This window comes from Paenochrobactrum sp. BZR 201-1 (genome assembly GCF_044987585.2).
In the GTDB taxonomy this organism is placed as follows: Bacteria; Pseudomonadota; Alphaproteobacteria; order Rhizobiales; family Rhizobiaceae; genus Paenochrobactrum; species Paenochrobactrum pullorum.
Genome location: NZ_JBJDRZ020000029.1, coordinates 1 through 57,671, shown reverse-complemented (window position 1 = coordinate 57,671; position 57,671 = coordinate 1). Strand labels below are relative to the sequence as shown.

Below are 57,671 nucleotides of genomic sequence, written 5' to 3'. Positions count from 1 at the left end.
ATCCGGGTTTGCGTAGCGTTTTTGAATTTCAAACGCGACCTCATTGGCACCGCCATGCTTTGGCCCACGCAGCGCACCAATTGCCCCGCAAATGGCGGAATACATATCCGAACCGGTGCCTGCTATGGAGCGGGCGGTGAAAGTGGACGCGTTGAACTCATGCTCGGCATAGAGAATGAGCGATGTGTGCATGGCTCTGACATGATCGGCACTTGGAGCTGTGCCGTGCAAGAGGTGCAGGAAGTGTCCGCCGATGGAGTCGTCATCGGTTTCCACCTCAATACGGCGGCCATTATAGGCAAAGTGATGCCAATAAAGCAGCATCGAACCAAGGGAGGCCATCAAGCGATCGGCAATGTCGCGCGCACCCGGATGGTTGTGATCACCGGCTTCCGGCAACACACAACCAAGTGCTGAAATGCCGGATCGCATCACATCCATCGGATGGGTGGCAGCTGGAAGCAGTTCGAGTGTGCGCTTGACCACTTCCGGCAAGCCCCGCAAAGCTTTAAGCTTTGCTTTATAGGCTGCAAGTTCCGTTATGGTTGGCAATTCGCCATGTACCAGCAAATAGGCGATCTCTTCAAATTCGCAGGCGCGTGCCATATCGAGAATATCATAGCCACGATAGTGCAGGTCATTACCTGTGCGACCGACTGTGCATAATGCAGTGTTGCCGGCGACAACGCCTGAGAGAGCAACAGACTTTTTCGGCTTAGGTGTTGTCATGCTTATTTTCTCCCTTGATTGGATAATCAGGCGTTGCAGTCAAAAATGCCTTTTGGTGATGCAAGACCCAAACGATCAGGCGATACGCTGAAGTTCAGGCCGCCAAGCTCATCTGCTTTAAGGCTTGTCAGGCGTTCAACAGTGGCGATGAAGCGATCCTGTTCAGTTCTTTCGATAATGCCTTCAGCCAGTGTGCGGAATTTATTGACATAATCAGCACGTTTGAACGGACGGGCACCAAGCGGATGTGCGTCCGCAATTGCCAGTTCGTCTTCGATGACAGTGCCGTCTTTCAGTGTGATGACGACGCGACCGCCAAATGCTTTTTCATTCGGATCCTGACTGTGATAACGCTTTGTCCATGTTTCATCTTCCAGCGTTGAAATCTTGTGCCAGAGGCTTACTGTTTCAGGACGCTTTGCCCGTTCCGGCGCATATGAACGCTCATGGTGCCAACCACCATCTTCCAGTGCGACTGCAAAAATATACATGATCGAATGGTCGAGCGTTTCACGGCTGGCATTCGGATCCATTTTCTGCGGATCATTGGCACCGGTTCCAATCACATAATGGGTGTGATGGCTGGTATGGATAACAATGCTGGCGATATCTGCAAAATTGCTGATTTTTGTGCGCATACGGCGCGCCAGATCAATCAATGCCTGACTTTGATATTCCGCCGAATGTTCTTTGGTATAGGTGTCCATGATAGCGCGTTTGGCTTCACCTTTACCCGGCAGGTGTACGCTATATTTTGCACTCGGGCCACTTAGCAACCATGCAATAAATCCGTCTTCACCTTCCCATGCCGGTGATGGTGCGCCTTCGCCGCGCATCACGCGGTCAACGGCTTCAATTGCCATTTTGCCTGCAAATGCAGGGGCATAAGCTTTCCAGCTGGAGATTTCGCCTTTACGTGATTGGCGTGTGGTGGTGGTGACATGCAAAGCCTGCTGAACCGCCTGATAAATCGTTTCAGCCGGTAGACCAAGTGCGGTGCCGATACCAGCCGCGGCAGAAGGACCCAAATGGGCGATATGGTCAATTTTATGCTCGTGCAGGCAGATGCCTTTAACAAGATTAACCTGCACTTCATAACCCGTTGCAATGCCACGGGCGAGGGCAGCACCGTTTAAACCGCAATGCTGGGCAACAGCTAAAATGGACGGGATATTGTCAGCCGGATGCGAGTAATCTGCCGCCAAAAATGTGTCATGAAAATCAAGTTCGCGCACAGCAACGCCGTTCGCCCATGCAGCCCATTCCGGCGAAACGCGGGTGTCGGATGGCAAACCGAAAACAGTGGCGCCTTTTTTATAAGGATGAGCAGTGGCCTGCGCACGGGCACTGATGACGGGACGGCGGGCAAGAGAGGCAGCTGCAACCGACGCATTGTCGATGATACGATTGCCGATCATGTCGACAACATCTTCATCAAGCGGAACATTATCAGCGGCAATGCTGGCAATTTTCCATGCAAGCTGATCTTCACGCGCTAAAGGTTCAGCTGATTTATAAGTGCGGACTGTATGTGAATTCACGAATGCATCTCCATAAGTAAACAACCAAAAACGATTTTGGTCCGTGTGCCCCTTGTAATAGTTTGCAATATCCACTTATAAAGAATGAGGTAAATGACTGAAATTGTGGAGTTTTGTGAAGAAAATTTTGCAAATCTGCAAAGTTTGCGAAGTTTTCAGTTTTCACAAGGGCAGGGAGAGGTGGCGCATGAAAAAACCATTTGTCGGCGCAAGGTTGCGAAGGCTGCGTGAGGAAAAAAGCTTGACGCAACAAGCTTTGGCGAATGCATTGGGTATTTCGCTGAGCTATCTCAATCAGATTGAAAACAATCAAAGACCGATAACCGTGCCGGTTTTATTGCGGATGAACTCTGCTTTCGGCGTTGATGTGCAATTCTTCTCGGAGGAGGATGAAACGCGGCTGGTGGGGGAGTTGCGGCAAGTCCTATCCAATCCGATCATTGGCGAGACGATTTCCAACAGCGATATCAAAGATATTGTCAGCAATATGCCAGCGATGGGGCGTGCGGTGATCCAGCTTTACAAGCAAATGCGGCAGGCGGTGGAGCAATCGGAAGGTTTGGCGATCCGTTTGGGCGATCCGCGTCAGGTAACAGAGAACACCTATCGTTCAATGCCTTATGAAGCGGTGCGGGATTATTTTTATTCAAAAAGTAATCATATCGCCGAACTGGATGAACAGGCAGAACGATTGGCTGAGAGTCTTGATGTTAAAAATGGTCGCTTGGTTGACGCTTTAACAGCAAGATTGCAAGCAATGCATGGCGTGCGGGTGAATTATATTGATACTGGGGCGCAGAAAAATACTGTTCGGCACTTTGATCTGCAAAATAAAGTTTTGACCTTATCAAGGGCTTTGTCTTTAGGGCAGTCCGCTTTTCAAATAGCGACACAACTTTGTTTTCTGGAGCAAGAAAACCTATTGCAAAAGCTCTGTGGTCAGGCCGAGTTTTCAGATGCTGAAACCATTGCACTTTTACGCATCGGCTTAGCGAATTATTTTGCTGGTGCCGTCATTTTGCCTTATGGCCGCTTTTTGAACGCCGCGGAAGAACTTCGCTATGATATTGATCTGCTGGGACAAAAATTCGGTGTTGGTTTTGAAACCATTTGCCACCGTTTAAGCACTTTGCAACGTCCCGGTGCGCATGGTGTGCCGTTCTTTTTTGTGCGTGTCGACAGAGCCGGTAATATATCAAAGCGTCAATCCGCGACTGATTTTCATTTCTCCCGCGTTGGCGGGAGTTGCCCGCTCTGGACAGTCTATGAAGCATTTTTATCGCCTGATCGTATTTGCACACAAATTGCCGAAATGCCGGACGGGCGCGCTTATTTGTGGATAGCGCGCACAGTGACACATCATCATGGCGGCTATGGTGCACCGGAAAAAACCTTTGCCATTGGGCTTGGTTGCGATTTGGCCCATGCCTCACACTTGGTTTATTCTAAAGGTCTGGCGATCAATGATCCGGAAGCGCGCACCATGATTGGCGCGGGGTGCAAATTATGTGAACGTGCCAATTGTGCGCAGCGTGCATTTCCACCCTTGACGCAAACAAGTCGTATCAATGAAAACATCACTGCTTTCTCGCGTTATGAGGGGATGCGTTAATCGTGCCAAATGTGATCAAATGTCTTTCAACAGTCGTCTTAATGTGCTGTAAATCTGTGGATTTTGTGTTTGCGCGACATTAAAACGTAAAAATGCTGCCGCGGATTGTGAAACACTGAAAGCATTGCCGGGTGCAAGCATGATTTTTTCTTCCATACAGCGACGCGCCAATATGGCAGAGTCCACACCTTCCGGTAATTGACACCATAGGTAAAAACCACCGCGCGGCATCAGCCAAGGCTTGATGCCAAGTGCCGACAAGCGCTTTGCGACATCCAGTCGGGCAAGTGTTAAACGGTGGCGCACTTCATCCATGTGCTTGCGATAAGTGCCACCTGCCAAAACTTTTACAATTATTGCGCTGGTGATGGGGCTTGGACCGCCAAAACTTGTGGCAATTTGCAAATCTGTCAGCCCTTCAATCCATTCAGGACTAGCCGCAATATATCCGCAGCGTACAGATGCAGATAATGTTTTGGAAAAACTGCCAATACGAATAACACGGTTTAGACCATCTGAAATTGCCAAACGCGGTGATAGATTAGGCTCGAAATCGGTAAAAATATCATCTTCGACAATGGTCATGCCGTGCGCGGAAGCAGCACTTAAAACACGGTAAGCCGTTTGTGGTGAAAGGCTGGCACCGGTTGGATTATGCAGTGCCGAATTGGTGATATAAAGACGGGGAGACTGCTCTTTCAAAATCGTTTCAAATGCGTCTATATCAGGGCCTGATGGTGTGAAGGTGACAGCTGCAATTTTCACCTGATGCGCACGCAGCAATGCTTGAAAATTGAAATAGCAGGGATCATCGACCAGTACAGTATCACCCGGCCGTAAGAGTAGGCGGCAGATCAGGTCAATCGCTTGTGTGCCTGAAGTGGTCAGCAAAATTTGTTCGGCACCGATATTCAAACCTTCTTCAGCAAAGCGTCCGAGCAGCAAACGGCGCAATGCCAAGGTGCTTTGCGCATTGCCGTAATCGGTGAGTAAACAATCTTCCGAACGGCTGATACTACGCAAGGCTTTTCGTAATGCTTCATGAGGCATCCAGTCCGGTGGCAGCCAGCCGCAGCCGGGTTTTAAAACACTATCATCGGTTTCCAATGACTGTTTGGAAACCCAGAAAGGGTCAACATCACGTTCGCGTATCGGCCCCATTTCAGCAAGCGCCATTGGTGGCAGATCAGCGCCCGTTACATAAAAACCGGAGCCACGTCGCGCGCGGATAATACCTTCTGCTTCCAACCGGTCATAGGCCTCTACGACAGTGGAAGGGGAAACCTGCATGGTGGCCGCAAAACGACGAACAGAAGGCAGCCGATCCGATGGGCTGAGCACACGATTGGCGATTTTGACACGGATGACATTCATCAGTTCTTCGGTGCGTGTCTGCTCGGTGGTGCGCATAAAATGCCCTTTAAATTGTATGGATATATTGACCCATACAGTTTGTTGAAACTGTATCATACTGTTTCTGTTAACGCCAGCAAGATAAGCGTAATGCACTGCCTTATGAAAGTGAGGCTTTATGAGTAAGTTGAGTGCAGGTTGGGGTAGTGGCCTTATCGGCGTTATCATTTTTAGCGGTTCATTGCCTGCCACACGCGTTGCGGTTCTCGATTTTGAACCAATGTTTTTAACATCGGCACGAGCGGTTATTGCGGCCTTGCTTGGTGGATTTTTTTTGCTGGTTCTCAAACAGCAAAAGCCTGATCGAAGCGATATTTTTCCGCTCATTTTGGTGGCAATCGGTACTGTTTTGGGCTTTCCATTATTAACCGCTTTAGCATTGCAGCACATCACGGCGGCGCATTCGATTGTATTTGTCGGGATGTTACCGTTGGCGACTGCAATTTTTGGCGTGTTGCGCGGTGGTGAGAGGCCTGAGCCGGCTTTCTGGATATTTTCAATTATTGGGGCAGTAACGGTTGCAGGTTTTGCACTTTATGGCAGCAGCGGCGGTAATCTGACTGGCGATTTGTTGATGATTGCAGCCGTGATTATTTGCGGACTTGGTTATGCGGAAGGCGCAACATTATCGCGTAAACTTGGCGGATGGCAGGTTATTTCATGGGCCTTGCTGGTGTCATTTCCGGTTATGTTTATCATCGGGTTTTTCACTGTGCCGCAAACTGTCAGCAATGTAACACCTGCTGGTTGGTTTGGATTGTTCTATATTTCCGTTTTCTCGATGATGATTGGCTTTGTTTTCTGGTATCGTGGCTTGGCTCTAGGTGGCATTACCGGAGTGGGTCAGTTGCAGCTTTTGCAACCTTTTTTCGGCTTTCTTTTGGCTGGTATTTTTTTGCATGAGCCTATTGCCTGGACGATGGTGGCTTCAACGCTGATTGTGGTTTTATGCGTTGCAGGTGCCAAGCGTTTTGCGTGATTGAAAAACGTGACGTTATAATTTCATAAAGCCGGAAATCATTCCGGCTTTATGATTATTTGTCTAAAGAGTTTGTAATTGCCAACCTTTTGATGTCGCCTGGAGACGATCAGTTAGACCGATATTGTTGAGGAAGTGATCATCATGCGACACCACTATCAGTGCTCCCTGATAGTTTTTGAGCATAGTTTCCAGAGCTTGCAAAGAAGGTAAGTCCAGATGGTTGCTCGGTTCATCCAGCATTAAAAACTCTGTTGCAGGCTCTGCATAGAGGACGCAAGCCAGAGCGGCTTTCAAACGCTCGCCACCGCTCAATAAACCGCTGGCAATTGTAATTTTTTGTGCATCAAGCCCCAATTGTGCCAAACGCATACGCAAATCACCTTCCGGCATTGTAGGATTGGCTAATCGTATCTGCTCCAGCACTGTTTTTTCCGGATCAAGGTTGGACAAGTTTTGGTCGAGATAAATCCCTTTCGTCAAGATTTTGCAGGTGCCGCTCAGTGGTTTGAGCTGCCCGTCAAGAATTCTAAGCAAAGTGGATTTACCACAGCCATTTGGCCCGGTAACGCCGATGCGCTGCTGACCATTGATGATAAGAGTGATATTGCGGCTTGTGCCGCTGACAAAGGGGAGTTCCACATTGTCCAATTCAGCAATACGTTTATGGGAAGCGTTGGTGACGGGAAGTTGATGGAGCGTAATCGCAGTGTTTTCTTCCATTTTCTGCTCAGCTTCAAGAACCCTTTGTAACAGTAATGAGCGTGCCGAACTTTGTTGCTGTATTAATTTACCGGCAGTTGCTTGACTGCGATTTTTCTGGCGGCCAAGCAGAATTTTTGCCTGATTGGCTTGTTTGGCTGTGCGGTTACCGCTTGCTTGCCGTTTTTCTAGTTTTTCACGTTGGTCGCGTAAGGTTTGCTCCTCACGACGACGCTCGGCCTTTAAGTGGTCAAGCTGTTTGAATGCGTTTTCGTGCTCTTGTTGCTTGCTTAACCGATAGAAATTATAATCGCCCCCATAACTGCGCATGCCAAGTGATGATAGCTCAACTATACGCTCCATCGTAGCCAGTAATTGGCGATCATGGCTGATAACCAAGAGCCCGCGGGGCCAGTTTTTCAGTTGTTCGATCAATGCAAGACGGTTCTGCCGGTCAAGGTGGTTGGTCGGTTCATCAAGGATGAGAAAATCAGTGTTCGACAGCAACGCTCCGATTAAAGCTACGCGCATCGCTTCACCACCACTTAAACGATGGGCAGGGGTTGTCGCATCAAGATAGCCTAAATTATTGCGCTCCAGCTCTGTTCGTAAACGCTGCTCAATGTCCCAATGGTCACCAACTGCATCAAAATCAGCTATTTCAGTGCTGCCGCGTTCGATACGTTTGAGAGCATCTAAAGTGGTTTGCATGCCTGTTAACTCGGCAAGTGTTGTGTTTTCCGGTTGAATAATTTGCTGAGCCAGATAATGCACGGCGCCTGAACGCAGGCAATGGCCGGTTGTTGGCTGTTTTTCGCCGCTTAAAATTTTAGCAAGCACGGTTTTGCCCGTGCCATTGCGACCCACCAGACCTGTCGGTCGGCCGTCAAATTGCTCGTTGAGATCATGAAAAAGTGTCGTGCCATCAGGCAACACAAAAGAAACGCCTTCCAGCGTTATGTAATGATGTGTCATCTGGTACCTCAGAATAAATTTTGAAAATGAAATCAGCACAAGCAAGAACCTTCCGCATTGCAGAAAGGGATATATTGGTGCTGGCTTTTGTGATGGTTCAGGAGAGCGACCTGAAAGAAACACGTCTAATGTTCAATAATTTCCATTTTTTAAAACCTCATCATGAAATGAAGATGGGGCGTCTGGCGGATCGAGGCTGAGATTGTGCGTCGGGACGAAAAATTGGAATAAAAATAAGCACAAACCGGAGAATTCAAAACCGCAGACATGAACAAGCTCACAAATTAATAGCCCACTGATAAGGTAAAAATTTATGATATGTGCGGTTTTTACAGCATTTATCTATCCGATGAAATTGCAACGATGTGAATGAATATAAGTGATTATTTTAAAAAATACAGTGTTTTTAAATTATATGATGAAGAGAAATACAGAAAAAATAACGGCAAGGTGCTTGCCGCTATTTTTCTAATTGTTTCATTATTTCCAGATAAGGGGCAGCACTTGGTCACGCGTTAAAGGTGCAAGCTCTAAATCATCTGTGTCAGTGGTAAAAACCCAACGAGCATCTTCGATTTCCGCTCGGGGTTCAATCTTTGCATCTGTTTCAATTTGAAAAATTTCAGCAATAACTGTCGCGCCTGTTTCATTGGCGGCAGGTGCTGAAAATTTTCCAAGATAATGCGGCTTATCATGTTCAATTTTGAGGCCTAATTCTTCATGCAATTCGCGACAAAGTGCTTGTATTGCGGTTTCTCCTGCATCAATTTTGCCACCTGGTTGCATGAAGGAAGATGTTCCGCGTTTGCGCACCAATAATGTTGCGCCATCCGCACGCATTAAAGCAGCAGCTGCAATCTTGATTTCCATCGTGAGCCTCGTTTTTATTCGCGCGCGGAACTTACATTGGCAATAACTGACATGCCAGGCATTAATTTGTCGCTCAAGGGCTGGTTGTCGTCGATCTTGATGCGTACCGGAATACGTTGGGCGACTTTGGTAAAGTTGCCAGTCGCATTGTCGGCACGAATGACCGAAAATTCCGAACCGGTTGCCGGTGCAAAGCGCTCTATCGTGCCGGTAAATTCTTTGTTTTCCAGAGCATCCACTGTGAAGGTTACAGGTTGCCCCATTTTCATTTTGCTGAGCTGTGTCTCCTTGAAATTGGCGATAACCCATAAATGTTCGGTAACAACCGAGCCGATCTGAGTACCGACCGAGACATATTGGCCGATACGGCCGGTAACTTCGCCCAGTATACCATCAGCGGGCGCAATAATACGCGTATTGGCAAGATCGATTTCGGCGAGTTCAACGGCTGCCTTAGCACTTTCTACATTGGCCACCAAAGAACGGCGGCTGACAATAGTTGAATTCAGCTCCTGTTCCGCAATCAAAATACCTGCTTCGGCTTGATGTACGGCAGCTTGTGCCTGATCATAGGTTGCCAGATTTTTTTCAGCATCACTTTGGGTCGCAATATGGCGATCAAGCAAAGACTGGGTGCGGTTATGCGCAGTTTGAGCTGAGGCGAGAGCTGCTTTTGCGCTTTCCAGAGCTGCCTTGGCCGAGACGATTTTGGCTTCGGCTGATTTGCGGCTTTGTTCCGACATAGCAAGGGAGGCTTCAGCGGCTTTGAGGGCTGCTTTAGCCTGTTCTGCTTTTTGAACATAGATACGGTCGTCGATTTTGGCGATCAGGTCGCCTTTATGGATTTTTTGATAATCCTGCACCGGTACGTCTACCAGATAGCCTGCCAATTGTGGGCTTAAAAGCGTGATTTGACCGCGAATATAAGCGTCATTGGTGGTTTCGGTACCGCCATGGAAGGGTGGCAAATTCCAAGCATATAATACGATGAAAATACCGGCCAAGCCAATGGCGAGTGCAACATAAGTAGCGATAAAACGAAATATCTTTGACATGGAATGAACTTCTTTGGGTTCGCTTTATTGAATTATACGGGAGCTGTTTCAGCTTTATTGAGTGCGAAAAATTTATGCCTGTTGCGCCAGGCCACATGGATACAAAGGCACGCCAACGCACCGAGTGATAAATAGGCGGTGAATAAAAACGAGTCATTATAAGCAAGGGTATAGGCTTGTTGCTGGACTTGTTTTGCCAACAGTGATGCGCCTTGCAGCGTTTGCTGGCTGGGGTCGGTGAGCAGTTTGCCGTAGCTGCCGCTTAATTGTTTCAAGCGGGTTGTAACCAACGGATCGGTTGACGCAAGCTGCGAGACCAAGCGAAACGAATGAAACTGTTCGCGCCATTGCACGAAAGTACCGTAAAGCGCACTGCCAAAATAACTGCCAACCTTTTGAGCTGCCAGAAACACCACGATGAAAGAAAGAATGTAACTGGGACCCCGTTTCATGGCGGCGGCCATGCCGATCATCAAGGCGGGGGGTAGGAAAATGCCACCGGCAAAACTGACCATAAACTGGCTCAGATACATTTGTTCCGGTCTGGTGAGCGAGGTTGAGAGGCTGTCCATATAGCTGCCTAGTGCCATCAACAGAAATGCAACGGCGTGAATGGAAGATTCACGTCCCGGTTTCATGATTTTTGCACAAACAACCGCGGCAGTGACCGCACCGGCAATAATCGAGAGATAAAGTCCGCTCAATTGCTCATTTTGCATGCCGTTGATGCGCATGAAATTGATCGCACCACTGGTTTGTTCAGACAAAATCAGGCGCGAAACCATCAATGCACCGGTGAAATGGATGATTTCCTTTGAAGCAAGCCAGCGTATATCTACCAGATGATTGGTGCGGTTGAGTTCAATCATCGCAAAAATTGCGCCTGATGCAATGCCGGCAATTATCAGCCATGCGATCCAATCCACTTCAGTCCACCAATAAAGACGGCCAACGGTGAAAGCGACGGCAAAACAACCCATTGAAGTGGCAAGAAAGAGATAGCTGACAATATCGAGAAAGCTGATAACTTTGGCACGCGGTGGTGAGGCCAGCGGCAATATATAAACCAGCCCCATACAAATCATCGCAAAGCCAAGCTCTACCAGATAGATCGAATATTGCTGACCGGCATCCAGCAAATAAGGTGAAATGAGACCTGTGAGTGGCATCGGAATAACAAGCGCTGTTAATGCCGTACAAAGACCGATGGTCATTCTTTTTGCAGGCGGCAAACACTCCAACGTGTATAGAAACCCGAGCGAGGTCATAGGTGCTGCGGCAAGACCCGCCACAAAACGCAAAGCAAGCGCACTCTCGTATGTTTCCACCCAAAAATGTGCAAGGCAAACAAGCGCATAAACAACAATGGCCACTTCCGCAAAATTACGCAATCCATATTGGGCACGGATTTTGAACAGCATCAGCGTCAAACTGGCATTAGGGAAAAGATAGGCTGCCTGCAACCATGTTGCTTCGGTTTGGGTCAGCCCCATCGGCCCTGCGATTTGTTGCAGGTTGATGCTTAAGAAGCTCATGCCAAAGCCTTGCGTGAGTGCAAGGAGAATACCGGCAAGCATATAAAGTGCCGTAATAAAAATGGGCTTTGGTATGAACGGAGGAGGTGCTTTTGGTGCCGACGCAGGCTTTGGCTCAGCGGTTTCAACAACCTGCTCGTCATCAACAGATTGCTCAACGCTTGGTTGTTCAATCCGTTCCTCATCGTCTGCCGCAGCCTTGGCTGACGCTTCAAGCCGGGCCATCAAGGTTGTCCATATCGTCGATATTACCGGAAATGCGATGAAAAAGCTCAATACAAGCCATTAGCTCTTCCTGAGTCATGTTTTGAAACATCTGCTTGCGCATTGTTTCACCGATTGAGCGAACAAGTTCTGCTTGCTGAATGCCATGTGGTGTTAAAACCAATAATTTGGCGCGGCGGTCATTGGGATCAGGATGGCGCTCGATAACACCATTTTCTTCCAAACGATCAAGCAAACGCACCATGGTTGCTTGTTCAAGCTCGAGTTCAAAAGCCAGTTCGCTTTGGGTCATATTGGGCTTTTTGATCAGGCGCAATAATGTGCGTGCACGCGGATATGTTAATCCGTGTTCGGTGACTTTCTGATTGAAAACATTGCGTATTTTACGGCTCACCTTGGTGAGCTCTTCGAGAAACTCTGAGCTGATCACGAGATTATCCATTGGGGGCTATATATTAGTGTGCTAAGTATTTAAGTTAAATAAATAACATGGGTACTTGACGGTTTCAATGTGAGGACACTAGAAAAAGGCGTAAAAAGGTGCAATCTGGTTTCACGCTTTTGTGTTAAGACATCAAAAATTTTAAAAATAAAATGATTATGCGTGTGAGGTCAACTCGTGCCCTCACGCACCCGCATTGCGAAACGTAATTTATATTAGCGGCTATAACCCATTTGCATGGAAAGATCAGAGGCTGCTTTTTGCATGATGTGCCCCAATTTTTCTATTGTTTCAGCCGTTGCCTCGCTTTCCAGCAAGCTGATGGCAATACCGGCATTGGCATATCCGGTGTGGTCTCGGATAGCGGCACCAATGCAGATCATACCTTCCCGAATTTGGCCGTCATCTATGGAGTAACCGCGTGTTCGGGTTTCGGCTAATTCTTGTTTTAACAGATTGATGTCTTTAACACTTCTGCCGCTCAAGGCCGGTGGCAGACCGTGAGCAAACATGTCGGATATGGTTTGATCGGTAAGTTCCGACAAAAGCATTTTTCCGGTTGCTGTATAAGGGGCGGGCAGACGCATGCCAATACGAAATGAGTGGCCAAGTGGCTGGTCGGAATTGCGGCAGCCGATATAAACCACTTCATCATGATCACGGATGGTCAAGGTCACAGTATAGTGATCAAGTGCCGGCTCGTTTGCAAAATAATTTCTGAAGATGGATACAATATCCATTTGGCCGAGAAAACTATTCGCCCAACGCATAGGATGTGCACCGACAGAAAAGCGGCCATCATCGTTTTTAACCAACAAATTTAACTCGCTCATGACAGCCAAAAGACCGTGAACGGTGCTTTTAGGCAAGCCCGCATTACGGGTAATCTCGGCTGCATTCAAGTTGCTGCCAGCATTTGAAACCATATCGAGAATGGCAACAGCACGCCTGAGAGCGGGCACGGAATCTGTTTGTTTTTGTGATGTGGCTTGCCTGAGCCTTGCTGATCCGGCGCTTGACACGTTGTTATACTCCTGCCAACTTAGTTCAGTTAACTGATTCAAGTTCATCTAATTGAACTTTTATAGTCGGAGGAGAGAATGGTCAACCTGAAAAATCCGGATCTGCTGCGAGATCACTGTTTGATTGATGGCCAGTGGGTGGCCAGCAACAATGAAGCTATTGCAGTGACAAATCCTGCTAATGGCGAAGTCGTCGGCACAGTGCCATCGCTTCAAGCATCCGCTATCAATGCTGCCATTGCAGCGGCCGAAAAAGCATTGCTTTCATGGCGTGCATTGGCTGCCAAAGACAGAACAGCAATTCTGCGTCGTTGGTTTGATCTGATGGTGGAGAACGCAGATGATCTGGCCGCCATCATGACGGCAGAACAAGGTAAGCCGCTGCCGGAAGCAAAAGGTGAGGTGCTCTATGCTGCTTCATTTGTTGAATGGTTTTCGGAAGAAGCAAAACGCATTTATGGCGAGACTATTCCGGCTCCGGCAAGTGATAAACGTATCATTGTTTTGAAACAGCCGATTGGTGTTTGTGCCGCGATTACGCCGTGGAATTTTCCGGCCGCCATGATTACCCGCAAAGCCGCGCCTGCTTTAGCCGCTGGTTGCACCATGATTGTCAAGCCAGCCGAACAGACCCCTTTGACGGCTTTGGCACTTGGTGTTTTGGCAGAGCAAGCTGGTATTCCTGCGGGTGTCCTTCAGTTCGTCACCGGTGATGCACGTATTATTGGCGGCGTGTTGACGGCCAGCGATGTGGTCAGAAAGCTTTCTTTCACGGGTTCCACCGAAGTCGGGCGTATTTTAATGGCGCAATCAGCACCGACGATCAAAAAACTGTCGCTTGAGCTGGGCGGCAATGCACCTTTTATCGTCTTTGACGATGCAGATATTGATGCGGCTGTTGAAGGCGCCATTGCTTCTAAATATCGCAATGCCGGACAAACCTGTGTTTGTTCCAACCGTCTTTATGTGCAGACGGGCATTTATGATGCCTTTGCTACGAGATTGGCAGAAAAAGTAGCGGCTTTGCCCGTTGGAGAAGGCACCAAGGCTGGCGTGCTGATAGGCCCATTGATCGACGATGATGCCATCGCCAAGGTGGAAAGCCATATTCAGGATGCTGTTGGTAAGGGTGCGAAAATTGTCACTGGCGGTAAACGTCATGCATTGGGCGGCACTTTCTTTGAGCCAACCGTTTTGACTGGTGCAACACAGACAATGGCTGTGGCGCGTGAAGAAACTTTTGGCCCTGTGGCACCTCTTTTCCGCTTTGAAAGTGAAGAAGAGGTGATTGCAATGGCCAATGATACCGAGTTTGGTCTTGCCGCTTATTTCTACACTGAAAATACAAGCCGGATGTGGCGGGTGATGGAAGCGCTGGAATACGGCATGGTTGGTCACAATACCGGATTGATTTCCAATGAAGTGGCACCGTTTGGTGGCATTAAACAATCCGGTCTTGGCCGTGAAGGCTCGCATTACGGCATCGATGAATATCTTGAAATTAAATATTTTTGCTCGGCGGTCGCTTGATCGATTGGCAATGACGGAGGAGTAAAATGACAATCAATCCATTTGAATTCCGCACGGTTCCTGCAATGGAGGTAAATTGGGGTGCAGCCAGGCGCTTGGGCGAAGTGGTTGCTGCCCGATTTAGTAAACGGCGTGCAGTACTGGTCACAGATGCAGGTTTGGTTAAAGCCGGCCTGATTGTGCCGATTGCCAAAAATCTTGAAGCGTCCGGCTTTGAGGTCGTTATTTTTGACAAGGTTGTGGCTGATCCGCCGGAGCATGTTCTTTATGAATGCGTCACACAAGCCAAAGAAGCCAAGGCCGATATTGTTATTGGTTTAGGTGGCGGTTCCTCGCTTGATATTGCCAAGCTTGTGGCCGTTCTTTTGGCTTCCGACCAGCCATTGGCAGATATGTATGGCATCGGCAAAGTGGAAGGCGATCGCCTGCCGTTGATCTTGGTGCCGACAACGGCCGGAACCGGTTCGGAAGTTACCAATATTTCCATTATCACCACCGGCGAAACCACCAAAATGGGCGTTGTTTCCCCGCATCTTTATGCTGATTATGTGTTGCTCGATGCAGAACTGACTGTTGGTCTGCCGCAATTGCACACTGCCGCCACTGGCATTGATGCAATGGTGCATGCAATTGAAGCCTATACCGGCCAGCACAAGAAAAACCCGATATCGGATGCTTTGGCACGTGAAGCGCTGCGTTTGCTTGGTGCTAATCTCATCACAGCATGTAAAGAACCAACCAACCGTGCAGCACGGGAAGCGATGCTGCTTGGTGCAACCCTTGCAGGTCAGGCTTTTTCCAATTCACCGGTCGCAGCCGTTCATGCTTTGGCCTATCCGCTTGGCGGGCATTATCATGTGCCGCACGGTCTTTCCAATGCGCTGATGCTGGGGCCGGTTTTGCGTTATAATGCAAAGGCTGCCGCGCCGCTTTATGCTGAACTGGCTAACGTGTTGGGCGTTAAAGGGGAAGGTGATGCAATTGCACGCTCGGACGCTTTTGTCGAACATATGCTGAAACTGATGGATGAAAGCGGTGCGCCGCGTCGTCTGCGTGATGTGGGTGTCACCGACAACAGTCTCGCTATGCTGGCAAGCGATGCCATGAAACAAACACGTCTGCTGATCAATAATCCTGTTGAGGTCAAAGAAGAGGATGCTTTGGCACTATACAGAGAAGCTTTTTAAAGTTGGCCATAGTCTAACTAAACGTCTTGTTACGGAGGATAAGTCATGACGGATATCAGACTTTATATGCTTCAGTCCGGCACGCTGAAATGCAAAGTGCATAATATCAAAATGAATGAAGGTAATGGCGCGGATTATGAAATTCCGGTGCCTTTTTACCTGATAACCCATCCGGATGGTCACACCATTATTGATGGCGGTAATGCGGTGGAAGTGGCAACCGATCCGCGCGGCTATTGGGGAGGTATCTGCGATGTTTATTGGCCTGTGCTTGACCCGAAAATGGGCTGTGTCGATCAGGTCAAGGCACTTGGATTTGATCCGGCCGATGTAAAATATTGCCTGCAGTCACATCTGCATCTGGATCACACCGGTGCGGTCGGCCGTTTCCCCAATGCTACCCATATCGTGCAGCGTGCGGAATATGAATATGCCTTCACGCCGGATTGGTATGCAAAGGGTGGTTATATCCGCAAAGACTTTGACCGCGAAGGTCTGAAATGGGAATTCCTCAACGGTGTCCATGATGATTTTTACGATATCTATGGTGATGGTACTTTGACCACCATTTTTACACCTGGTCATGCACCCGGTCACCAGTCTTTTCTCATTCGCCTGCCCAACAGCAAGCCGATTATTCTGGCAGTTGATGCAGCTTATACAACAGACCATTGGGAAGAGCGCTCACTGCCGGGTTTTCTGTCTTCGACAGTGGATTCTGTGCGTTCTGTTCAGAAACTGCGCACAGTTGCTGAAAAAACAGGTGCGATGGTTGTCACAGGCCATGATCCGGATGCGTGGAGCACCTTTAAAAAGGCACCGGATTTTTACTCATAAGCCTTGTGATTTGATTGATTATAAAGGGAGGAGCTTGGGCTCCTCCTTTTTATTTCACTAAAGTTACTGCGGCATAGGTCATTTAAAATATTCGGCTTTTGTAAATAGCAAAATTGAGTATATGGTGCTTTCTTAACGAGCTTTTTAATAAACGGCATCAAAAAAATAGTGAGCAAACAATGACTTATGATCCTTCTAAAGATGGTGCGCAGATGGATTTTAGCCAGCGCATGTCCTATAGCGATTATCTGCATATAGACCAGATTTTATCTGCTCAGCATCCGCTCTCTGTGGCTCATGATGAGATGTTATTTATTATCCAGCATCAAACCACTGAGTTATGGATGAAACTTGCCCTTTATGAGGTTAATGGTGCGCGCCAGATGATCGCGCAGGATCGCACATCAGAAGCTTTGAAAATGCTCAGCCGTGTGGTTCGTATTTTCGAACAGCTTAATTCTGCATGGGATGTGCTGCGCACGATGACACCATCGGAATATACCCATTTTCGTGATGATCTGGGACAAAGTTCCGGCTTTCAATCATGGCAATATCGTTTGATTGAATATGCAGTCGGCAACCGCAATCTGGCAATGCTTAAACCGCATAAACATCGGCCTGATCTGTTGAAATTATTGGAAGCTGAACTGGCGCGTCCATCACTCTATGATGAAGTTTTGCGCCGTCTTTCCCGTATTGGTTTGAATGTGCCAACAGCCGTATTACAGCGTGATTTAAGACAGGTCTGGCAGTTTGACGAAGATGTTCTTAACGTTTGGGCTGAGGTCTATCGTGATCCGTCAAAATATTGGGAAGCCTATGAAGTTGCTGAGAAACTGGTCGATTTTGAAGATTATTTCCGCCGTTGGCGCTTTAACCATGTCACTACTGTTGAACGGGTAATCGGCTTTAAACGCGGAACGGGTGGTACGGCAGGGGTTACTTATTTGCGCCGTATGTTGGAAGTGGAATTATTCCCTGAGCTTTGGCGTGTCAGAACCGAGCTTTAATAACGCTGAGCGACCAGTTTTATAAAAGAGTAGACCAACCATGCAGCGCGATTGGAACGAAGAATTTGCAAATTCGGCTTATATTCCGGGCTCGGAAATTTTGCCTGAGCTTTGGGCAAATAATGCAGCCGATTATCGTGCTTCAATGCCTGTACAGCTTGATATTGCTTACGGTGATGCGCCGCGCAATCTCTTGGATTTGGTTTTTCCTGAGGGGACAAGCAAAGGGCTTGTCGTTTTTGTTCATGGCGGGTTTTGGACAGAATGTTCCAAATCCGATTGGACAGATTTGGCTGAAGGCATGCGTTTAAACGGCTGGACGGTCGCTATTCCGGGTTATACCCTTGCACCAAATGCTAAAATTTTTGAAATTGTTGGCGAAATTACCGCTGCTATCACGAAAGCGGCTGCATTGATTGCGGGGCCGATCAAACTTGTCGGTCATTCAGCTGGTGGTCATTTGGTAACACGGATGATCTGTCAGAATAGTTTGCTAGACAAGGCCATCTTAGCCCGTATTCAAAATGTAATGTCTATCAGTGGTGTGCATGATTTGCGCTTGTTGCAAAAGACAAGGCTGAATGAAAAATTACGGCTTGATGATGCTGAGGCAGAGTGCCAAAGCCCTGTATTGTTGCGACCTTTATCCACTATACCGGTGACATGCTGGGTGGGGGCAAACGAGCGTCCGGAATTTATACGTCAATCACGTTTACTTGCCATGATCTGGGACGGGATGGTGCCGATCAAATTGATCGAAGAGGTTGGACACAATCATTATTCGATTTTGGAGAATTTAAAAAAGCCAGCATCCGCTCTGGTGAGGGAATTGCTGGCTTCCGGTTAGTGCTCTTCTGTTTGTGTTTTGTAATTCGGCAACGAGAAAATCAGGTCGAATATATAGGTGAAAACGAAAGTATAGATCAGGAAAAACAGCAACAGAGCTGCCTCCATCTGAAATGCTTTCCAAAAGCTGACAGAATACCATGCCATGTAAATTGGAATAATGATGACAAAGAGGCCAAATTCAAAGCCCAACGCGTGACCGATACGTAAAATGAGGCTGCGTCCTTCACTTTTTCTGCTGACTTCCATTTTTTCAAACAGCCAGTTGTATGTATAGTTCCACGCAACAGCGATCAGCGAGATGACCGTGGCAATCGGTAGGGATCCTTGCGCGTCAGTACCACTCAACAACATCAGCAAGATGGTTGATGCAGCAATGGCAATAATTTCAAAAACAGCAACATAAAGGATGCGCCGTTTAACCGGCGATAGGACGAACATAGTCGGCTCCTGAGCTAGATAACTAACCTGTGAGCCGGCACGCCCCGGCACTCATAATCACGAAAAAGAAAAGGCAGATCGCGGTTTTCCATCTGCTTGAAAGTGAAATAAGCAACCTCATGTTTCAAGTCAAGGCTAGCGTAACAAGAAGCACGCTAAAGACTATTTCAAAATATAGCCTTCAGGCTCAAGGCGGGGCGGTATCGGTCTTTCACCTAATGCAAATAATAATTCGCGCTCAATTGTGCGGCGCATTGTATCTAATGGCAACGCATTCGGGTCATTGCCGAATGGGTCTTCCAATTGATGACCGAGAGCCTCAAGGCCGAAGAATGTATAAGCTACCAGCAAGACCGGCAACAATGTCCACCATGCCAGTGATCCGGCCAATGCAAAGGGTAATGTCACACAAAAGGTTAGTGCTGTGCGATGCAACAGCAATGAATAGGCGAAGGGAACAGGCGTTTGCATGATACGGTCACAACCGGCATGAACTGTTGAGAGCTTTGTCAGCTGTGTTTCAAGCACTGAATAATGGATTGCACTGATTTCCCCGGCCTCTGTGAGGTCGGTAAAATATGTCCCTATCTGATCCAGTACGTCATTGGTCAGATTGGGGCTTTCAGGATCCAATTTAATATCAAGCCAAGGTTTGATGGCAACATCAACCGGTGTTTTACGGGTATGCGCGGCAAGACCTGCTGCAAATGCGCAGAGTCTTCGATAAATAAACTCTTTATCTTGCCGCTCCAATTTTGATGTTTGGCGTGCCAGCGAACGACAGGCAATGATTAATTCGCCCCAAAGTTTACGTCCTTCCCACCAACGATCATAACAGGCATTGTTACGAAAGCTCATGAACACCGAAAGCGCAATACCAATGAGGGTGAAAGGAATGGCGCTGATCTGTTCAAAAATGCCCGGAAATTCTTTTGACGCCAAAACCGCGATAATACTCAAAATAGCAATAGCAATCAGATGATAGATAATGCGTGGTATGATAGAGCCGTTGATGGAAAAGAGTATATCTTTAAACGTTGGCTTTGAGCGGATGATCATCTAAAAATTCCAAGGCATGCCAGTTATGAAGTGCCGGAACCATATGCCCTGATCCTTGCAAGCTCAATATTGATTTATTTTAAATTTGCCTGATAAAGGATAAAAAAAACGCTTGATCGCCGGGGCGTATACATTATGAGGCCCGAAATTGCACTCCCAGAAACTGGCTTGCCTCTTCGGCAAGTTTAATCATGCCGGGCAAGGGATAATTGTCTTCAATCTGGTGCAAGTCTCGAATATGGCTGATTGCCGTTTCAATGTTTGGGAATTGATCACGGTGGCGCCAGAAAAGATAAACCGCAAGCACCGCCAAAGAACGTGAGCGACCGCCACGGCAATGCACCAGCACATTGCCATATTTATGCGCCGGATAATGCGCCTTGCCCGGACTTTCCTGATTTAAAATACCGTCAAGTGCAAAAACTGCAGCGAGTAAATGTGTGAGCGAATTGCCGTGACCATCAATCAAGCCCACTTGTGTGCGGCGGATATGGGTGCCATTGGCCAGTTGCAACGGTGCCAAATATACATTCACCGCCACATTCATGGTCGAGGTGATGTTTTCCTGTAAAAGCAGTGCCGCATCATTGGCGGTCACTTGATTGCCGATATAAAGCGTTGCATTCTGCGCGCCTGTGTTTTCAAAAACCGGCACGATCATGGAAAAACTATCTTCTTCCTTTTCGTTCATTCCTGCGGGGGGCAATAAGGTAACAGGCATTTTCAACTCATTTCATATGGGGGTATCAAGGCAAGGTTAGCTCTTGTTCACAGCATAGACGGTCGCCTAAAATTGTGAACAGTTTTTGTGCGTTTTTTGGTGGCACAAAAGCCGGTAAAACAAAGCGTGCACGAGTCTGATCGGCAAGGGCTAAAACATCACGTTGGCGCGGATGGACATTCCACGCAAACCATTGCGCGGTGCCGTTAGTCAACATGGTTTTGGCCGGTGTATTATCGGGCACATGGCCGGTAAAAATGAAATTTCCACCATCTCCAAATTCTGCCAGCAATTCAGCCGAATGGCCGCTTTCTGCATTGGCCTCGGTGGTGATGATAACATCATCGGCGCTGAAAGCTGTGCTATAATCCTGTTGCTGTAAAAGTGCTTTAAGAACCGGTTTTTGCGTTACATCATAAAGCGTTTCATTTTCCAGCAATTGCTCGATTTCAGCGTAAATGCTTTTGCCAAGACGCGGAATATGGCCGCGCGCTAAAAAGGCCAGCGCAATTTCAGGTCCGCGTCCATGGGATGGCACACAAAGCACGGCACCATCTTGCGATGCCTCATAAATTTTATCGAATTGATCTTCCAAAGCTTGATCGCGATCACCATAAGAGGCATCAGTCAGTAATGTGTCGGCAACGGGGGGCATATCAAAGGGGAGAAGATTGGATTCAACGCTCCAGTCACCGGTGTAAGTGATGCCGCCATAATCTGGAAAATGTATCCAGATGCCACCCGGTGAATGGCCGCAGCGTCCGGTTTGTGCCGTCAGTCCTTCAATCAGGCATTCGCCTTGATCCGGCAGGTAGTGCCGGTTAGCCTCCGCAACCGGCGCATCTTTTAAGAAACTCCATGTGGTGCGGGTGGCATAAACCGGCGGATTGCCGATTTGCGGGCGCAAATGAAGTGCATTGGCGTGATCCATATGGGCATGCGACAGTACGATACTATCAACATCACCAACATGGCTCAAATCTGGATAGATGCCCTGTTCAGGGCCTTCTCCGAGGTCGAGCATAATGCGTTTGCCGTGCATTTCCAGCACAAAACAGGCTGGCATTTTGCCGCCAAGGCCACTGACATTGATTAATTTTGCCATGGAAGCGCACCTTTTGGCAGTTTATGCGAGAAGAGAGAAATGAAAGCCATCAGCAGGAAGATGATCATGACGATCAGGCAGCCAACAGCTGCTGCCAAAGCAGACGAGCCACCTTCTTCCAAAAATACGATCATCGGGCCGATGGTGCGGGTTGAAGAAGAAACCAGCAGAATTGAGACCTGAATCTCATTGAGCGCACTCATGAAAACCAGAATGCCGCCAGCGACAAGGGCTGGTGCTACCAATGGCGCGATTATGGTGCGCATACGGGTAAGAAACCCAGCGCCAGCAACGCGTGCGGCCTCATCCATGGAGCGATCGACTTGCGCAAAACCACTTAATGCTGGGCGCAAGCAAAGCGCCAAAAAGTTGGAAATATAGGCGACGAAAATAATCCAGACCGAACCGTAGATACTGATATTGAGGATCGGGATAGGTTTGAGGAAAAACAAGATCATCGCCACTCCCAGAATAATGCCAGGCAGTGCATAGGTCAGTTCGCTGGCTACCTGCAAAATCCGTGACAGCAAACCTTTTTGCCAACTGAGGAAGTATGCCAAAAACAGCGACAGCACCATGATGACGGCTGAAGAGGCGAGTGTCAGGTTGAAGCTGGTGATGAAAGCATTGCGAATGGCTTCTTGCGCGAAAAGCGCCTGACGATAATTTTCAAAAGTGAGATTGTTGAAGTTCAATTCCTGCCCCACACCGCGCACCAAGGATGAAGCGATGAGTGCGGAAATCGGCAAGACCAACGTGATAAGGTGAAAGCCCCATGCGGTGATTTCAACCGGATATTTCCATTTGCCCAAATCCCAGACCATGTTTTGACCGAGACCGGAAACACGCACATCACTGCGATTGGCAAGCCAGCTGTTTAAGATCAGGCAAAGACTGGCAATAATGGTGAGGAAAAGCGCAATCACTGCCATTTCCGACAGGGCTGTCGGGCCATAACTGTTTAATCTTTGATAGATGATGGTAATCAGGGTTGGAAATCTGGCCGGAATGCCGAGCATCGCCTGAATGCCAAAATTGCCGATGGCCGAAACAAAGGCCAGAGCTGCACCTGCCAGCAAACCGGTGCGTGATAATGGCAATACAACGCTGAGCATAGTCACCCAAGGTTTAGCGCCAGATGCGCGTGCAGCTTCCATCAGATCAGCTGGAATACGGCGCAATGTGGCGCGTAATGTCAAATATACCAGTGGCGCATTATATAGACCCAGCAGAATAATAATGCCGGTGGACGAATAAAGCGGATGTTTGGTGCCACCGCTCAATGTAAACGGCAGATAAGACAAAAGCGGGCTGGTGGGCGAAAGTGCCTGCACCCAAGCCAATGCCGTCACCTGAGGCGGGATCATCAAAGGTAGTACAAAGGCAAAAATCCACGCCTGTTTCCATCGCATCTTGGTGAAAATCGTCAAAAAACCAGCGGCTGAGCCGATGAGGAGCGCCAAAAGGGTGGAGAAAACCGAAATATAAAGCGTGTTGAGTGTGGCGGTGAAAATTTGTTTCTTCGCCAAAACACTATAGACCCAGCTCAAGCTGAATTGACCTTCCGGCATTAGAGCCGTCATTGCAAGACGGGCAACCGGTGCGATGGAAAGGCTCGCAATCAGCAGGGTCAACAGAGCGAGAATAACCCACTCGGTTTTAAAAGAGAGCGTCGCAAAGCGACGCTCCAAGTTTGAAGATATGTATTTCACGTAACTGCTTATCCGCCGAAGATTTCAGTGAAAGTTTCACGGGTCTGTTTGTCGGAAGCGACTGCTTCATCGCTATCCATTGGCAGGAGTTTGATGTCTTCCAGACGTGGGAAGCCTTCCGGTGACGGCAAGGATTTATCGATCGACATGTTACCCTGCTTGATCACCAGTTCCTGACCCTGTTTGGACAGCACGAAGTCAACAAACTTCTTGGCAGCATCGGCGTTTTTGGTGTTTTTCATGATCGCAACCGGTTCGGTGATGAAGCTCACACCTTCTGTCGGGAAAATGATGTCGAGCGGCGAGCCGCTTGCCTTGGCACGGATAACATCAGCATCGGCGATGATGCCGTATTTTGCCATGCCGTTGGCAACAGCCTTCAATGCCGGGCCATTGCCGCCTTCAGGGTGAATGTCGAGCTTGGCAAGACCTTTGTAGAAATCCCAGCCGATCGTGTCGACATTTTTAACCGAATGCAGATGGTTGAGTGCAGCACCCGAATAAAGCGGGCTTGGGACTGCAATCTGACCGGTGTTCTTTTCATTAAGCAGCTGGTTCCAAGAGGTCACAGCTTCGGCATTTTTGGTGTTGTAGGCAATCGCAGTGGTGATCACCTTGGTGCCGAAAAAGGTCATATCTTTGTCATAGGTTGCTTTGTCAAAATCACCGACAGGTGCTTCAGGATAAGCAAGCAGACGGTCGTCTTTTTTCAAAGCACCGAGATTGATGGTGTCAGCTACAAGCAGCAGATCCGGTTTGATCGCGCCTGCTTCAATTTCAGCCTGCAAAATGTTCATCAATTGGCTGGTGCCGTTGCGCATCCACTCCACTTTGATGTCAGGATATTGAGCCTGAAACGCATCAACGGTCGCTTGAGCAATTTCAGGAGATTGCGATGTGTAAAGCTGCAATGTGGTTGCATTGGCAGCCGTTGAGAGAAGAAGCGCGGCAGTAAGAGCAGTTATAAGACGCATGAGATAAGCCTTTTTGACTGTGGGGTTTATGCTTGGGAGACGGGTATAAGCCAGGCATCATCGATCAGGAGCGAGATGGTCTGGCCTGTTTCAAGATCGGTTAGCTGATCGACATGGAAAGCAAGCTTGACGCCGGGGAAGCGGATGGCTTCTGCTTCCATGCGGTAATGGCTGCCGCGAAACACTTTGCGGGTGATTTTTACACGGATATGGCCTTGGTTTTCCGGTGCTGGTTTGAGGTTTTCCGGGTGCATGGCAATTACGCCGGATGAGCGTGGCTGTTCATTTTTGTGACAGCGCACTTCAACATCAAAACCTTCGATTTTGACGATTGCTTTGCCATTGTTGACGGCGCTGACATGACCGGTATTGAGCGTAAAACCATCGCCGATAAATTCGGCAACCATCGTGTTGCGCGGCTCATTATAAAGTTCATACGGCGTCGAAAACTGCATGATTGTGCCCTTATTCATCACCGCGACACGGTCGGCGAGTGCCATAGCTTCAGCCTGATCATGGGTGATGTAAAATAACGAGGCGCCTGTGGAGCGATGGAATTTGGAGAATTCATCTTCCATTGCAGAGCGCAAATTCACGTCCAGATTGGCGAGCGGCTCATCCAGCAAAACAAGATTATTGCCTTGAGCCAAGCAACGCGCAAGCGCTACGCGCTGACGTTGACCGCCGGAAAGATCGGCCGGCTTGCGATGGGCAAAGGCAAGCATCTCAACTGTTTTGAGTGCTGTATTGACGCGCTGCGTGCGTTCAACCGCCGGGGTCTTACGCACTTTCAGACTGTAGCCGACGTTTTCAGCAACATTCATATGGGGCCAGAGCGCGTAATTTTGAAAGACGATGCCGAGATTGCGATCTTCAGGGGGAACGAATTTTTTGTCCGAGGTGACAGCCTTGCCATCAATATGAATAGTGCCGCTGTCCGGCTGTTCAAAACCCGCAATCATGCGTAATAAAGTTGTTTTACCGCAGCCGGAAGGTCCAAGCACGGCAACAAACTCGCCGTCACCAATGGCCAGACAAATATTGGAAAGAACCGAAGCACCACCATAGGACTTGTTTAGGTTCTGGATTACGATTTCGGACATTCAGCTTGTCATTTCACTTGCATCAAAACATCAAGTCTGCACTCGTGTGCGACAGCGCTTTAATCGCGCATATTTATGACAGGCAGATAACGATGACTGTGAATGGAAAGAAATTTTAAATTTTGGTGGCAATAAAGATAAAAAAGAATGCTAAAAAGACAGATGGAACTTATGAATTGTGGGTAAGGAGATGAGCAATAAGATATTGATTTGGTTGCGTAATGATTTGCGTCTCAATGATAATCCGGCACTTGCTTCGGCAATAGCCTCTAAGGCCGATATCACCGCCATATTTATTCATGAAATGGATGGTGGCTCACGAAAACTAGGCGCTGCATCACGTTGGTGGCTTGAAAACAGCTTACAAAAGCTGGAAATTGCACTGAACGCTGCTCAGATTCCTTTGATTGTTGAGGAGGGTAATGCAGCAGATATTTTAAATTTGCTGGTCATAAAGCAAGGTTTTGACAGAGTTTATTGGAACCGACGCTATTTACCCTATGAGCGCGATTATGATGCGCGTGTAAAATTAGATTTGCACAAGGTTGGTATTGTGGCCACATCTTTTCAAGGCAATTTATTATTGGAGCCTTGGCAGGTTAGGTCTGTGGACGAAAGCCCTTATAAAGTTTTTGGCGCTTATGAGCGCGCGGTGCGAAAAATACTCGGCACAACAGGCTTTCCTGAAACGGAGAGCGGAATTAATGTTTCTCCTTCATCATTGACCAATCAAAGTAGAAGTAAAGATTTTTGGGGGCAGAAATTTGAATCTCTATGGGAGATTGGCGAAAGTGCCGCCCAGCAAAAACTGGATGATTTTTTAAACGACAGTCTTCAAGCTTATAAGCAGGATCGTGACCGTCCGGACAAGCAAGGCACGTCGCTTTTATCACCGCATTTGCGTTTTGGCGAAATCAGCTCGCGCCAGATTTGGCAAAAGGCAGCCTTTATCAGCGATATGAATGATGCCTTGGCGGAAGGCGCGCAGAAGCTGATGTCGGAATTGTTGTGGCGTGATTTTCATTATTACCAGGCATTTTATTTGCCCGATATCGCACGCTTTGACATGCGCGATACATTGCAAAATTTGCATTGGAAAAATGATGATGCACAAATCCAACGATGGCAAAAGGGGCAAACGGGCATTCCGATGATCGATGCTGGTATGCGTGAATTATGGGCGAGCGGCTATATGCATAATCGTGTGCGTATGTTGGTGGCATCTTTCCTGACCAAAAATCTGATGGTGGATTGGCGCATCGGTGAAGAATGGTTTTGGGACACATTGATTGATGCCGACACTGCCAGCAATCCGGGCAATTGGCAGTGGGTGGCTGGATGCGGCTTTGATGCAGCGCCTTATTTCCGAGTGTTCAATCCGGTTTTACAAGGCCAGCGCTTTGATGTGCAAGGGGATTATGTGCGCCAATGGGTGCCGGAATTAGCAGCAATGCCTGATCGCTGGATTCATCAGCCATCAGATGCGCCGCAAGTGGTTTTATCTGACGCGGGGGTGGTTTTAGGGCAAACCTATCCGCAGGCCATGGTCAATCTGAAAGCAACACAAGCGGCCTTCAAACAAGCGATGAAGAAAGATTTGGATCAGCCGGATTTATTTTAATCCGGCTGATCCAATTTCATTAATTGCCGACAAATTCAAACTTGTCGACATCGACCAATCCCATATCGGTGATTTTCAGATGCGGGATAACCGGAAGAGCGATAAAGGCCAGTTGCAGGAAGGGTTCATCCAGTTGTGAGCCAATATCAAAAGCGGCCTGACGCAGTTTGCGCAAATCTTCACGCACCACTTCATGCGGCTCCAGGCTCATCAAGCCTGCCACAGGAAGCGGAATCTCTGCCAGCACGCGACCATCACGGATGACAACAAAGCCGCCTTCAATTTCACCAAGTCGATTAACGGCGGCAGCAATATCTTCATCATTGGTGCCGACCACGCAAATATTATGGCTATCATGGCTGACGGTTGAAGCAATGGCACCAGTTTTGAGGCCAAAACCATTGATGAAACCTGTGGCGATATTGCCATTTTTGCCGTGGCGTTCCACCACTGCGATTTTCAAAACGTCACGCGCCAAATTCGGCTCGACGCCATGAGGCCCGACATTCAGGTCATATTCTATGCTCTTTGTGATAATTTTGCCCGGAATAATACCGATGGCACGGGTTTTGCCGCTATTGGATGAAGAGCGGAAATCGGCAGGCTTGACCACAGGGGCACGCACACTGTTGCGGCCAACCGGCTCGATCTTTTTGCGTTTGGCGAAGCCTTCTTCGCTGACCACTTCACCGCCTGCCAGCACCATTTGGGCGTGGCAGCCCTCCAATGAATCCAGCACTACCAGATCGGCACGCAAACCCGGCGCGACGAGGCCGCGATCATGCAGGCGGAAGGCGCGCGCGGCAGAAATACTGGCAGCACGATAAATCGCCAAGGGTTCAACACCGCCCTTAATTGCAGTGCGGATGATGTGGTCGAGATGGCCATGATCGGCAATGTCGAGCGGGTTGCGGTCATCGGTGCAAATAGCGATGAAAGGCGAATTGCGCTCGGTAATGAGCGGCATCAAGGCTTGCAGATCACGCGAAACCGAGCCTTCACGCACCAGCACATGCATGCCTTTTCGCAGTTTTTCGAGCGCTTCTTCGTAAGATGTAGCTTCATGCTCGGTGCGGATGCCAGCAGCAATATAGCCGTTTAAATCTTTGCCCAATAAGAGTGGCGCGTGACCGTCAATATGGCGCCCCTGAAAGGCGGTGAGCTTTGCCATACATTCCGGGTCTTTGTTCAAAACACCTGGAAAATTCATGAATTCTGCAAGGCCGATGACCTTTTCATGGTCGGCCAATGGCAGAAGATCATCGACAAGAAGTTCAGCGCCTGCCGTTTCCATATGGGTGGATGGCACGCAGCTTGAAAGCTGCACACGGATATCCATCAAGGTTTCGGCAACGCTGTCGAGAAAATATTGAATACCTTCGAGCCCCAGTACATTAGCGATTTCATGCGGATCGCAAATGGCGGTGGTCACACCGCGCGGCAGCACGCAACGATCAAATTCATGCGGCGTAATGAGGGAGGATTCAATATGCAAATGGGTGTCGATAAAGCCGGGCACCACAATGCGGCCGCTAATATCAATTTCGCGTTTGCCGCTATAGGTGCCGTAAGTGCCGACAATACGATCACCACAAATAGCAATGTCGCTTTCGACAATTTCACCGGTTACAAGATTGAAGAACTTGCCGCCCTTCAGTACCAAGTCGGCTTGTTCACGACCGGCACCCTGATCAATTATTTTTTCCAGCATCTTGTTACCTCATAGCCTTTATGCGCATGGCTTTAGGGGGTAACGCTAACACACAAATCTGGCAAGTAGGCAGATGTTTTAAAGTTCTTCAAAAATCTGTTCGAGTGTCATGCTGATCGCTAGTAATTTATGATCGTGACCGTTGCGGGCAAACGCCATAAAACCTGCGGGTTTTGGCGCTTTTATCATTGGCAATGTGATCGCGCAGAGATCAAATTGATTGGCAATTTGGTTGTTGCGCAACAACAATGCTTCCACACGATTATATTCATCACGGTTATGGATAAGATCAGCAATAGGGGCTGCAAAGATCGGACATGTTGGCGTGACCATCAGGTCATAATTGCTCAAACGCGCATCCATCAGGCGCGCGAGTTGCTGGCGTTCAAAGAGTTGCTGCTGGTAAGTCTCGTTAGAAATCAGGCTGCGCTTGCGTAATGTGCGCGCCAAATCTTGGCCGACAGGCGCATTATCATCTTGCAACCAGTCACGATGAACATGACTGGCCTCAATACCGGCAATCGAACCAATGCGGGTGATATGTGCCATATCATCGATGAGATCATCAATGTTGAATGATATTATGTGTGCGCCATGCTGTTTCAGTAAGTCTAAAACATTGTGGAAGCGCGCCAGAATATCTGGTTCAGTCAGTGCCAGCAGGTGCCCGTCGGGAACCGCGACGCGCAAGTTTTTTAATGAATGTGCTTGTGACAAAGGTGGCGCATCATCCGCCATGATCGCATCAGTTATAATGCAGTCCGTAACATTTTTTGTCAAAGGACCGATGGAATCCAATGTCGGTGCTAAAGGAAAAACACCCTCATGTGGTATCCAGCTAGCGGTGGGTTTAAAGCCGACAAGACCATTGAGCGCGGCCGGTATGCGGATGCTGCCGCCGGTGTCCGAGCCGATTGCAATTTCGCTGGTGCCTTCTGCAACCGATACGGCTGCGCCTGAGGACGAGCCACCGGGAATGGCACCTTTGATAATGGCATTTTCCGGCACACCATAATGCGGATTAAAACCGACAGCAGTGAAGGCGAATTCTGTCATATGGGTTTTGCCGATGATAATGGCACCGGCTTGACGCAAGCGTTCTACAATCACCGCATCTTTTCGGGCAGGGGCACTGGTTTTGCGAATGAGCGAACCTGCAAGGGTTGGTTCACCTTTGACATCAAACAGGTCTTTGACCGAGATAATACGGCCATCAAGCGGGCTTAAACTTTGGCCATTGCGATGACGCTCATCTGCCTCGTTAGCTGCTGCTAATGCAGTTTCAGCATAGATGCGGCTAAAGACACGCTCGCAATCGCGTCTTTGTTCCAGCTTGTGCAAAATTTCTTCTAGTTTATGCGTAATATTTTGCTCAACCATAGCTTACACAATTGTATGGTCGTCGGTATGCGGCTTCAATGGCATATCATCATGCAATGATACTGTTTGTCGCTCGATCATGCGATGCACGAAAGGTGGTTTTTCACCGCGATGGAGAGCTTTCAAGCGTGTCCATATTTCGGCATCGGCTTGCGTCCGGCGTTGGTTGTGGCGAACATATTCAACCCATGTGGGCACATGGTAGCTTTCGGTCCATGTTTCCGGCTGTTCCAGATCTCGCAATAATGCCCATTGTTGCGCACCATCGCGGATGCGCACACGGCGACGATCTGCCATTAAACTCAAAAACTGGTTTACGTCATCCTGATCGATTTTATAATCAATCATTATCATGATCGGGCCGCTGCGCGAGCGAATATCAAGCTTCAACTCAGGTTCGTTGAAACGATTGACCGGATCAAGGTTGAGCGCATCAAACTCAGGTAATTTGAACATCAGGCCGATAGCCGCGCCGCCGATGAGCACAATACCGGCAACGATAAGTGACAAATCGACACCTTGCGATTCAGCAATAGAACCCCAAACCCAGCTGCCAGTCGCCATGCCTCCGAAAGTTGCAGTTTGATATAATGCCAGTGCACGGCCAACGACCCAACGCGGCGTGGAAAGCTGCACAGTGACATTGAAAAGCGAGAGTGCCAGCACCCAAGCGACACCTGCAGGCAGCAATAACAACCAGCTGAGCCAAAATTGGGTGCTTAACCCTAAAAAGATACAACTTCCCGCGAACATCAAAAAAGCAAGGCGCACGATCCATTCATTGCTCATGACTTCGCGCAAACGTGCACTCAGCATTGCGCCGCCAATAGCACCCAGACCAAAAGCTCCGAGCATCATACCATAGGTGAGCGCATTACCTGCTACCAGATCACGCGCAACAATTGGCAAAAGTGCAAGAATGGCAATGCCGGAAAAGCCGAACAAAAAGCCGCGAAACATGACCTTCAAAAGGTTGGGCGACATCGATACATAGCGAAGACCGGCGGCAATAGCGCGACCAAAAGATTCGCGTGGTAACGTGTTTTGCGATTTTGGCGGCTGCCATTTAAACAGCGCAACCAGCAATGCGATATAGCTGAAGGCATTGAAAATGAATGCCATTGCAGCACCCGCAGCTGCAACAATCAAACCACCAATGGCAGGCCCCACGCTGCGCATCAGATTGAAACCCATGCTGTTGAGCGCAACTGCGGCAGGTAGATCTTCTCGCGGGACAATATCTCCCATGGAAGCTTGCCATGACGGGTTGTGCAGCGCACCGCCGCAGCCGATTAGAAAGGTAAAGCTTAACAATAGCCAAGGTGTGAGAAGGTTGAAATAAGCAAAAATAGCCAGTGCAAGCGATACCAGCAGCATCAAGGATTGTGCGGTGAGCATAATGCGGCGGCGGTCGTAATTGTCGGCCAGCGCGCCGGCTGCAAGAGAAAACACCATGACCGGCAATGTAGTGGAGGCTTGTACCAATGCAACCATATCCTGGGAAGTTGCAATGGTTGTCATCATCCAACCGGCACCGACTGCCTGAATAAGTCCGCCAAGATTGGAAACCAGCGTTGCAGACCAAAGGGCCCGAAAGGTTTTATGCTGGAACGGAGCAAGGGGCGAAGCTCTTTGCGGCACGGCTGGTGCCTCCTCTTTCATGCGCGGTTTTATAAGGAATAGGTGAGTTTGCGACAAGCGGCAAGCGGCTAACGGTAATATGTTTGAAGACTGTTTTAAAAGGTCGGCAATATGGTTTATTTTTAGTTAAATTATAAGAGTTGTCTTTGTTGGCGATGCTTGCTACGTCCGATAGTGGAAGAGGTTCTGCTTGTGATGAGCAGATGAAAAGGGAACATGGTGCCGACCTTTTAAATCTTGCGATTTTAAGTCTTATTCCGTGACTGCCCCCGCAACTGTAACCGGTGAGTGATTTTTCGAGAAATGCAGATAGCCAAGCATTTCAAACCACTGATGGTTTTTAATCATTGGGAAGGTGAAAGAGAAGCGAAGACCCGGAAGTCAGGAGACCTGCCTTTTTCGGTCACCCATGCACGGATACGGGGTGTGTCCATGCGCGGTCGTCCGTGGCGGTGACATTGAACAAATGTTGCCGTGCGTCCGGATGATGTTTCATTTCCCGACAAGCGGTTTGGTTATTTAATGGTCATTAATGGCCTGTTGCAAACCTTGTTGGGGAGCGTGAATGTTTAGAAAAATTGTTTTGCTCGGCGGTGTCGCTACCGGAGCATTGGTGTTGTTTTCATTTGCTGCACAAGCACAAAGCATTGGAAGCGAAAACAATGAAATTGTACTGAAAACTATTACGGTCACCACACCATTGCGCCGTGCCAGCGCGTTGGAGCGTTCCACTTCGTCGGTGACAGTGATTGGCGAAAAAGAGATCGAACAATCTGCCGCAGCTGATCTGCAATCATTGTTGAAAACCTATACCGGTGTGACAATGACCGCGAATGGCGGGCAGGGTGCAACGGCTGGTGTTTCATTGCGTGGCTTTTCATCAAGTCAGACACTTGTACTTGTTAATGGCGTGCGTATGGGATCGGCAACATCCGGTACACCCAACCTGTCCAGCATTCCGCTGTCATCCATTGCGCGGATTGAAATCGCCAAAGGCGGGCATTCGGCACAATATGGTGCGGATGCGATGGGTGGAATTATTAATATTATTACCAAGCAGGGTGGCGCTTGCGAAAATGGCAAGGCCTATTGCGGCTCATGGACGACAGGCGTGACCCATCCGTGGGGCGGTTTTGCTTCCGGTAATATTTCCGGCAAATCGACAAACGGTATTGAATATGGTCTGGGTGCCAGCATTCTGGGTACGCAAGGTTATGATTTCACGACATCTCCGATAGAGAATGATCGCGATGGTTTTCTGCAAGGCAGCTTAAACCTTTCATTGGCCAAGGATGTCGAATGGGGGCGGGTCTATATGGACGGGCTTTATACCCGCGGCCGCAACCATTATGATGGTACAAGCAATACAGCATTTGATAGTGCTGACACGCATAATTTTTCCGGTCGCTTTGGCGCGCGAATTGATCATAGCGATGATTGGTTTTCAACCATCGAAGTGACCAGTTCTTTAGATCAATCGAGACAATTTCGTGCTTCCAAAAAAGGCGATACATTTAAAACCCAGCGTTACGGCATTTTTGCTTCAACACAGAAGGCGTTTAACACGGATAAAACCCAGCAGATCATTGTCGTTGGTGGTGAATTTTATCGTGAGAAAGTCGGCGATGTTGAGTATGAAAAGTCCAGTCGCGATTTAAGCGCTTTGTTTGCTCAATATTCGATTGATTATGCAGATATTCTTATTGATGCGGGGCTGCGCTATGATCACAATCAGCAATTTGGGAATAAGGTCACTTATAATATAGGAGCCAGTTATGAAGTTGTGCAGGACTTCGTCTTGCGCACTTCTTATGCCACAGGTTTCCGTGTGCCGACCTTTAATGATCTTTATTACCCTTCTTATGGTAATCCTGACCTGAAACCTGAAACGTCCGGCTCTTTTGAAGTTGGTTTCAACTGGCAGATGGCTCAGCAAACGCATTTTGATATCGCTCTTTATCAAAATGATATTGAGGATCAGATTATTTGGGTTGGCATGACACCAAAAAATGTAGAAAAGGCTCGCATCCGTGGTGTAGAAGCGGCCGTGCAGCATCAATTTAATGATGTCTGGGCTTTCAAAGCGAGCGTTGATTTGCGGGAGCCTCTTAATAAAAGTGGTGGCTCTAGTGGTCGTTATTTGATTAATGCCGACCGGTTTAAAGCAAGCGGTGAGATTAGCTATCATCCAGATGAAAAATTGGATTTAACAGCGCGCGTTCTTTATGGCTCTTCCCGTTATGCGGATGAGGCGAATAAGAAAAAACTTGATAGCTATATCACCGCGGATTTTGTAGCATTTTATGCTTTTGATCCGCAGTCACAGATTAAGTTCTCTGTCGAGAATATCTTTGATAAAGAATATGAGACGGCGGTCGGTTTCCGTATGCCGGGCAGAACTATGAGCTTGGGCTATAGCCGTTCGTTCTAATTCGGTTCTGAGTTTTAATGAAAAGTGCAGAAAGACATCGTAATTTGCGCATTGTACTTTCATATATTGGCTATCTGACCAGCGCATCCTGTGCCGGTCATGGCATTTGCAAAAGCGTAGCACTGCTTGGTGTGTTTTTTGGGATGCTGCTTGGCAATGTTGCCCCTTCACAGGCAGCGCCTAAAGTCGCGTCTATCAATGTTTGCACTGATCAGTTGGCGATGCTGCTGGCAGATAAAGATCAACTGACCTCTGTTTCTTATTTGTCACTCGATCATAAAACGTCATATCTGGCAGATAAAGCCATGACATATCCGCTTAATCACGGGCGGGCAGAAGAGATTTTTTTACAAAAACCGGATCTGGTTTTGGCTGGCAGTTTTACGGCGCGAGCGACGGTTGATTTGTTGCGACGTTTGGGCTTTCAGGTGGAAGAGTTTCGTCCTGCATCTACTTTTGATGATATCCGCGCTAATATCAGACGTGTTGGCGAGTTGCTGGAACAACAGACAAGAGCCGAGGCTTTGATTGCAGAAATAGATCAGGGTTTGGCTGAAATAGAGTTGAAAAAACGCACACGGACAATCGCGCTATACTATGCCAATAATTATACCTCAGGGCGTGGCAGTTTGATGGACACGGTTGTGCGCCATGCCGGATTTACCAATCTGGCGGACAAGTTATCACTTAACGGATATGGGCAGATGCCGCTTGAATTATTGGTGATGCACAAGCCTGATTATTTGTTGATGGGAGAGCGTTATGACGGCGCAGCGCTTGCCTATCAAAATTATGAACATCCAGCTTTGCAGGCCATTAAAAAGCAAGCGGTTTCCGTGACATTACCGGATAATCTGACCGTGTGCGGCGGCCCTTTTACGGTGGAAGCGGTGAAAATTTTATCGGATATTGCACATGAGTGAAACAAGGCGCTATCATTGGTTATGCGCAGGGCTGACCATGCTGGTCGCCTTGCTTTTTATGCTGTCCTTGCTGATCGGCCCTGCAGCATTGGGCGCTTATGACAGTCTTCATGCGCTGGTAACCGGACAAGGTGATGCGGTTGTGCTGGTCATGCGTGAAATTCGTCTGCCGCGTGCCATTTTGGGTCTATTGGTTGGTGGTGCGTTGGGGCTGTCGGGTGCTGTTTTGCAAGGCTATCTGCGCAATCCGCTAGCCGAGCCGGGTTTGCTGGGTGTCAGTGCTTCCGCTTCTCTTGGCGCGGTGATTGCAATTTATACCGGACTTTCAGCACTTTTTCCGTTGGCGCTTCCATTATTGGCATTGGTTGGTGCCTTTGCGTCTGTTTTGATAGTGCAAACATTGGCAGGCCTTCATGGCGGGACATTAACAGTTATTCTGGCGGGTGTTGCTTTGTCTTCACTCGCGGCTGCCATGACATCGCTGGCGCTTAATTTGTCACCTAATCCTTATGCGGCAATGGAAATTGTTTTCTGGTTGCTTGGATCATTGGCAGATCGCTCCATGTTGCATGTGATGCTGGCGGCACCATTTATTCTTGTCGGTGCCATAATGCTGCTCTCATTGGGGCGGGCATTGGACGCGTTGACATTGGGCACAGAAACAGCTGTCAGTATGGGCGTTAATTTAAAGCGTGTGCAAATTCTTGCGATTACCGGCACTGCGGCGGCAGTGGGTGCTGCAACGGCAATTTCCGGCGCAATTGGTTTCGTTGGTTTGATCGTACCGCATATTTTGCGTCCGCTTGTCGGCGCGCAACCGTCGCGCCTGTTGCCGGTCAGTGCGCTTGGTGGTGCAGCGGTACTGCTGATGGCTGATATTGCAGTGCGTATTATTGCACCATCGCGTGATTTGAAATTAGGGGTGTTGACGGCTTTGGTCGGTGCGCCGTTCTTCCTTTGGCTGGTTTTGCGCTACAGAAGGAAAATGCTGTGAGTCTCAATGTACGCGATTTATCCGTCTCGATGCATGGCGAAGACATTTTACGCCAGATCAGCTTTGAAGCAAATGCAGGTGAGTTCATCGGTTTGATCGGTCCCAATGGTGCAGGTAAAACCACGCTTTTACGTTCGATAATGAACTTCATCTCTTATAGTGGTGAGGTCGTGATTGACGGTGCGTTAACTGTTAAAATGGCGCATAATGAGCGTGCAAAATGGCTTTCATATTTGCCGCAGGAACGCGATGTCGCATGGCCGGTTTCGGTAGAAACAATTGTCGGTCTTGGCCGGCATATGCAGCGTTCCGCTTTTGCGTCGCTCAGCCCTGATGATCATCAAGTTATTGCAGAGGCTATGGCGCAGATGGATGTAACTAAATTTGCCAAAAAATCCGTGCAGGAATTGTCCGGCGGCGAAAAAGCCCGCGTTTTGATTGCGCGTTTATTGGCGCAAGGTTCGCCCTTGATTTTGGCGGATGAGCCGGTTTCCGGCCTTGATCCGGCGCATCAGTTGAGTCTGATGCAATGTTTTGCAGAGCTGGCACAAGCGGGAAAAACGGTGATTGCTTCATTGCATGATTTGTCATTATCAGCACATCGTTGCACACGATTGATTATGTTGGAGAAGGGCAGAATTATTGCAGACGGCACACCAAAAGCCGTTTTGACAGCTGAAAATTTGCGCAATGTCTATAAAATAGAGGCAGATATCATTTTCAAAAATGAGCGCATTTATATTCAGCCGGAAACCGTTATTGCGCATTAACAGGAGCGGGAACAGGAGCGGGCATTTATAATGCACGCGCCATTTTCATCATTTTTCCTGAATGCTGCTCATATAGGCCAGAATTGCATCAATTTGTTCAGGTGATGCTTCAAATTCCGGCATATCGGGATGACCGGCATAAATGCCTTCAGCAAAAGCTTCCGCTAACGCGTCAATCGGGTAGCGCTTGGAAAGAGTGCGGAATGGTGGTGCATCTTTATGGGTGCTTTTGTCATCTGTGCCGATTGCATGACAGCCGGAGCAGTTTACTTCAACGATTTTTTTCCCATACTCAATCAGCTCATTGGCATGGGCTAAGTTACCGATGGCGATGACGGAAAAAATAACAGATGATGTAACAAATGCTTTAATCATGGCTATTGTTGTAAAAGCTTTTAATTAACAAGGTGTTTATCAGCACATTTTAGATAGTCTAATATTATTCCTCTATGTTTTCATCATCTTCATAGTCGTCATCATCGCTTTCAATGATTTCCCAGATGAAGTTGTGCAGTCGCTCTTCGATTTTGGAGCGTGGGGCACCAGCTGCCTCCATTGTCCGTTTGATCTTTAAATATTCTGCTTTGTCATCAGGCGAAAGATATTTTGAAGCAGCCTCAAGAGCCGATAATTTAGTTGACATGGTAGTTTTCCGATTGAACCGCTTACAATTTATTGCAGATACAGCAAAAATATGAACCAGAAGCAATCAATATAAAACATTCTTTTGAATTGAAACCTGTCGAGCGAGCTGAATTGGCTTTGTTGGTGCTTAAAGCCTGCTGGAAAAGGTGTATCCTGTTCGAGCCGATTGATTTATTGATCCGGCTCAATCGTCAGAAGTTCGGAACATAGTTTTTCGGCTATATCTGAAATATCAGGGTTGGTGATCAACCAGTAACCTTTATTGCTTGTCAAAGTTACATCACAGGCTGGAATAAGTTGTCCGCGCTTGAGTGCCTCCTCGGTGAGCCCTGCCCAGCCAAGCGCGATGCCTTGATCGGCAATGGCCGCTTCCAGCACCAGATTATAAGTATTGAAAACCAGACCTGAATTGTGATCATCAATTTCTAAATTGACCTCGTCAAGCCAGCTTTCCCAAGTGTACCAGCGAGCGCCTTGTAATGTGTCCAGATGCAGGAGAGGTGCAGAATTCAAACCTTTTCCATTAGAAAATGGCCCAAATTTTCGTAAAAAAGCCGGTGAGCACACCGGTGTTACCGCTTCACCAATGAAACGGATGGCATTGGCGGGAAAATCTTCGCGTCCGCCAAATAAAATCGCTATATCAGCCTCTTTGTATATATTTTGCTGCAGCATGGAAGATGCCATAATGCGTACGTCGACATTTGGATGTTTCGGGCGAAATTTTGCCACTCGTGGCATAAGCCAAAATGCGGCAAAGCCATAATCTGTTGCAATTCTGAGACCGGGGCTGCGTTGGCGGCGTTTAATTTGTTGCAAGGCTTCATCAATACCGCTCAATCCCTGACGAACGGCTGTATAAAGAATGTCTCCTTCCGGTAACATTTCTACGCCACGGGCGCGTCTTGCAAAAAGAGCAACACCTAAACGATCTTCAAGGCGTTTAATTTGATAACTCACCGCAGGTTGCGTCATACCGAGTTCACGCGCTGCCAAGGTTAAATTTTCCAAGCGTCCGACAGCTTCGAAAACGCTTAAGCTGCCGAGATCCCAAGATGGAGAAGCCATAAGTAACCTTTATATCTGCGATAAAAAATCAATGTCTTTTCCCCTATCGTTAAAGATGTTTTCTTTAAAAGCAAGAATGCAAGTCATAACGAAATTTGATTTTGCATGCGTTTTTAAAGTGGAGCCGGACAGGGGAAATATTTATGCGCTATCTTAAATTGACAGCATTGGCACTAGCCGGATTGACGGGGCTAACAGGTATTGCTCTTGCGGCAGATCCTGAGGCATGTCAAACAATCCGCTTATCTGATCCGGGCTGGACTGATATAACATCAACGAATTCTGTGGCTGCCGTTCTGCTTGACGGCCTTGGTTATAAGGCCGATATTAAAACCATGTCGGTGCCCATTGGATATGAAGCCTTGAAAACCGGCAATATTGATGTGTTTCTCGGCAATTGGATGCCGGCACAGCAAAAATTCCGCGACGATCTTGATAGTGCAAAAGCGGCGGAGATATTGGTGAAAAATCTGGAAGGGGCCAAATTTACATTGGCGGTTCCTGATTATGTTGCCCAGGAAGGCATTAAAGATTTAGCTGATCTGAGTGCGCATGCCGATAAATTCGGTAAAGAAATTTACGGGATTGAACCGGGGGCACCTGCAAATCAGAATATTGAAAAGATTCTTGCCGATAAAAATCTTAAACTTGATGGCTGGAAGCTTGTTGAATCAAGCGAACAAGCCATGCTGGCGCAAGTAGAGCGCAAAAATAAAAACAAACAATGGGTCGCATTTCTGGCTTGGGCTCCGCATCCGATGAATACCAAGCTCAATATTGAGTATCTTTCTGGTGGCGATGATTATTTTGGCCCCAATTATGGTGGTGCCGAAGTTTACACGTTGTCCCGTACCGGTTGGGCGGAACAATGCCCGAATGCCGCGAAGTTTTTCAAGCAACTGGTTTTTACAGTTGATATGGAAAATGAGCTGATGGATAAAATTCTCAATGATGGCACGGAAGGCAAAGCTGCTGCTAAAACATTGTTGAAAGCCAATCCGGACAAGCTGGATAAATGGCTTGAGGGTGTTACCACATATAAAGGGGAAACGGGCATAACAGCTGTTAAAGCTAAACTCGGCCTTTAATCTGTGTTATAGATTTTGTGAGCAGGCGGGCATTTCAGATGCCCGCCGTTTTGCATGATAATTTCTTATTTTTGATGGTTTAATCTAATGACAAAGCCGAACATTCTCATTTTGATGGCCGATCAGCTGAACGGAACTTTCTTTCCGGATGGTCCGGCAGATTTTCTGCATGTCCCTCATCTGCGCAAGCTTGCTGAGCGTTCGGTACGATTTGCTAATTGTTATACCCCAAGCCCACTTTGTGCGCCTGCGCGCGCATCATTCATGTCGGGACAATTGCCGTCGCGAACTGGTGTTTATGATAATGCTGCGGAATTTTCTTCCGAAATCCCGACCTATGCGCATCATTTGCGTAACGCAGGCTATCAAACCGCTTTATCGGGGAAAATGCATTTTGTTGGGCCAGATCAATTGCATGGTTTCGAACGACGTCTGACCACCGATATTTATCCGGCAGATTTTGGCTGGACGCCTGATTATCGCAAACCTGGTGAGCGTATTGATTGGTGGTATCACAATCTGGGTTCGATCACCGGTGCCGGTACTGCAGAGATCACCAATCAGCTGGAATATGATGACGAAGTGGCTTATCAGGCTGAAGCCAAACTTTATGATCTTGCGCGCGGGCATGATGAACGGCCTTGGTGTCTCACGGTAAGTTTTACCCATCCGCATGACCCTTATGTCGCGCGTAAACGTTTTTATGATCTTTATGCTGATATTCCTCAGCTTGATCCGAAAATTGCGCCTTTAAAAGCAGAGGATATTGATCCCCATAGCGAACGTTTGTTGCGTGCCTGCAAGGCAGAAGATTATGCTTTGACCGTTGAACAAATCAGAACCGCACGTCAGGCCTATTTTGCCAATATTTCTTACGTGGATGAGAAGATCGGTGGTTTGCTGGATGTGCTTGAGCGCTGCGGGATGAGCGAAAACACCTTGATCGTGTTTACTTCCGATCATGGCGATATGCTTGGTGAACGCGGCCTTTGGTTCAAAATGAACTTTTTTGAAGGCTCGGCACGTGTTCCGCTATTGATAGCTGCGCCGCAGTTAAAGGCAGGATTGGTAGACCAACCCGTCTCGACATTGGATGTGTTGCCAACACTTTCTGATCTTGCTGGTATTGATCTTCATGGCATTATGCCTTGGACGGATGGCATGTCCCTGGTGGATGTTGCTAATGGTAATGGCGCACGCGGTATCGTTCCGATGGAATATGCGGCGGAAGGCACGATTGCACCAATGGTTTCGTTGCGTGACGGTGATTGGAAATTGAACCTTTGCCGCGCTGATCCGCCACAATTATTTAATTTGAAGAATGACCCGGACGAATTGAACAATCTGGCCGGTTCAGCCGAGTATCGGGAAGTGCTTCAAAACTTGACGGAATTGGCTGATCAGCGATGGAATCTTGAGCTTTATGATGCGCAGGTGCGTGCCAGTCAGGCACGGCGCCATGTAGTTTATCCGGCACTTCGTAACGGGGCTTATTATCCGTGGGATTATCAACCGCTGCAAAAGGCATCAGAACGCTATATGCGCAATCATATGGATTTGAATGTTCTTGAAGAAAATCAACGTTTTCCACGCTGATTTTTCAAGCGATATGTTTACGTCAGAATTTAAACCTTTGGCGTAAACACATGGTCGATTGATTTTGATCCGTCTCTGTTTTATGAGCTTTTTTGAGAAAGCTTTCATAACAAAATCAAGTGGCGAATAAGTCCGAGGGGCCCAATATGCCGGTTTACGAACTTGCGGCTCTAGGATCCGCTTTTTGCTGGGCATTGACAGGATTAATTTCTGCCGGCCCTGCCGGACATCTTGGCGCACTGACATATAATCTTTATCGCCAGATTTTTGTAACCTGCCTGCTTGCTCTTTATGTCATGACAACAGGAGCGTGGCAGCAACTAAGCGGTTCCAATATTGGTCCTTTGATCCTTTCCGGGTTCATTGGTATTTTTTTGGGCGATACCGCGCTATTTCTAACCTTAAATCGTTTGGGACCCAGACGTTCCGGCATTCTTTTTGCCATGAATGCGCCCATTGCTGCTTTGCTGGGCTGGCTGGTTTTGGGAGAGGTTTTGACCGCCCGTGCCGTATTGGGAATTGCAATTACTGTTGGCGGTGTCTGCCTTGCAATTTTCTTTGGTAAACGGCGCAATCAAAATCACCCGTGGGAAATAGTCAAAGGCACATTATGGGTGGGCGTTTTACTTGGTATGTTGTCAGCTCTTGGCCAAGCCATTGGTTCTATTGTTGTCCGGCCGGTGATGGAAACAGGTATTGATCCATTTGTCGGCTCAATGATGCGTGTAGGGGTGGCTGCGGCTTGTTTAAGTGTATTGACCCAATTACCGATTGCTTCGGTTAAACCCCGTAACAAACCTACACTGCCGATATTGGCAATGACGGCACTATCGGGGTTCTTATCTTTAGCATTGGGAATGACGCTGCTTCTATATGCTTTATCAGGCGGGAAAACCGGAATTGTCTCGACTATTTCAGCAACAACACCGGTGATTATTTTACCACTTTTATGGTTGCGCACGGGCGAGCGTCCTGCCGCCGGAGCGTGGTTAGGTGCAGCATTTGTTGTGATCGGACTGGCTTTGATAGTCTATCGTTAGTTCTATACGGTTTGTGATGCATTACTATGTATCATATCTCATGGCTTATTATGTCTGTTTTGCCAAAGCTTCTTTGTAAACAGGTGACAGGTCTCGAAAGGCTCACTTGGTTGTAATGTCATCAAACCAAGTGTTGCTGTTGCGGTAATAACCGTTTCTAATCTTTTATCAATGGCCGTGCCTTGCCATATTGCATACCAATATTCAAATGAATCCATGGCAATACGGGGATGCGCTTCCGGTTCTTTCAGTGCTTGAATAAAAATGTCGGCGCTTTTGCGTTCTGTCAGATTTAAGATTGTTGTGTCACGGAATGGGAAAAACTCAGCCACATCCCGATTGCCGCTCAATATATTAAGTTGTTTCAATGAATTGGTATAAAGCGTTGCATTTTTTTGCTGCTCAATCATCAGATTGATCGTATCGCGGTGCAATTCACGATAGGCTGGGCGTGAGACACCCAACAGGCTTGCATGTGCCTGCAAGGGGTTGATTAAATGGACGCAGTCGCCGACAGGAGAGCGTGCTGCAAACAGCGGATAAAGCGCGTTTAAAGCACCAAGATGCGGAGCAAAGGCCGGTAGCGGCAGATAGACAATGTTGTTGGCCGCTAAGTTCTGGCTTGCTTGCATCACATTGCATGCGATCGGAATATCGAGGGCTCTAGCGGCTTTTTCAATTTTTCCGCTATTGGCACCTGTGCCGTTATTTCCATGCAACGCGATCTTATAGCCTGCCTGCGCTAATAATTTCGCAGCCTGCATAAACCAGGGTGCACGCTGTGAATTGGGTGAAAGATATGCAGGCCAGTCCAGATCAGCGCGTTGGATGTTCGGGTTGTCGAGGTCATAAAACCGGCGGGTTGCATAAATCATGCCTGCGAGTTCTTGTGCAGATGTGCCGCGATAATGGATCAGGCTTAAAAAACTACCAAGTTGGAGAGGGTCAACACGTCCCTCTAATATTAAAGAGAAAGCTTCATCTGCTTCCTCTATGGATAAAGGACGGCTATTGCCGCTGCCCCGACCGATAATGCCAAGAAAGCGCGAAAACCGAATGGCCGGATCATTGTGTTGAGTAAGGTTTTCAAGTTGGGTTGCCAGTTGCTGTGGCGTTGGCTGACCGTCCAGAAAGGCTTTCGAAGCGAGAGTGGTGGTGCTGACATAAGGGCTGTGGATTGCCAATCATTGTGCGCGTGTTGGCGCTGATCGTCGGGTAATGGTTTCAACAGATCATCCGCCTCGGCGCTAAGAGCACGCAAACGTAACCGTAAGGCTTCGGCTTTTGGTGTTGGTAACATGCGGCGTCCGGAACGGATAAAAATAGGATCGCCAAATGCTTCGCGGATTTGATTGAGTAAACGGCTCATTGCAGGTGCGCTCAAACCCATTTCAACTGCGGCATTTTGGACACTCCCCTCAACAAGTAATGTGTCGAGAGCCACCAGTAAACGTAATTGCCCGAGGCGGGATGATGGCAGATTACTGGTATTTTTATCTTCAGGCAAAGCACTAAGTCCTTATAAAATATATAATATTTAGAAGAGAAGGAGGGGAGCAATCTACTTTTTATTAAATTGCAAAAAGCTGATGTTGAAATAAGTTTGAATCATGGCAATTGACCTCCTTGATCTTCCTTAATTAATAGGAGTTAATAACTCATATTTATAATAGAGAGCAATGGAAATGACCAGAATGGGACATAAAACTGAAGCCTTGTCTGTTTCGCAATTGTTAAATCCGATAAAATTACGCCATTTATCGCGACTTGCATGCGGTACAATTTTGGCGGGTACTTTATTGTCTCTGACTGTCACCGCAAATGCCCAGACAGCGAAAAAGAAACCTGCACTTACAGAAGAAGAAATTGCGCAATCGCTTGAAAGCGGTAGCGGTATTTTGCTGAATCAGATCGTGGTAACGGCAACGGGCTTCGAGCAAAATGTGAAAGATGCTCCTGCCAGTATTACGGTCGTTCCGCAGGAAGAGTTGAAAAAAGGTGTTTTCCGTAACCTGACCGATGCCTTGGCAGGTGTACAGGGAGTGAGCGTTACCGGTGTTGCCAATGAAGAGGATATCTTTATCCGTGGTTTGCCCGGTGCCTACACACTTATTTTGGTGGATGGCAAGCGCCAGAGCACACGCGAAGCGCGCACGAATGGTAATTCGGGCTTTGAACAAAGTTATATGCCGCCTGCTTCTGCGATTGAACGCATCGAAGTTGTGCGCGGCCCGATGTCTTCGCTTTACGGTTCGGATGCTATGGGTGGTGTTATTAACATCATTACCAAAAAAGTTGATGATGAGTGGCACGGTGAAGTCACTGTTGATGGCACTTTACAAAAATCTGATCATGGCAATAGCGGTCAGATTTCATTTTATGCCAATGGTCCGCTTGTGAAGGATGTTGTCGGCCTGCAGGTTTGGGGGCGCGGCATGAAACGCAATGAAGACAAGATAGTTGGTGGTACCAAAGAACAGCGTGATGGCGATCTGAGCGGTAAGCTGACCATCACGCCTAACGAAGATCATGACATTATCATTAAAGGTGGTGTTTCACGTCTGCGCCGTGAAGGGCAAATTGGCAAATCAATGGCTGATGACGGCAGAAGCAAGAACAACTACAATGACAATGACCGTGACCATTGGATGATCAGTCACACAGGCCGTTGGGGTCCGACAACCTCTGATTTTTCATTCTCTCAAGAATGGGCAAAACGCACCGCTTACAGCCAAAACACACCAAATGGGGCCTATGAAGAAGATTTACGGTCACCGGAAGTGCGTAACTCGGTCTTGGACGGTAAATTTACAACCCCATTCGAATTTTATGGCCAACATACGCTCGTAACAGGCGGTCAGTTTATTGATTCTCGTTTGATCGACCAAAATCCCGGACGCAGAACAGGTCTCGACGAGAAATTTAGCATTCAGCAATGGGCATTGTTTGCGGAAGATGAGTGGTGGATTACACCGGATTTCTCGCTGACCGGTGGCTTACGCATGGATGACCATGAGGTTTATGGTTCACATTTGAGCCCTCGTGCCTATGCGGTTTGGCATGCAACAGAGCAGCTGACTTTAAAGGGCGGCATCTCTACAGGGTTTAAAGCACCTGAAATTCGCACCATTGCGCCTGGTTACGCTTATACAACAGGTGGTGCAGGTTGTTACTATGGGCCTGAGGCAAGTCTGCCTGAAGGTAAAAACCCTTGTGGTGTCATCATCGGTGATGGCAGTCTGAAAGCTGAAAAAAGTACAAGCTATGAGTTTGCGGCTTTGTGGGACAATCAGGACGGACTGCAGCTGGGTGCCACTTATTTTTACACTGATTTTAAAGATAAAATTTCCAATACGCAGGTTTTGGATAGCAACGGAAATCCGGTTCGCTGGAGTGAAAACCAAAACTATGTACTGTGGAAAAGCTTCAATATCGATAATGCAGTCATGCAGGGTGTTGAACTGACTGCACAATGGGAAGTAACCGATGATATCCGTTTGCGTGCAAACTATACTTATACGCATTCACGCCAGAAGGGCGGCATTTTTGATGGATTGCCTTTGACGCGTACACCGGAGCATATGGGTAATATCCGCGCTGACTGGACAACACCTGTCGAAGGTTTGTCTGCATGGACAGTGGCAAACTATCATGGCTCAGAAATCAATGCGGGTAGCCGTATCGGAGGTAATGGTAAACCTGCTGCTTATGATGAAAAAGGTAATGTCATCGCGCGCAAATATGATTCCTACATGACCTTCGATATTGGTACCACTTATGAATTCAACGAACACCTGACCTTTAATGCAGCTGTTTATAACATGTTTGATAAAAAAGTGGGTGTTGATGATTTCAATACAACCCTTGACGGGCGCCGTCTCTGGGTCAGCATGACATCTAAATTCTGATAAAAATATAGCATTCAAACAAAAAACTCCCCCGGCAGCTAAGTCGGGGGAGTTTTTTGTTTGAAAATCTTCAACTCATATTTAGCGAACAAAGACCAGTTCGGTATAGGTATGATCAATTGCTTCTGTTGATGAAATACGGGTCGACTGGACAGGGGCAGATCTTTTTCTGAGCGAGCTTTCCCATAAATCTGGTTTGGAAAAAACATCCATTTCCAGAAAAAAGAAACCGCGTATCAATAAATAACGTGCAAGTGATCCGATTGAATTTTCAATCAATTGGCGATCTTTGGTCAATATCACACGTGCACTTGGAAGGCTGCCACGCTTTTTAGGACTTAAAATAACCGGATGTATTTGACCATCTTGCTCAATGGTCAAAACACGACAGCCAAGCGCAATATGATCCTGAAGAATTTTGCTTGTATTATCTGCAAATAACCTTGATTTCTTGGGGTTATAGCGGCGGATTTTGGCACGTTTAAACGGACGGAATGCCGTTGCGATAAGCGGCACGACAAGCAATCCTGTCGCGGATGTCGTAAAGCCCAAATGCGCATTGACTTTTCTCATTGATGAGGAAGCCGTCACATCAACATAATCCACATCATTTTCCGTCATGATACGACGCAAAAAAAGTGCCGCCATCCATTTGAATTCCGGCTTCATATAAAAAGCGGCTATATTGATGGCTTTTACAGGTTCGGCTTCATAAATCGAACGTATTAACGGTACGGCCAGACAAATTCCGAGATCAGTTTCTTTGTTGGAGGCGATGAAGCCAATATTTTTATAACCCAGTTCTTCTGCGTGTCTGTGCATATCACGCAAATCGGCCAGCCATTTGACTTTGGAACGCTTGCTGAATCCTTCATGCAGCAAGGTTGCCGCTTGATCGAGTTCATCTATTTCTATTGCGCGCAGTTTCATATTTCAAGCTTTGAACCGGTTAAAAACTATCGTCTTAATTTTGGCGTTTAGACAGAAAATTTTCCAACGCCGTGAGGCTGTCGATGTGATTGATATCAAAATCTTCGTCAGCCAGATCAATGTTAAAATCTGTTTCCAGCTGGGTTAAAATCTGCACGGCTGCGAGTGAATCCATCATGCCGGATGAAAAAAGTGGCTGATCATCAGCAACATCATGAATATTATAAGTTGCAAGAACACCGAGGATATAGGTTTTGATCTGTTGAAATTCTGAAGCGGACATCGATATATTACTCATTTATTTTTGAATGATTTTGGATGTGTGTTAGATTTGCTCTAGAAGCTGTTTGCGGTCAATTTTACCATTGATATTGACGGGCAATATATCGCAGATATGAATGGTCTCCGGCACCATGTAGCGCGGCAAACTGCTTAGAAGAGCTGTTTTGATGGCATCAGTCGTTAAAGCGCTTGTGCAGAAAGCGACCAAACCTTGCGCTGAATTTTCAACAATCGGCCAAGCAACAACAGCCACCATCTCACTTTGGGCAGCTTTTCTCAAATGCGCCTCGACTTCTTCGAGTTCGACGCGGTTACCTTTCAGTTTGATCTGATTGTCTGTACGACCGAGATGATGAAAAATGCCGTTTTCATCTTTCATGCCCAGATCGCCGGTCAAATACCATCGCTGCCCATTGATTTCCCGAAAACGATCATTCTGATTGGTATTGGCATAATCGAAATACCCTTCAGCAAGCTGCGGGCCGCTTAATGCGATCTCTCCCGCTTGTCCTAGATCAAGGGTTTGCTGGTTTTCATCAAAAATTTCAACCTGCATGGTTTTATAAGGTGTACCGATTGCGATAATATCGCGTCCCTTGGTGATAGCAGGTTTTGCATCCACTCTCTGACGCAAACAAATAACAGTGCCTTCGGTGGGGCCGTAAATATTTTCGATCACCCCGTTAGGGGCTGCTTGTACCCATGCTTCAACTGTTGCGACAGGCAGTGGCTCGCCACAAAAGATGGAAAGACGCAGGCTAGGCAGGCTGTCGGCTTTGAGCGCTCCGCTTTTGCGCATCATTGCGGCAAGCGTTGGCACAGACATCCAGACAGTTATCGAACGCTCGCGAATAAAGCGGCTTGGTGCGAGCATTTCCAATGATGAGAAAATATGCAGTGATGCACCGGCATCAACGCATAAGAATAAATTATGGACGCTCAGATCAAATGTAACATCGCAGGTTTCAGCCAATCGGTCTTGCGGTGTCAGATTTGTCCATGACCGGCTTTCATCCAGATAGCTCTTGAGCGAACCTGCAGAAATCATCACCCCTTTTGGCAAGCCTGTGGTGCCGGAGGTAAAGAGAATATAGGCCAGATCTTTTGCATCGACCTGTGCTGGCTCAATCAGAGTTTCGGCGCTGATATCGGAAAATTCTACAATCAGTTGTTTGTTGTATGCAGCTTGCAGGTTTTGCTTATCAGTGCAAACAACCAGATCGGGCGCGGCTTTTAAAACATCTGTCGTAAGCAAGCCCAAACCCTGTTTGTCGACGATCAAAGCATCAAGTTGAAGAGCTTCCAAAAGTTGAACAATGCGTTGCTCCGGCCATTTCAGATTAAGCGGAATATAGGTCGCGCCGACATAGCCAGCCGCTAAAATACCCATGTAAGCTTGCGGGCTTTTGGTCGCTAAAATGCCGATTTTTTTAGGCCGTTTACGTGCAGTAATAAAGCTTGCCAGTTCAATAACCAGCTTTTGCATGGCGCCATAGGTGAGCTGTGCCGAGCGGTCCGAATAGAATAAATCATCAGCTTGCTTATTGGCGTTATCAAGAAAATTGAGTGTGATGTTATAATTTTCCGGCATATTCCGTCGCGATCTTGAAATGGTAGTCTGCATGGATGAGCGCATGCGTAAAAAAATATTCGATATGTGATCTTTAAAACGAATGACGCTTATTTCCAACAAGATTATCTTGAACCACTGTATTCTTGACTTTTATCGCGAATAGACGCGTCTTATTTATAATAATAACGCGCTTATTGCATAAAAAATGCCATTGTCCTCTAAATTTTGAAGACAATGGCATAGAAAGAATAGTTCAGTTTACAGAACTGGAAACATTACCTTGCATTGGTCATACGCATAGGTTCAAGCAATTCAGCCGCCAATGCCGGATCAAGGCCCTCGGCAATAGCTGCTTCCTTCACACTCACGCCATCATCAAGCGCTGATTTTGCAATGCGGATTGCTGCATCATAGCCCATGACCGGCACAAGCGCCGTTGCCAATGTGGTGCAGGTCTCAGCCATTGTGCGGCACGCATCTACATTAGCCTCAATGCCATTAATACATTTTTCGACCAAGTTACGCGATGCGTTTGAAAGCAGCTGGATCGAGGTCAGAATATTATAAGCAATCAACGGCTCAAAAGCATTGAGCTGATATTGGCCGGCTTCTGCGGCCATGGTGACAGCCACATCATGACCGATAACCTGGAAACAGACCTGATTGACAGATTCCGGAATAACCGGATTGACTTTACCCGGCATGATGGATGAGCCCGGCTGCTGAGCCGGTAATTTGATCTCGCCAATGCCGCCACGTGGGCCGCTGGACATCAAACGCAAATCATTGCTGACTTTGGAAAGCTTGGATGCAATGCGCTTTAAGGCGCTGGAATAAGAGATGAAAGCCCCCATATCCCAACTGGCTGCCAGCATGTCTTTAGCAGGCGTCATTTCAAGGCCGCTAAATGTGCACAAGTTTTTAAATGCTGCATCAATATAAATTTGTGATGCATTGATGCATGTGCCGATTGCCGTACCACCAAGATTAACCTCAGTCAGCTGCTGCACAGCGTCTTTCAGGCGGATAATATCATCTTTGAAAATGGTCGCAAATGCGTTGAATTCCTGACCCAAAGTCATCGGAACAGCGTCTTGAAGCTGGGTTCTACCAAGTTTGACATGGTCTTTGAATTCAGCTGCTTTTTTCTCGAATGATGCGATCAGAATATCCAGTGCATCCAGCAAATCCTGACTGCTGAAAATAATCGCGAGCTTCACGGAAGTCGGATACATATCATTGGTGGACTGGGACCGGTTGATGTCTTCGTTGGGATGGATAACATCATAAGCGCCGTGCGGCTTGCCAAGGTGTTCCAAAGCGCGGTTGGCAATCACTTCATTGGCATTCATATTTGTGGATGTACCGGCACCGCCCTGGAAAACATCGACAACGAAATCATCATTCAACGCACCACTGATAACATCATCGCAGGCAAGGCAAATAGCATCAAATTGCTGCTTGCTCAGGCTGCCTTCAGCGTAGTTGCCGGCAGCGGCTGCTTTTTTGACGATACCAAAAGCTTTAACGAGGCTTGGAAACTGGCCAATACTTACACCGGAAATTGGAAAATTCTCCAACGCTCGAACCGTCTGAATCCCATAGCGTAAGTGTAGCGGAATATCCATTTCACCGAGCATGTCGTGCTCTGTTCTCATATTTAGCGCAGGGGAATTCAGTTCTTGAGCCATTCTTGTATCCGTTTCAATCGTATGTAAGCGATAGAACGCATGCTAATGCGTGCCTTTGAGTGATTAATCCTGTTGAGCATGAAGGCAAATGTGCGAATACGCACTTATAGCGTTGAGGAGGAACTCCCGTTTGTGCTGTCGTTGGCCTTGATTGCAGTTTGCATTTAATCAGAAGATGGGAATAACGTCATGTCATCCAAAATGCAATTGTTTGAGAACAAATCAGGTAACAAAATGCATGGAATTTATAATAAAAGCTTAGTTTGTTGCTTAAAAAGCGTAAAATACAAGTTTTAGTTGAAAAAATATATTTTAATAGAATTCTAATATATTCAAATTTTCTTTGTTTTTTTTCATGATTTTAAATTTGTTAAAGAAAAAACCGCGTGAATCAGACGCGACTTTTTCAAAGTAATAAAGTTTGAAGAATAAATTTAAGAGTTTTCTTGACCAAAAATAGTTCCGGAAATCATATCCCGACCACCGGCTTTACTTAAATAAAGTTGTTGGTCGGCCTGTGTAATCCAGTCGGATGATGTCATACCGATTTGAGCTATAGCTGTAGCAACCCCCAAGCTGACGGTCAAAAATGGGCTGACAGATGAACCTGAATGGGGAATGTTGAGCGCCTGAACTTGATTGCGGATATCATGCGCCACTTTCATGGCTGTTGAAAAATCAGTGCTTGGTAATATGCAGGCGAATTCTTCACCGCCATAACGCGCGACCGTATTATTGGATAAATGAAACGCCCGACTGAGGGCGGATGCAACCATGGTCAAACAACGATCACCTTCGGGATGGCCGTATGTATCGTTGAATGATTTGAAGAAATCAATATCAAGTAAAATCACTGATAATAAGTCTTCGGTTTGTGCCAATGTGGTAATTTCTGTTTTGATTGTTTCTTCTAAATGGCGGCGATTGCTCAAACCTGTTAATGCATCGGTGACAGCCATTTGTGCCAGTTGATCACGAAGCCGTTTGAGTTCCACATGATTGGCAACACGTGCACGCAACACCACCGGCTGGATTGGTTTGGTAATATAGTCAATTGCACCAAGTGAGAGGCCTCGAACCTCGGCATCTTCATCGGTAAGACCGGTCGTGAAAATGACCGGAACATCTGCCAGCAGGCGCTCAGATTTGATGCGCTCGCATACATCATAGCCATCAATGCCCGGCATCATGACATCAAGCAGAATGAGATCGGGCAAAACATTGCGCGCAACCTCAAGTGCTTGCTCGCCGGACGTAGCAAAGCAAATTTCATAGGTGTCTTCCAACACCGCATTCATAATTTCAATATTGGTGACTTCATCATCCACAATCAGGATGACAGCGCGATTATTCATAATGACTTGTCCGTCTGCGCAGATAATAATTGATCGAGCACCTTCAGAGCCTGATCGTAATCTAGTTTGTCGATTGCCTGTTTTACAGACAGAAGCGGCATATCTGTGGTGGCTGTGTTGAGTTTTTTTGCCAACTCTTCAAATTGACTTCGTGCTCTGAGGCTGCGCTTGACGAGCAGTTCACGCAGAACTGATGTGTCGTTCATGCAATCGTCAAAATTGAGACCCGTTATTTTGACAATTGAATTTTGCTGTTGTGATGGCTGTAAACTTCGAGCCGCTGTAAGTGCTGGTAAAATAAAGGTTTCCAGATTGGACAATAATGTTTCGATATTGCTGAGATCTTGCGCCGCATAGGCGAGTTCCAACTGGTGGGCTGCTTTAGAGACCTGCGCAAGTTCAAGCGAGGCGGCAACACCTTTCAGCGTGTGGGCCTGACGGCGTGCTGGTTCCATATCATTTGCCAGTTGTTTGTCTTTCAATTCCTTGACGACATTCTCAAAACTATCAGCGAAATTGATGATGAGTTTGCGCAACAAACTACGCTTTCCATTAACACGTACAAGAGCCGCTTTGATGTCAAAAGGGCTTAATTCATCCGGCAGGTTTTCTTCTGTTCTTGCAACTGTGGCAGGTGCTGCACTTGTCTGTCCGGTTGGGGCTACATTAGCGTGAAGCCATTTATCCAGCGTTTTTACCAGCAATTGTGGATCAATTGGCTTGGATACATGGTCGTTCATACCGGCATTGAAACATTTATTGCGCTCTTCTTCATAAGCATGCGCTGTCAAAGCAATAATCGGCAGGCGATCCGATGCAATTGTTTGCCGGATTGTTTTGGTCGCTTCAATGCCATCCATAACCGGCATTTGCACATCCATCAAAATGACCTGATACTTATCCGGATTGGCTTTGACCATTTCAACTGCAATCAATCCGTTGTCGGCTGTATCGACATTCAAACCTGCATCCATCAACAATTCAGCAGCAATTTCCTGATTGATGGCATTATCTTCCACCAACAAAATTTGCTTGCCTTGTGATTTTGCTGAAACGGTTGGTGTGGTCAGGGTTTGAGTGTCATTCGTAGTCTTATCATCCGCAAACAAATTGCAGATTGTACTCAGCAGCAAAGTTTCTTCAATCGGCTTGGTCAGGAAACTGGTAACGCCCGATTGCTCTGCTTCCTGCTCGAATTGTTCACGGCCATAAGCACTGATCAAAATGACATGCGGGAACTGGTTGATTTGGGTATTCGAATGCATGACCTTCAAAGTATTGAGGCCATCCATTCCCGGCATTTTCCAATCCAGCAGCAGTAAATCATATGGCGTATTACTGTTTTGATGATTGAGCAAAGCGCCAATAACTTCTTCGCCGGAAGCGACCAAATCAATCTTCATCGACCATGATGCAAAAATGCTTTGCAGAATTTCACGCGAAGCGGGATTGTCGTCAGCCACCAATACACGCAATGCCTGAATATGGGTGGGCAGCGCGGTGACTTCACGTTTTTCATTTTCGGCAGAATCGAAAACGATCGTAAATGTAAATGTACTGCCTTGACCGAGTTCGCTTTTGACCTCGATTTTACCGGACATCTGCTCAACAATCTGCTTGCTGATTATGAGACCCAATCCGGTGCCGCCAAAGCGGCGCGTGGTGGAACTGTCAGCCTGCGCAAAGGAACTGAAGAGGTTTTTTTGCTGTTCTTCGGTTAGCCCGATGCCGGTATCTGTTACAGAAACGGCAAGGCTGACTTTTTCATTAGCTGGCTGGTTGAGCTTGACTTCAACCGTCACATTGCCGTTTTCACTGAATTTAATAGCATTGCTGACAATATTCATCAAAACTTGATTGAAGCGCAATTCATCGCCGATCACCTTGGTCGGGACGTCAGGTGCAATCAGGGTTTTTAACTTGACACTTTTCTTGTCGGCTTCATTGGTAACCAAAAAAATCTGGTTGTCGATGGCATTGCGCAGATTGAAAGAGCGACGTTCAAGAGTGAGCTTGCCAGCTTCGTTTTTGGAAAAATCAAGAATGTCGTTAATCAGGCGCAACAATGATGAACCGGCACCGCTGATTTTCGACATATAATCGCGCTGTTTTTCATTCAAATCCGTGCGCATGATCAAATGGCAGAAACCAAGTATCGCATTCATCGGCGTGCGGATTTCATGGCTCATATTGGCGAGGAAAATCCCCTTAGCCTCATAGGCAGCTTCTGCCGCCTTCGATCTTTCTTCAAGCGCTTTGTTTTTTGCTTCAATTTCATTGCGCATAATTTCGTTATGATGGAAACTCTCCACCAACATATTGCAAAACCAGATCAGCACTGTGGATTGGAATGCCACGATAACACCGTGTAAAACGACACGGTTGAAATTAGCGCCATTTGGAAAAACCAGATAAGGCAGCACAAAATTGAGCAATAAGTGATGAATGACGACTGTCACTGCCGCGAGAATAATGACGCGGCGGTCGCACCAGGCAATTGTGAGCGCCAACATGGCAAAGAAGTACATATGTACATCCATTTGCCACTCATGGCCGCGCAACAAATAAAGGAGAATGATCGGCTCGCCCATTAAGGCTACAGCAGAAATATAACGAGTACTTTCGGCAATGCCGTTTTTATACCATGATATGTTATAAGCACCGGCAAGCACAGCACCGGCAAGTAGAGCACCATAAGGTGATTGATCCAGCGCATGAGCAGTTAAAAATAAAAGCGGAAGATGGAGCCATAATAAAATGACCAGAAATCCACTGAACTTTGTGCGTAATTTATCAAGTTCAACGTTCATTTAAGCACCGTAACTTTCGCCAAAACTAATGCAGCCGCCAAGTTCCAAGGGTTCAAAAACCAGCCATGCGCCGGCTTCATAAATTTTGCTGACAAAATCATCTTCATCGGAATAAACAAGCGCAATGCCTGTTTTATCGTTGATCGAAATAATCTCGCCATTTGCCCGTCCGATCATGGCCAGTGTTTCACCTGTATCGGACCACAGCGGCATTACCACGCCATATTGATAATTAACACCTGTAGGACTGAGCATTGCGATCAGAAGAGCTATAGCTCCGACGAGCATCAGACAAAGTGCAGCTTTTAGATCATGAAAACGAAAAGGAGGATGAATGCTCTCAGACATGGCACGACTTTTTATAATTGGTCAGAATTTTTAGGGAGTTCATCACATAAAATGTAAAATTTTACCAGCCATTAGCAAAAATATTATAGAGACATATTTTAAATGACAACGCTAAGATCAAGCGATTTTGCATCCGATTGTTTTCATTATAGGATCTAAATCGATTTGTTCGCCCAATCCTTGTCTAATTTGCACATCATAACGATCACCGTTAACCTTCGGACACAACAAAATGCTATTTGACAATATGAGAGCAGTCTCATAGATGGCCGTCAAACGGGCAATGACTAAGGTGGAACCTATGTATTTGAACCTGCGCTACGCGGTATTTGCTGCTGTCGCGTTACTCACTTTCCTGCTGTTAATCGCCGGCGTGTTTCACAGTTATTGGTGGTGGATCGGCCTGCCTGTTTTTGGTGGATTGACGCTCGTTGGGTTGTACGATGTCATTCAGATAAAACACGCTGTGTTGCGCAACTATCCTATCTTGGGACATATGCGTTATATTCTGGAGAGTATCCGCCCCGAGATCCGTCAATATATGATTGAGAGTGATAAAGACGAAGTGCCTTTCAGCCGTCAGGATCGTGGTCTGGTTTATCAGCGCTCCAAAGGCGAAGAAGACAAGCGTCCTTTCGGCACCATCGAAAATGTCTATAGCTCCGGCTATGCCTGGCTGACACACTCAACCGCTCCGGTTCAAAATGCAGACACAGATTTCCGTGTTCATATCGGCGGTTCACAATGTACCCAGCCGTATGATTCCAGTCTTTATAATATTTCAGCAATGAGTTTTGGAGCTTTATCTGCTAATGCCATCTCTGCTCTGAATATTGGTGCGCGTAAGGGAAAATTCGCTCATGATACGGGCGAGGGAGGGATCAGCCGCTATCACCGACAAGGCGGTGGTGATCTGATTTATCAAATTGCATCCGGTTATTTTGGTTGCCGCAATGATGATGGTAGTTTTTCACCGGAGAAATTTGCTAAAACTGCAGCAGATCCTCAGATTAAGATGATTGAGCTGAAACTCAGTCAGGGTGCTAAACCCGGTCACGGCGGTATGCTGCCAGGCCCTAAGGTAACAGAAGAAATTGCTGAAGCGCGCGGTATTCCGATTGGTGTGGACTGTATCTCGCCTCCTGCACATAGTACATTCTCTACACCACTTGGCCTGATGGAATTTATTGGACAGTTGCGCGAGTTGTCGAACGGCAAGCCGGTCGGCTTTAAACTCTGCATCGGTCATCGTCGTGAATTCATGTCGATCGTTAAGGCAATGCTCAAAACCGGTATTATTCCAGACTTTATCGTGGTCGATGGTAAAGAAGGCGGAACTGGTGCTGCTCCGGTAGAGTTTGCCAACCGCGTTGGTATGCCGATGTTGGAAGGTTTGACCTTCGTACATAATACATTGCGTGGTGCGGGGATTCGCGAGCAGGTTAAAATCGGCGCTGCCGGTAAAATTATCACCGCATTCGATATCGCTCGTGCATTTGCGCTGGGTGCTGACTGGTGTAACTCAGCGCGCGGTTTCATGTTTGCCATTGGTTGTATTCAGGCACAGGCATGTCACACCAATAAATGTCCGGTGGGAATCGCTACACAAGACCCGTTACGCCAGCGCGCCATTGATGTAGGTGATAAAAGTGACCGAGTCGCACGTTTCCATCGTAATACAATGCATGCATTGGGTGAAATTGCCGGTGCCGCGGGTTTGACGGATCCACGTGATTTCATGCCTTATCACTTTATGTTCCGACAGAATGACAACAAATTCCTCGATGGCAATGAAGTCTATCCATATTTACCGGATGGTTTCTTGCTTCAAGAGGAAGAAATTGAAGAATTATCCGATTGGTACAGCCGGTGGGAGCGTGCTTCCGCAGAAAGTTTTGCACCGCCAACGATTCCCCATGGGCCATTTGAAAAGCGAGTCGCAGCAGCGAGATAATCTTTTTTCATACTGTTAAACTATCCGAGCCGTCCGTAAAGCAATTTGCGGGCGGCTTTTGTTTGTGTTGCAAACGCAAATTTACCGGATCATGATGCCCTTGAAGAGGTGTTTTTACACTCTATATACAGAAGGCACAAATTAGCTGATTAAAAGCTCTGATTCCTTGATTGGTTATGGATTTGTGTTTCGATTTGGTTAATTTTGTTAGTTTTCCCTGTTGAAAAGAAAATTGTAATTTTTGTAAAATTGTCGTTGACAGTTTTAGATTGGTTGCCCTATAAGGC

49 protein-coding genes and 1 riboswitch (1 of these 50 running past the window's edge) are annotated in these 57,671 nt (G+C 47.3%); of the genes, 18 read left to right on the top strand and 31 right to left on the bottom strand.

Annotated elements, in window-relative coordinates; translation table 11 throughout:
* On the bottom strand, nucleotides 1–729 hold the 5' portion of the coding sequence (gene prpC / locus ACI0FR_RS14880; protein WP_404908282.1) for a bifunctional 2-methylcitrate synthase/citrate synthase. The gene continues 438 nt to the left of window position 1, outside the view; 729 of the gene's 1,167 nt are visible here — the first part of the coding sequence; it begins with the start codon at nucleotides 727–729; its stop codon lies off the left edge, out of view.
* A 26-nt stretch (nucleotides 730–755) separates the two neighbouring features.
* Entirely contained in the window at nucleotides 756–2,270 is a 1,515-nt protein-coding gene (locus tag ACI0FR_RS14875) for an MmgE/PrpD family protein (protein WP_404908280.1), read from the bottom strand.
* A gap of 187 nt (nucleotides 2,271–2,457) precedes the next feature.
* Here ACI0FR_RS14875 and ACI0FR_RS14870 point away from each other — a divergent pair, with 187 nt between their 5' ends.
* On the top strand, nucleotides 2,458–3,882 hold the full coding sequence (locus ACI0FR_RS14870; protein WP_404908277.1) for a short-chain fatty acyl-CoA regulator family protein: 1,425 nt from the start codon (nucleotides 2,458–2,460) through the stop codon (nucleotides 3,880–3,882).
* Between the two features lie 15 nt (nucleotides 3,883–3,897).
* On the opposite strand, the gene ACI0FR_RS14865 is transcribed toward ACI0FR_RS14870, so the two are convergent.
* Nucleotides 3,898–5,292: an aminotransferase-like domain-containing protein gene (locus tag ACI0FR_RS14865; protein ID WP_404908274.1), complete on the bottom strand. Its 1,395-nt coding sequence runs from the start codon at nucleotides 5,290–5,292 to the stop codon at nucleotides 3,898–3,900.
* 121 nt (nucleotides 5,293–5,413) lie between these two features.
* Between ACI0FR_RS14865 and ACI0FR_RS14860 the strand changes: the two genes are divergently transcribed.
* The gene (locus ACI0FR_RS14860) at nucleotides 5,414–6,274 is read left to right on the top strand and encodes a DMT family transporter (protein WP_404908271.1); all 861 of its coding nucleotides are present in this window, start codon (nucleotides 5,414–5,416) and stop codon (nucleotides 6,272–6,274) included.
* A gap of 63 nt (nucleotides 6,275–6,337) precedes the next feature.
* Here the strand turns inward: ACI0FR_RS14860 and ACI0FR_RS14855 are convergent, their stop codons facing one another.
* Complete coding sequence (locus ACI0FR_RS14855) at nucleotides 6,338–7,951, bottom strand: ABC-F family ATP-binding cassette domain-containing protein (protein ID WP_404908268.1); 1,614 nt, start codon at nucleotides 7,949–7,951, stop codon at nucleotides 6,338–6,340.
* A 26-nt stretch (nucleotides 7,952–7,977) separates the two neighbouring features.
* Here ACI0FR_RS14855 and ACI0FR_RS14850 point away from each other — a divergent pair, with 26 nt between their 5' ends.
* The gene (locus ACI0FR_RS14850) at nucleotides 7,978–8,151 is read left to right on the top strand and encodes a hypothetical protein (protein ID WP_374833854.1); all 174 of its coding nucleotides are present in this window, start codon (nucleotides 7,978–7,980) and stop codon (nucleotides 8,149–8,151) included.
* 280 nt (nucleotides 8,152–8,431) lie between these two features.
* On the opposite strand, the gene ACI0FR_RS14845 is transcribed toward ACI0FR_RS14850, so the two are convergent.
* The 5 genes from ACI0FR_RS14845 to ACI0FR_RS14825 all read right to left on the bottom strand — a co-directional run bounded on the left by ACI0FR_RS14845 (nucleotide 8,432) and on the right by ACI0FR_RS14825 (nucleotide 13,040).
* Nucleotides 8,432–8,821, bottom strand: coding sequence for an NUDIX hydrolase (locus tag ACI0FR_RS14845; protein ID WP_374833852.1), 390 nt, complete (start codon nucleotides 8,819–8,821; stop codon nucleotides 8,432–8,434).
* Between the two features lie 14 nt (nucleotides 8,822–8,835).
* A complete protein-coding gene (locus ACI0FR_RS14840) occupies nucleotides 8,836–9,876 on the bottom strand; it encodes an HlyD family secretion protein (RefSeq protein WP_404908264.1) in 1,041 nt (346 codons plus the stop codon).
* Nucleotides 9,877–9,908: 32 nt separating this feature from the next.
* The gene (locus tag ACI0FR_RS14835; protein WP_404908261.1) at nucleotides 9,909–11,636 is read right to left on the bottom strand and encodes an MFS transporter; all 1,728 of its coding nucleotides are present in this window, start codon (nucleotides 11,634–11,636) and stop codon (nucleotides 9,909–9,911) included.
* Complete coding sequence (locus tag ACI0FR_RS14830; protein WP_374833846.1) at nucleotides 11,623–12,066, bottom strand: MarR family winged helix-turn-helix transcriptional regulator; 444 nt, start codon at nucleotides 12,064–12,066, stop codon at nucleotides 11,623–11,625. The genes ACI0FR_RS14835 and ACI0FR_RS14830 overlap by 14 nt, the downstream gene beginning before the upstream one ends.
* A gap of 227 nt (nucleotides 12,067–12,293) precedes the next feature.
* Entirely contained in the window at nucleotides 12,294–13,040 is a 747-nt protein-coding gene (locus tag ACI0FR_RS14825) for an IclR family transcriptional regulator (protein WP_374833844.1), read from the bottom strand.
* Between the two features lie 138 nt (nucleotides 13,041–13,178).
* On the opposite strand from ACI0FR_RS14825, the gene ACI0FR_RS14820 reads away from it, so the two are divergent.
* The 5 genes from ACI0FR_RS14820 (at nucleotide 13,179) to ACI0FR_RS14800 (ending at nucleotide 18,511) form a co-directional block, all read left to right on the top strand.
* Nucleotides 13,179–14,630: an NAD-dependent succinate-semialdehyde dehydrogenase gene (locus ACI0FR_RS14820; protein WP_404908257.1), complete on the top strand. Its 1,452-nt coding sequence runs from the start codon at nucleotides 13,179–13,181 to the stop codon at nucleotides 14,628–14,630.
* Between the two features lie 26 nt (nucleotides 14,631–14,656).
* On the top strand, nucleotides 14,657–15,817 hold the full coding sequence (locus ACI0FR_RS14815) for an iron-containing alcohol dehydrogenase (RefSeq protein WP_404908254.1): 1,161 nt from the start codon (nucleotides 14,657–14,659) through the stop codon (nucleotides 15,815–15,817).
* Between the two features lie 45 nt (nucleotides 15,818–15,862).
* Nucleotides 15,863–16,654: an AttM family quorum-quenching N-acyl homoserine lactonase gene (gene attM / locus ACI0FR_RS14810; RefSeq protein WP_374833838.1), complete on the top strand. Its 792-nt coding sequence runs from the start codon at nucleotides 15,863–15,865 to the stop codon at nucleotides 16,652–16,654.
* Nucleotides 16,655–16,833: 179 nt separating this feature from the next.
* Complete coding sequence (gene kynA, locus ACI0FR_RS14805) at nucleotides 16,834–17,664, top strand: tryptophan 2,3-dioxygenase (protein ID WP_374833836.1); 831 nt, start codon at nucleotides 16,834–16,836, stop codon at nucleotides 17,662–17,664.
* Nucleotides 17,665–17,704: 40 nt separating this feature from the next.
* On the top strand, nucleotides 17,705–18,511 hold the full coding sequence (locus ACI0FR_RS14800) for an alpha/beta hydrolase (RefSeq protein ID WP_404908249.1): 807 nt from the start codon (nucleotides 17,705–17,707) through the stop codon (nucleotides 18,509–18,511).
* Here ACI0FR_RS14800 and ACI0FR_RS14795 read toward each other — a convergent pair.
* The 7 genes from ACI0FR_RS14795 to ACI0FR_RS14765 all read right to left on the bottom strand — a co-directional run bounded on the left by ACI0FR_RS14795 (nucleotide 18,508) and on the right by ACI0FR_RS14765 (nucleotide 25,625).
* Nucleotides 18,508–18,951, bottom strand: a complete 444-nt coding sequence (locus ACI0FR_RS14795) for a PACE efflux transporter (RefSeq protein ID WP_374833832.1) — start codon at nucleotides 18,949–18,951, stop codon at nucleotides 18,508–18,510. The genes ACI0FR_RS14800 and ACI0FR_RS14795 overlap by 4 nt on opposite strands.
* A gap of 162 nt (nucleotides 18,952–19,113) precedes the next feature.
* On the bottom strand, nucleotides 19,114–20,010 hold the full coding sequence (locus ACI0FR_RS14790) for a bestrophin family protein (RefSeq protein WP_374833830.1): 897 nt from the start codon (nucleotides 20,008–20,010) through the stop codon (nucleotides 19,114–19,116).
* 133 nt (nucleotides 20,011–20,143) lie between these two features.
* Nucleotides 20,144–20,731, bottom strand: coding sequence for a dual specificity protein phosphatase family protein (locus ACI0FR_RS14785; RefSeq protein WP_404909799.1), 588 nt, complete (start codon nucleotides 20,729–20,731; stop codon nucleotides 20,144–20,146).
* A 25-nt stretch (nucleotides 20,732–20,756) separates the two neighbouring features.
* Nucleotides 20,757–21,836 (bottom strand): MBL fold metallo-hydrolase, encoded by a 1,080-nt coding sequence (locus tag ACI0FR_RS14780; protein ID WP_404908241.1) that lies wholly within the window; start codon nucleotides 21,834–21,836, stop codon nucleotides 20,757–20,759.
* Entirely contained in the window at nucleotides 21,824–23,548 is a 1,725-nt protein-coding gene (locus ACI0FR_RS14775; protein ID WP_404908238.1) for an ABC transporter permease, read from the bottom strand. The genes ACI0FR_RS14780 and ACI0FR_RS14775 overlap by 13 nt, the downstream gene beginning before the upstream one ends.
* An 8-nt stretch (nucleotides 23,549–23,556) precedes the next feature.
* Nucleotides 23,557–24,522, bottom strand: a complete 966-nt coding sequence (locus tag ACI0FR_RS14770) for an ABC transporter substrate-binding protein (RefSeq protein ID WP_374833822.1) — start codon at nucleotides 24,520–24,522, stop codon at nucleotides 23,557–23,559.
* Between the two features lie 26 nt (nucleotides 24,523–24,548).
* Nucleotides 24,549–25,625 carry an ABC transporter ATP-binding protein gene (locus ACI0FR_RS14765; protein WP_374833820.1) on the bottom strand — a complete coding sequence of 359 codons (1,077 nt, stop codon included), beginning with the start codon at nucleotides 25,623–25,625 and terminating at the stop codon, nucleotides 24,549–24,551.
* A 190-nt stretch (nucleotides 25,626–25,815) separates the two neighbouring features.
* Here ACI0FR_RS14765 and ACI0FR_RS14760 point away from each other — a divergent pair, with 190 nt between their 5' ends.
* Nucleotides 25,816–27,246, top strand: a complete 1,431-nt coding sequence (locus ACI0FR_RS14760) for a cryptochrome/photolyase family protein (protein ID WP_404908233.1) — start codon at nucleotides 25,816–25,818, stop codon at nucleotides 27,244–27,246.
* Nucleotides 27,247–27,265: 19 nt separating this feature from the next.
* Here ACI0FR_RS14760 and ade read toward each other — a convergent pair whose 3' ends face one another.
* The 3 genes from ade to ACI0FR_RS14745 all read right to left on the bottom strand — a co-directional run bounded on the left by ade (nucleotide 27,266) and on the right by ACI0FR_RS14745 (nucleotide 31,978).
* On the bottom strand, nucleotides 27,266–28,957 hold the full coding sequence (ade, locus tag ACI0FR_RS14755) for an adenine deaminase (RefSeq protein WP_404908230.1): 1,692 nt from the start codon (nucleotides 28,955–28,957) through the stop codon (nucleotides 27,266–27,268).
* A gap of 78 nt (nucleotides 28,958–29,035) precedes the next feature.
* On the bottom strand, nucleotides 29,036–30,337 hold the full coding sequence (locus tag ACI0FR_RS14750) for an amidase (RefSeq protein ID WP_404908228.1): 1,302 nt from the start codon (nucleotides 30,335–30,337) through the stop codon (nucleotides 29,036–29,038).
* 3 nt (nucleotides 30,338–30,340) lie between these two features.
* A complete protein-coding gene (locus ACI0FR_RS14745; RefSeq protein WP_404908307.1) occupies nucleotides 30,341–31,978 on the bottom strand; it encodes an MFS transporter in 1,638 nt (545 codons plus the stop codon).
* A 164-nt stretch (nucleotides 31,979–32,142) separates the two neighbouring features.
* Nucleotides 32,143–32,390: riboswitch (cobalamin riboswitch) on the top strand.
* Nucleotides 32,391–32,543: 153 nt separating this feature from the next.
* Here ACI0FR_RS14745 and ACI0FR_RS14740 point away from each other — a divergent pair.
* The 4 genes from ACI0FR_RS14740 (at nucleotide 32,544) to ACI0FR_RS14725 (ending at nucleotide 37,096) form a co-directional block, all read left to right on the top strand.
* Nucleotides 32,544–34,409 carry a TonB-dependent receptor plug domain-containing protein gene (locus ACI0FR_RS14740; RefSeq protein ID WP_404908225.1) on the top strand — a complete coding sequence of 622 codons (1,866 nt, stop codon included), beginning with the start codon at nucleotides 32,544–32,546 and terminating at the stop codon, nucleotides 34,407–34,409.
* A gap of 143 nt (nucleotides 34,410–34,552) precedes the next feature.
* Entirely contained in the window at nucleotides 34,553–35,332 is a 780-nt protein-coding gene (locus tag ACI0FR_RS14735; RefSeq protein ID WP_374833884.1) for an ABC transporter substrate-binding protein, read from the top strand.
* On the top strand, nucleotides 35,325–36,326 hold the full coding sequence (locus ACI0FR_RS14730; protein WP_404908222.1) for a FecCD family ABC transporter permease: 1,002 nt from the start codon (nucleotides 35,325–35,327) through the stop codon (nucleotides 36,324–36,326). Before ACI0FR_RS14735 ends, ACI0FR_RS14730 begins: the two co-directional genes overlap by 8 nt.
* Before the next feature lie 29 nt (nucleotides 36,327–36,355).
* A complete protein-coding gene (locus ACI0FR_RS14725; RefSeq protein ID WP_374833882.1) occupies nucleotides 36,356–37,096 on the top strand; it encodes an ABC transporter ATP-binding protein in 741 nt (246 codons plus the stop codon).
* Nucleotides 37,097–37,144: 48 nt separating this feature from the next.
* Here ACI0FR_RS14725 and ACI0FR_RS14720 read toward each other — a convergent pair whose 3' ends face one another.
* The 3 genes from ACI0FR_RS14720 to ACI0FR_RS14710 form a co-directional block, all read right to left on the bottom strand.
* A complete protein-coding gene (locus ACI0FR_RS14720; RefSeq protein WP_404908219.1) occupies nucleotides 37,145–37,471 on the bottom strand; it encodes a c-type cytochrome in 327 nt (108 codons plus the stop codon).
* 64 nt (nucleotides 37,472–37,535) lie between these two features.
* A complete protein-coding gene (locus ACI0FR_RS14715; protein ID WP_374833804.1) occupies nucleotides 37,536–37,739 on the bottom strand; it encodes a hypothetical protein in 204 nt (67 codons plus the stop codon).
* Between the two features lie 173 nt (nucleotides 37,740–37,912).
* The gene (locus ACI0FR_RS14710) at nucleotides 37,913–38,809 is read right to left on the bottom strand and encodes a LysR family transcriptional regulator (protein WP_374833802.1); all 897 of its coding nucleotides are present in this window, start codon (nucleotides 38,807–38,809) and stop codon (nucleotides 37,913–37,915) included.
* Nucleotides 38,810–38,952: 143 nt separating this feature from the next.
* On the opposite strand from ACI0FR_RS14710, the gene choX reads away from it, so the two are divergent.
* From choX to ACI0FR_RS14695, 3 genes are all read left to right on the top strand, one after another.
* Nucleotides 38,953–39,897: a choline ABC transporter substrate-binding protein gene (gene choX / locus ACI0FR_RS14705; protein WP_404908215.1), complete on the top strand. Its 945-nt coding sequence runs from the start codon at nucleotides 38,953–38,955 to the stop codon at nucleotides 39,895–39,897.
* An 87-nt stretch (nucleotides 39,898–39,984) separates the two neighbouring features.
* Entirely contained in the window at nucleotides 39,985–41,493 is a 1,509-nt protein-coding gene (gene betC / locus ACI0FR_RS14700) for a choline-sulfatase (protein ID WP_404908212.1), read from the top strand.
* A gap of 146 nt (nucleotides 41,494–41,639) precedes the next feature.
* Nucleotides 41,640–42,533, top strand: coding sequence for a DMT family transporter (locus ACI0FR_RS14695; protein WP_404908210.1), 894 nt, complete (start codon nucleotides 41,640–41,642; stop codon nucleotides 42,531–42,533).
* Nucleotides 42,534–42,571: 38 nt separating this feature from the next.
* Here the strand turns inward: ACI0FR_RS14695 and ACI0FR_RS14690 are convergent, their stop codons facing one another.
* A complete protein-coding gene (locus ACI0FR_RS14690; RefSeq protein ID WP_404908302.1) occupies nucleotides 42,572–43,564 on the bottom strand; it encodes a glycosyl transferase family protein in 993 nt (330 codons plus the stop codon).
* Nucleotides 43,525–44,040, bottom strand: a complete 516-nt coding sequence (locus ACI0FR_RS14685) for a LysR family transcriptional regulator (RefSeq protein WP_404908207.1) — start codon at nucleotides 44,038–44,040, stop codon at nucleotides 43,525–43,527. The genes ACI0FR_RS14690 and ACI0FR_RS14685 overlap by 40 nt, the downstream gene beginning before the upstream one ends.
* Before the next feature lie 187 nt (nucleotides 44,041–44,227).
* Here ACI0FR_RS14685 and ACI0FR_RS14680 point away from each other — a divergent pair, with 187 nt between their 5' ends.
* The gene (locus ACI0FR_RS14680) at nucleotides 44,228–46,441 is read left to right on the top strand and encodes a TonB-dependent receptor domain-containing protein (protein WP_404908204.1); all 2,214 of its coding nucleotides are present in this window, start codon (nucleotides 44,228–44,230) and stop codon (nucleotides 46,439–46,441) included.
* 81 nt (nucleotides 46,442–46,522) lie between these two features.
* On the opposite strand, the gene ACI0FR_RS14675 is transcribed toward ACI0FR_RS14680, so the two are convergent.
* The 7 genes from ACI0FR_RS14675 to ACI0FR_RS14645 all read right to left on the bottom strand — a co-directional run bounded on the left by ACI0FR_RS14675 (nucleotide 46,523) and on the right by ACI0FR_RS14645 (nucleotide 55,430).
* Nucleotides 46,523–47,371, bottom strand: coding sequence for a hypothetical protein (locus ACI0FR_RS14675; RefSeq protein WP_404908201.1), 849 nt, complete (start codon nucleotides 47,369–47,371; stop codon nucleotides 46,523–46,525).
* Nucleotides 47,372–47,405: 34 nt separating this feature from the next.
* Nucleotides 47,406–47,654, bottom strand: a complete 249-nt coding sequence (locus tag ACI0FR_RS14670) for an acyl carrier protein (RefSeq protein ID WP_374833786.1) — start codon at nucleotides 47,652–47,654, stop codon at nucleotides 47,406–47,408.
* Nucleotides 47,655–47,696: 42 nt separating this feature from the next.
* A complete protein-coding gene (locus ACI0FR_RS14665; protein WP_404908198.1) occupies nucleotides 47,697–49,277 on the bottom strand; it encodes an AMP-binding protein in 1,581 nt (526 codons plus the stop codon).
* A 224-nt stretch (nucleotides 49,278–49,501) separates the two neighbouring features.
* Entirely contained in the window at nucleotides 49,502–50,884 is a 1,383-nt protein-coding gene (locus tag ACI0FR_RS14660; protein ID WP_404909797.1) for an aspartate ammonia-lyase, read from the bottom strand.
* Between the two features lie 467 nt (nucleotides 50,885–51,351).
* Nucleotides 51,352–52,272, bottom strand: coding sequence for a diguanylate cyclase (locus tag ACI0FR_RS14655; RefSeq protein WP_404908192.1), 921 nt, complete (start codon nucleotides 52,270–52,272; stop codon nucleotides 51,352–51,354).
* Nucleotides 52,269–55,082 carry a hybrid sensor histidine kinase/response regulator gene (locus ACI0FR_RS14650; protein WP_404908189.1) on the bottom strand — a complete coding sequence of 938 codons (2,814 nt, stop codon included), beginning with the start codon at nucleotides 55,080–55,082 and terminating at the stop codon, nucleotides 52,269–52,271. The genes ACI0FR_RS14655 and ACI0FR_RS14650 overlap by 4 nt, the downstream gene beginning before the upstream one ends.
* A complete protein-coding gene (locus tag ACI0FR_RS14645; RefSeq protein WP_374833776.1) occupies nucleotides 55,083–55,430 on the bottom strand; it encodes a hypothetical protein in 348 nt (115 codons plus the stop codon).
* A 265-nt stretch (nucleotides 55,431–55,695) separates the two neighbouring features.
* Here ACI0FR_RS14645 and ACI0FR_RS14640 point away from each other — a divergent pair, with 265 nt between their 5' ends.
* Nucleotides 55,696–57,384 (top strand): FMN-binding glutamate synthase family protein, encoded by a 1,689-nt coding sequence (locus ACI0FR_RS14640; RefSeq protein WP_404909796.1) that lies wholly within the window; start codon nucleotides 55,696–55,698, stop codon nucleotides 57,382–57,384.
* Nucleotides 57,385–57,671 lie beyond the last annotated feature (287 nt).

Excerpts from the sequence above, each read along its gene's own strand:
- ACI0FR_RS14870 (WP_404908277.1), top strand. The coding sequence starts at position 2,458 with ATGAAAAAACCATTTGTCGGCGCAAGGTTGCGAAGGCTGCGTGAGGAA.
- ACI0FR_RS14865 (WP_404908274.1), bottom strand. The coding sequence starts at position 5,292 with ATGCGCACCACCGAGCAGACACGCACCGAAGAACTGATGAATGTCATC.
- ACI0FR_RS14860 (WP_404908271.1), top strand. The coding sequence starts at position 5,414 with ATGAGTAAGTTGAGTGCAGGTTGGGGTAGTGGCCTTATCGGCGTTATC.
- ACI0FR_RS14855 (WP_404908268.1), bottom strand. The coding sequence starts at position 7,951 with ATGACACATCATTACATAACGCTGGAAGGCGTTTCTTTTGTGTTGCCT.
- ACI0FR_RS14850 (WP_374833854.1), top strand. The coding sequence starts at position 7,978 with ATGAAATCAGCACAAGCAAGAACCTTCCGCATTGCAGAAAGGGATATA.
- ACI0FR_RS14845 (WP_374833852.1), bottom strand. The coding sequence starts at position 8,821 with ATGGAAATCAAGATTGCAGCTGCTGCTTTAATGCGTGCGGATGGCGCA.
- ACI0FR_RS14840 (WP_404908264.1), bottom strand. The coding sequence starts at position 9,876 with ATGTCAAAGATATTTCGTTTTATCGCTACTTATGTTGCACTCGCCATT.
- ACI0FR_RS14835 (WP_404908261.1), bottom strand. The coding sequence starts at position 11,636 with ATGGCCCGGCTTGAAGCGTCAGCCAAGGCTGCGGCAGACGATGAGGAA.
- ACI0FR_RS14820 (WP_404908257.1), top strand. The coding sequence starts at position 13,179 with ATGGTCAACCTGAAAAATCCGGATCTGCTGCGAGATCACTGTTTGATT.
- ACI0FR_RS14815 (WP_404908254.1), top strand. The coding sequence starts at position 14,657 with ATGACAATCAATCCATTTGAATTCCGCACGGTTCCTGCAATGGAGGTA.
- attM (WP_374833838.1), top strand. The coding sequence starts at position 15,863 with ATGACGGATATCAGACTTTATATGCTTCAGTCCGGCACGCTGAAATGC.
- kynA (WP_374833836.1), top strand. The coding sequence starts at position 16,834 with ATGACTTATGATCCTTCTAAAGATGGTGCGCAGATGGATTTTAGCCAG.
- ACI0FR_RS14800 (WP_404908249.1), top strand. The coding sequence starts at position 17,705 with ATGCAGCGCGATTGGAACGAAGAATTTGCAAATTCGGCTTATATTCCG.
- ACI0FR_RS14795 (WP_374833832.1), bottom strand. The coding sequence starts at position 18,951 with ATGTTCGTCCTATCGCCGGTTAAACGGCGCATCCTTTATGTTGCTGTT.
- ACI0FR_RS14790 (WP_374833830.1), bottom strand. The coding sequence starts at position 20,010 with ATGATCATCCGCTCAAAGCCAACGTTTAAAGATATACTCTTTTCCATC.
- ACI0FR_RS14785 (WP_404909799.1), bottom strand. The coding sequence starts at position 20,731 with ATGCCTGTTACCTTATTGCCCCCCGCAGGAATGAACGAAAAGGAAGAA.
- ACI0FR_RS14780 (WP_404908241.1), bottom strand. The coding sequence starts at position 21,836 with ATGGCAAAATTAATCAATGTCAGTGGCCTTGGCGGCAAAATGCCAGCC.
- ACI0FR_RS14770 (WP_374833822.1), bottom strand. The coding sequence starts at position 24,522 with ATGCGTCTTATAACTGCTCTTACTGCCGCGCTTCTTCTCTCAACGGCT.
- ACI0FR_RS14765 (WP_374833820.1), bottom strand. The coding sequence starts at position 25,625 with ATGTCCGAAATCGTAATCCAGAACCTAAACAAGTCCTATGGTGGTGCT.
- ACI0FR_RS14760 (WP_404908233.1), top strand. The coding sequence starts at position 25,816 with ATGAGCAATAAGATATTGATTTGGTTGCGTAATGATTTGCGTCTCAAT.
- ade (WP_404908230.1), bottom strand. The coding sequence starts at position 28,957 with ATGCTGGAAAAAATAATTGATCAGGGTGCCGGTCGTGAACAAGCCGAC.
- ACI0FR_RS14750 (WP_404908228.1), bottom strand. The coding sequence starts at position 30,337 with ATGGTTGAGCAAAATATTACGCATAAACTAGAAGAAATTTTGCACAAG.
- ACI0FR_RS14740 (WP_404908225.1), top strand. The coding sequence starts at position 32,544 with ATGTTTAGAAAAATTGTTTTGCTCGGCGGTGTCGCTACCGGAGCATTG.
- ACI0FR_RS14735 (WP_374833884.1), top strand. The coding sequence starts at position 34,553 with ATGCTGCTTGGCAATGTTGCCCCTTCACAGGCAGCGCCTAAAGTCGCG.
- ACI0FR_RS14730 (WP_404908222.1), top strand. The coding sequence starts at position 35,325 with ATGAGTGAAACAAGGCGCTATCATTGGTTATGCGCAGGGCTGACCATG.
- ACI0FR_RS14725 (WP_374833882.1), top strand. The coding sequence starts at position 36,356 with ATGCATGGCGAAGACATTTTACGCCAGATCAGCTTTGAAGCAAATGCA.
- ACI0FR_RS14720 (WP_404908219.1), bottom strand. The coding sequence starts at position 37,471 with ATGATTAAAGCATTTGTTACATCATCTGTTATTTTTTCCGTCATCGCC.
- ACI0FR_RS14715 (WP_374833804.1), bottom strand. The coding sequence starts at position 37,739 with ATGTCAACTAAATTATCGGCTCTTGAGGCTGCTTCAAAATATCTTTCG.
- ACI0FR_RS14710 (WP_374833802.1), bottom strand. The coding sequence starts at position 38,809 with ATGGCTTCTCCATCTTGGGATCTCGGCAGCTTAAGCGTTTTCGAAGCT.
- choX (WP_404908215.1), top strand. The coding sequence starts at position 38,953 with ATGCGCTATCTTAAATTGACAGCATTGGCACTAGCCGGATTGACGGGG.
- betC (WP_404908212.1), top strand. The coding sequence starts at position 39,985 with ATGACAAAGCCGAACATTCTCATTTTGATGGCCGATCAGCTGAACGGA.
- ACI0FR_RS14695 (WP_404908210.1), top strand. The coding sequence starts at position 41,640 with ATGCCGGTTTACGAACTTGCGGCTCTAGGATCCGCTTTTTGCTGGGCA.
- ACI0FR_RS14680 (WP_404908204.1), top strand. The coding sequence starts at position 44,228 with ATGGGACATAAAACTGAAGCCTTGTCTGTTTCGCAATTGTTAAATCCG.
- ACI0FR_RS14675 (WP_404908201.1), bottom strand. The coding sequence starts at position 47,371 with ATGAAACTGCGCGCAATAGAAATAGATGAACTCGATCAAGCGGCAACC.
- ACI0FR_RS14670 (WP_374833786.1), bottom strand. The coding sequence starts at position 47,654 with ATGTCCGCTTCAGAATTTCAACAGATCAAAACCTATATCCTCGGTGTT.
- ACI0FR_RS14665 (WP_404908198.1), bottom strand. The coding sequence starts at position 49,277 with ATGCAGACTACCATTTCAAGATCGCGACGGAATATGCCGGAAAATTAT.
- ACI0FR_RS14660 (WP_404909797.1), bottom strand. The coding sequence starts at position 50,884 with ATGAGAACAGAGCACGACATGCTCGGTGAAATGGATATTCCGCTACAC.
- ACI0FR_RS14655 (WP_404908192.1), bottom strand. The coding sequence starts at position 52,272 with ATGAATAATCGCGCTGTCATCCTGATTGTGGATGATGAAGTCACCAAT.
- ACI0FR_RS14650 (WP_404908189.1), bottom strand. The coding sequence starts at position 55,082 with ATGAACGTTGAACTTGATAAATTACGCACAAAGTTCAGTGGATTTCTG.
- ACI0FR_RS14645 (WP_374833776.1), bottom strand. The coding sequence starts at position 55,430 with ATGTCTGAGAGCATTCATCCTCCTTTTCGTTTTCATGATCTAAAAGCT.
- ACI0FR_RS14640 (WP_404909796.1), top strand. The coding sequence starts at position 55,696 with ATGGCCGTCAAACGGGCAATGACTAAGGTGGAACCTATGTATTTGAAC.